This window comes from Thermosulfuriphilus sp., from assembly GCF_054026695.1.
Map to the genome: position 1 here is coordinate 1 of NZ_JBPMLP010000008.1, position 56,691 is coordinate 56,691.

56 protein-coding genes (1 of these 56 only partly in view) are annotated in these 56,691 nt (G+C 52.9%); 21 read left to right on the top strand and 35 right to left on the bottom strand.

The features are described from left to right. Positions 1-114: a CRISPR system precrRNA processing endoribonuclease RAMP protein Cas6 gene (gene cas6, locus ACXJJX_RS01300; RefSeq protein ID WP_456431260.1), complete on the top strand. Its 114-nt coding sequence runs from the start codon at positions 1-3 to the stop codon at positions 112-114. 239 nt (positions 115-353) lie between these two features. Further along, a complete protein-coding gene (locus ACXJJX_RS01305) occupies positions 354-1,379 on the top strand; it encodes a 4Fe-4S binding protein (protein ID WP_456431120.1) in 1,026 nt (341 codons plus the stop codon). Positions 1,380-1,431: 52 nt separating this feature from the next. Here ACXJJX_RS01305 and cysK read toward each other — a convergent pair whose 3' ends face one another. Genes cysK through ACXJJX_RS01330 form a run of 5 tightly spaced genes read right to left on the bottom strand, consistent with a single transcriptional unit; the run spans position 1,432 to position 6,336 of the window. Then, the gene (cysK, locus tag ACXJJX_RS01310; protein WP_456431122.1) at positions 1,432-2,352 is read right to left on the bottom strand and encodes a cysteine synthase A; all 921 of its coding nucleotides are present in this window, start codon (positions 2,350-2,352) and stop codon (positions 1,432-1,434) included. Continuing rightward, the gene (epsC, locus tag ACXJJX_RS01315; protein ID WP_456431124.1) at positions 2,349-3,305 is read right to left on the bottom strand and encodes a serine O-acetyltransferase EpsC; all 957 of its coding nucleotides are present in this window, start codon (positions 3,303-3,305) and stop codon (positions 2,349-2,351) included. Before epsC ends, cysK begins: the two co-directional genes overlap by 4 nt. A 1-nt stretch (position 3,306) precedes the next feature. Further along, entirely contained in the window at positions 3,307-3,924 is a 618-nt protein-coding gene (gene metW, locus ACXJJX_RS01320) for a methionine biosynthesis protein MetW (RefSeq protein WP_456431126.1), read from the bottom strand. After that, on the bottom strand, positions 3,908-5,080 hold the full coding sequence (gene metX, locus ACXJJX_RS01325) for a homoserine O-acetyltransferase MetX (RefSeq protein WP_456431128.1): 1,173 nt from the start codon (positions 5,078-5,080) through the stop codon (positions 3,908-3,910). Before metX ends, metW begins: the two co-directional genes overlap by 17 nt. Positions 5,081-5,082: 2 nt before the next feature. Continuing rightward, entirely contained in the window at positions 5,083-6,336 is a 1,254-nt protein-coding gene (locus ACXJJX_RS01330; protein ID WP_456431130.1) for an O-acetylhomoserine aminocarboxypropyltransferase/cysteine synthase family protein, read from the bottom strand. A 107-nt stretch (positions 6,337-6,443) separates the two neighbouring features. On the opposite strand from ACXJJX_RS01330, the gene ACXJJX_RS01335 reads away from it, so the two are divergent. After that, positions 6,444-6,884 carry an RrF2 family transcriptional regulator gene (locus ACXJJX_RS01335; RefSeq protein WP_456431132.1) on the top strand — a complete coding sequence of 147 codons (441 nt, stop codon included), beginning with the start codon at positions 6,444-6,446 and terminating at the stop codon, positions 6,882-6,884. Positions 6,885-6,963: 79 nt separating this feature from the next. Here ACXJJX_RS01335 and ACXJJX_RS01340 read toward each other — a convergent pair whose 3' ends face one another. The 8 genes from ACXJJX_RS01340 to mutS form a co-directional block, all read right to left on the bottom strand. Further along, positions 6,964-8,952 (bottom strand): methyl-accepting chemotaxis protein, encoded by a 1,989-nt coding sequence (locus ACXJJX_RS01340; protein ID WP_456431134.1) that lies wholly within the window; start codon positions 8,950-8,952, stop codon positions 6,964-6,966. A 24-nt stretch (positions 8,953-8,976) separates the two neighbouring features. Next, positions 8,977-9,453: a chemotaxis protein CheW gene (locus ACXJJX_RS01345; protein ID WP_456431136.1), complete on the bottom strand. Its 477-nt coding sequence runs from the start codon at positions 9,451-9,453 to the stop codon at positions 8,977-8,979. Between the two features lie 25 nt (positions 9,454-9,478). Then, complete coding sequence (locus ACXJJX_RS01350) at positions 9,479-12,178, bottom strand: hybrid sensor histidine kinase/response regulator (RefSeq protein ID WP_456431138.1); 2,700 nt, start codon at positions 12,176-12,178, stop codon at positions 9,479-9,481. Between the two features lie 103 nt (positions 12,179-12,281). Then, positions 12,282-13,100: a CheR family methyltransferase gene (locus ACXJJX_RS01355; RefSeq protein WP_456431140.1), complete on the bottom strand. Its 819-nt coding sequence runs from the start codon at positions 13,098-13,100 to the stop codon at positions 12,282-12,284. Beyond that, complete coding sequence (locus tag ACXJJX_RS01360; protein WP_456431142.1) at positions 13,081-14,202, bottom strand: protein-glutamate methylesterase/protein-glutamine glutaminase; 1,122 nt, start codon at positions 14,200-14,202, stop codon at positions 13,081-13,083. Before ACXJJX_RS01360 ends, ACXJJX_RS01355 begins: the two co-directional genes overlap by 20 nt. After that, the gene (locus ACXJJX_RS01365) at positions 14,199-14,567 is read right to left on the bottom strand and encodes a response regulator (protein WP_456431144.1); all 369 of its coding nucleotides are present in this window, start codon (positions 14,565-14,567) and stop codon (positions 14,199-14,201) included. The genes ACXJJX_RS01360 and ACXJJX_RS01365 overlap by 4 nt, the downstream gene beginning before the upstream one ends. Before the next feature lie 114 nt (positions 14,568-14,681). After that, positions 14,682-16,484 carry an N-acetylmuramoyl-L-alanine amidase gene (locus tag ACXJJX_RS01370; protein WP_456431146.1) on the bottom strand — a complete coding sequence of 601 codons (1,803 nt, stop codon included), beginning with the start codon at positions 16,482-16,484 and terminating at the stop codon, positions 14,682-14,684. Beyond that, a complete protein-coding gene (gene mutS / locus ACXJJX_RS01375) occupies positions 16,484-19,081 on the bottom strand; it encodes a DNA mismatch repair protein MutS (protein WP_456431148.1) in 2,598 nt (865 codons plus the stop codon). Before mutS ends, ACXJJX_RS01370 begins: the two co-directional genes overlap by 1 nt. A gap of 119 nt (positions 19,082-19,200) precedes the next feature. On the opposite strand from mutS, the gene hisI reads away from it, so the two are divergent. After that, positions 19,201-19,578, top strand: a complete 378-nt coding sequence (hisI, locus tag ACXJJX_RS01380) for a phosphoribosyl-AMP cyclohydrolase (protein WP_456431150.1) — start codon at positions 19,201-19,203, stop codon at positions 19,576-19,578. Beyond that, the gene (gene hisG, locus ACXJJX_RS01385) at positions 19,575-20,447 is read left to right on the top strand and encodes an ATP phosphoribosyltransferase (RefSeq protein ID WP_456431152.1); all 873 of its coding nucleotides are present in this window, start codon (positions 19,575-19,577) and stop codon (positions 20,445-20,447) included. Before hisI ends, hisG begins: the two co-directional genes overlap by 4 nt. A gap of 35 nt (positions 20,448-20,482) precedes the next feature. On the opposite strand, the gene serA is transcribed toward hisG, so the two are convergent. Together serA and ACXJJX_RS01395 are read right to left on the bottom strand one after the other, a co-directional pair. Beyond that, entirely contained in the window at positions 20,483-22,063 is a 1,581-nt protein-coding gene (serA, locus tag ACXJJX_RS01390) for a phosphoglycerate dehydrogenase (RefSeq protein ID WP_456431154.1), read from the bottom strand. Further along, positions 22,060-23,214 carry a pyridoxal-phosphate-dependent aminotransferase family protein gene (locus ACXJJX_RS01395; RefSeq protein ID WP_456431156.1) on the bottom strand — a complete coding sequence of 385 codons (1,155 nt, stop codon included), beginning with the start codon at positions 23,212-23,214 and terminating at the stop codon, positions 22,060-22,062. Before ACXJJX_RS01395 ends, serA begins: the two co-directional genes overlap by 4 nt. A 220-nt stretch (positions 23,215-23,434) precedes the next feature. Between ACXJJX_RS01395 and ACXJJX_RS01400 the strand changes: the two genes are divergently transcribed. From ACXJJX_RS01400 to ACXJJX_RS01415, 4 genes are read left to right on the top strand one after another with little or no spacing between them, the layout of a single operon-like run. Further along, entirely contained in the window at positions 23,435-23,803 is a 369-nt protein-coding gene (locus ACXJJX_RS01400) for a CoA-binding protein (protein WP_456431158.1), read from the top strand. Next, positions 23,800-24,117 carry a hypothetical protein gene (locus tag ACXJJX_RS01405; protein WP_456431160.1) on the top strand — a complete coding sequence of 106 codons (318 nt, stop codon included), beginning with the start codon at positions 23,800-23,802 and terminating at the stop codon, positions 24,115-24,117. The genes ACXJJX_RS01400 and ACXJJX_RS01405 overlap by 4 nt, the downstream gene beginning before the upstream one ends. 20 nt (positions 24,118-24,137) lie before the next feature. Then, a complete protein-coding gene (locus ACXJJX_RS01410) occupies positions 24,138-25,532 on the top strand; it encodes an acetate--CoA ligase family protein (RefSeq protein WP_456431262.1) in 1,395 nt (464 codons plus the stop codon). After that, entirely contained in the window at positions 25,529-26,530 is a 1,002-nt protein-coding gene (locus ACXJJX_RS01415; protein WP_456431162.1) for a phosphotransacetylase family protein, read from the top strand. The genes ACXJJX_RS01410 and ACXJJX_RS01415 overlap by 4 nt, the downstream gene beginning before the upstream one ends. A gap of 52 nt (positions 26,531-26,582) precedes the next feature. Here the strand turns inward: ACXJJX_RS01415 and ACXJJX_RS01420 are convergent, their stop codons facing one another. The 11 genes from ACXJJX_RS01420 to ACXJJX_RS01470 form a co-directional block, all read right to left on the bottom strand. Beyond that, positions 26,583-27,815: an aminotransferase class I/II-fold pyridoxal phosphate-dependent enzyme gene (locus tag ACXJJX_RS01420; protein WP_456431164.1), complete on the bottom strand. Its 1,233-nt coding sequence runs from the start codon at positions 27,813-27,815 to the stop codon at positions 26,583-26,585. A gap of 92 nt (positions 27,816-27,907) precedes the next feature. Continuing rightward, positions 27,908-29,419: a methylenetetrahydrofolate reductase C-terminal domain-containing protein gene (locus ACXJJX_RS01425; protein ID WP_456431166.1), complete on the bottom strand. Its 1,512-nt coding sequence runs from the start codon at positions 29,417-29,419 to the stop codon at positions 27,908-27,910. Beyond that, the gene (locus tag ACXJJX_RS01430) at positions 29,406-30,782 is read right to left on the bottom strand and encodes a sigma-54-dependent transcriptional regulator (protein WP_456431168.1); all 1,377 of its coding nucleotides are present in this window, start codon (positions 30,780-30,782) and stop codon (positions 29,406-29,408) included. The genes ACXJJX_RS01425 and ACXJJX_RS01430 overlap by 14 nt, the downstream gene beginning before the upstream one ends. A 19-nt stretch (positions 30,783-30,801) precedes the next feature. Beyond that, positions 30,802-33,024: a sensor histidine kinase gene (locus ACXJJX_RS01435; protein WP_456431170.1), complete on the bottom strand. Its 2,223-nt coding sequence runs from the start codon at positions 33,022-33,024 to the stop codon at positions 30,802-30,804. A gap of 2 nt (positions 33,025-33,026) precedes the next feature. Continuing rightward, positions 33,027-33,611, bottom strand: a complete 585-nt coding sequence (locus ACXJJX_RS01440; protein ID WP_456431172.1) for a DUF4390 domain-containing protein — start codon at positions 33,609-33,611, stop codon at positions 33,027-33,029. 80 nt (positions 33,612-33,691) lie between these two features. Then, the gene (lpxC, locus tag ACXJJX_RS01445; protein WP_456431174.1) at positions 33,692-34,690 is read right to left on the bottom strand and encodes a UDP-3-O-acyl-N-acetylglucosamine deacetylase; all 999 of its coding nucleotides are present in this window, start codon (positions 34,688-34,690) and stop codon (positions 33,692-33,694) included. 76 nt (positions 34,691-34,766) lie between these two features. Next, the gene (gene era / locus ACXJJX_RS01450) at positions 34,767-35,696 is read right to left on the bottom strand and encodes a GTPase Era (protein ID WP_456431176.1); all 930 of its coding nucleotides are present in this window, start codon (positions 35,694-35,696) and stop codon (positions 34,767-34,769) included. Positions 35,697-35,730: 34 nt separating this feature from the next. After that, complete coding sequence (locus ACXJJX_RS01455) at positions 35,731-36,081, bottom strand: ComEA family DNA-binding protein (protein WP_456431178.1); 351 nt, start codon at positions 36,079-36,081, stop codon at positions 35,731-35,733. Continuing rightward, a complete protein-coding gene (cimA, locus tag ACXJJX_RS01460; RefSeq protein ID WP_456431180.1) occupies positions 36,068-37,684 on the bottom strand; it encodes a citramalate synthase in 1,617 nt (538 codons plus the stop codon). Before cimA ends, ACXJJX_RS01455 begins: the two co-directional genes overlap by 14 nt. Before the next feature lie 29 nt (positions 37,685-37,713). Then, positions 37,714-38,958 carry an aspartate kinase gene (locus ACXJJX_RS01465; RefSeq protein WP_456431182.1) on the bottom strand — a complete coding sequence of 415 codons (1,245 nt, stop codon included), beginning with the start codon at positions 38,956-38,958 and terminating at the stop codon, positions 37,714-37,716. A gap of 2 nt (positions 38,959-38,960) precedes the next feature. After that, positions 38,961-39,263 (bottom strand): J domain-containing protein, encoded by a 303-nt coding sequence (locus ACXJJX_RS01470; RefSeq protein ID WP_456431184.1) that lies wholly within the window; start codon positions 39,261-39,263, stop codon positions 38,961-38,963. A 115-nt stretch (positions 39,264-39,378) separates the two neighbouring features. Between ACXJJX_RS01470 and ACXJJX_RS01475 the strand changes: the two genes are divergently transcribed. From ACXJJX_RS01475 to ACXJJX_RS01510, 8 genes are all read left to right on the top strand, one after another. Then, on the top strand, positions 39,379-39,792 hold the full coding sequence (locus tag ACXJJX_RS01475) for a (deoxy)nucleoside triphosphate pyrophosphohydrolase (RefSeq protein ID WP_456431186.1): 414 nt from the start codon (positions 39,379-39,381) through the stop codon (positions 39,790-39,792). Then, positions 39,782-40,054 carry a TMEM165/GDT1 family protein gene (locus ACXJJX_RS01480; RefSeq protein WP_456431188.1) on the top strand — a complete coding sequence of 91 codons (273 nt, stop codon included), beginning with the start codon at positions 39,782-39,784 and terminating at the stop codon, positions 40,052-40,054. Before ACXJJX_RS01475 ends, ACXJJX_RS01480 begins: the two co-directional genes overlap by 11 nt. Next, positions 40,051-41,850, top strand: a complete 1,800-nt coding sequence (gene hemL / locus ACXJJX_RS01485) for a glutamate-1-semialdehyde 2,1-aminomutase (RefSeq protein WP_456431190.1) — start codon at positions 40,051-40,053, stop codon at positions 41,848-41,850. The genes ACXJJX_RS01480 and hemL overlap by 4 nt, the downstream gene beginning before the upstream one ends. Positions 41,851-41,998: 148 nt before the next feature. After that, positions 41,999-42,205, top strand: coding sequence for an AtpZ/AtpI family protein (locus tag ACXJJX_RS01490; RefSeq protein WP_456431192.1), 207 nt, complete (start codon positions 41,999-42,001; stop codon positions 42,203-42,205). Beyond that, positions 42,202-42,609 carry an ATP synthase subunit I gene (locus ACXJJX_RS01495; protein ID WP_456431194.1) on the top strand — a complete coding sequence of 136 codons (408 nt, stop codon included), beginning with the start codon at positions 42,202-42,204 and terminating at the stop codon, positions 42,607-42,609. Before ACXJJX_RS01490 ends, ACXJJX_RS01495 begins: the two co-directional genes overlap by 4 nt. Positions 42,610-42,613: 4 nt before the next feature. Continuing rightward, the gene (atpB, locus tag ACXJJX_RS01500) at positions 42,614-43,330 is read left to right on the top strand and encodes a F0F1 ATP synthase subunit A (protein ID WP_456431196.1); all 717 of its coding nucleotides are present in this window, start codon (positions 42,614-42,616) and stop codon (positions 43,328-43,330) included. Between the two features lie 84 nt (positions 43,331-43,414). After that, positions 43,415-43,783, top strand: a complete 369-nt coding sequence (gene atpE, locus ACXJJX_RS01505; RefSeq protein WP_456431198.1) for an ATP synthase F0 subunit C — start codon at positions 43,415-43,417, stop codon at positions 43,781-43,783. Between the two features lie 64 nt (positions 43,784-43,847). Further along, a complete protein-coding gene (locus ACXJJX_RS01510) occupies positions 43,848-44,477 on the top strand; it encodes a redox-sensing transcriptional repressor Rex (protein WP_456431200.1) in 630 nt (209 codons plus the stop codon). On the opposite strand, the gene ACXJJX_RS01515 is transcribed toward ACXJJX_RS01510, so the two are convergent. Genes ACXJJX_RS01515 through pyrR form a run of 4 tightly spaced genes read right to left on the bottom strand, consistent with a single transcriptional unit; the run spans position 44,462 to position 49,110 of the window. Next, on the bottom strand, positions 44,462-46,825 hold the full coding sequence (locus ACXJJX_RS01515; protein ID WP_456431202.1) for an excinuclease ABC subunit UvrA: 2,364 nt from the start codon (positions 46,823-46,825) through the stop codon (positions 44,462-44,464). The genes ACXJJX_RS01510 and ACXJJX_RS01515 overlap by 16 nt on opposite strands. Further along, a complete protein-coding gene (pdxA, locus tag ACXJJX_RS01520) occupies positions 46,818-47,789 on the bottom strand; it encodes a 4-hydroxythreonine-4-phosphate dehydrogenase PdxA (protein WP_456431204.1) in 972 nt (323 codons plus the stop codon). Before pdxA ends, ACXJJX_RS01515 begins: the two co-directional genes overlap by 8 nt. Then, positions 47,776-48,564 carry a biotin--[acetyl-CoA-carboxylase] ligase gene (locus tag ACXJJX_RS01525; protein WP_456431206.1) on the bottom strand — a complete coding sequence of 263 codons (789 nt, stop codon included), beginning with the start codon at positions 48,562-48,564 and terminating at the stop codon, positions 47,776-47,778. Before ACXJJX_RS01525 ends, pdxA begins: the two co-directional genes overlap by 14 nt. Positions 48,565-48,573: 9 nt before the next feature. Next, the gene (gene pyrR, locus ACXJJX_RS01530) at positions 48,574-49,110 is read right to left on the bottom strand and encodes a bifunctional pyr operon transcriptional regulator/uracil phosphoribosyltransferase PyrR (RefSeq protein WP_456431208.1); all 537 of its coding nucleotides are present in this window, start codon (positions 49,108-49,110) and stop codon (positions 48,574-48,576) included. Between the two features lie 221 nt (positions 49,111-49,331). On the opposite strand from pyrR, the gene serS reads away from it, so the two are divergent. The 3 genes from serS (at position 49,332) to ACXJJX_RS01545 (ending at position 51,991) form a co-directional block, all read left to right on the top strand. Then, the gene (serS, locus tag ACXJJX_RS01535) at positions 49,332-50,621 is read left to right on the top strand and encodes a serine--tRNA ligase (protein WP_456431210.1); all 1,290 of its coding nucleotides are present in this window, start codon (positions 49,332-49,334) and stop codon (positions 50,619-50,621) included. 63 nt (positions 50,622-50,684) lie between these two features. Continuing rightward, entirely contained in the window at positions 50,685-51,155 is a 471-nt protein-coding gene (locus ACXJJX_RS01540) for a chemotaxis protein CheD (RefSeq protein ID WP_456431212.1), read from the top strand. Continuing rightward, the gene (locus ACXJJX_RS01545) at positions 51,152-51,991 is read left to right on the top strand and encodes an HDOD domain-containing protein (RefSeq protein ID WP_456431214.1); all 840 of its coding nucleotides are present in this window, start codon (positions 51,152-51,154) and stop codon (positions 51,989-51,991) included. The genes ACXJJX_RS01540 and ACXJJX_RS01545 overlap by 4 nt, the downstream gene beginning before the upstream one ends. Here ACXJJX_RS01545 and ACXJJX_RS01550 read toward each other — a convergent pair. Genes ACXJJX_RS01550 through ACXJJX_RS01570 form a run of 5 tightly spaced genes read right to left on the bottom strand, consistent with a single transcriptional unit; the run spans position 51,981 to position 56,580 of the window. Continuing rightward, the gene (locus ACXJJX_RS01550) at positions 51,981-52,607 is read right to left on the bottom strand and encodes a phosphoribosylanthranilate isomerase (RefSeq protein ID WP_456431216.1); all 627 of its coding nucleotides are present in this window, start codon (positions 52,605-52,607) and stop codon (positions 51,981-51,983) included. The two genes, ACXJJX_RS01545 and ACXJJX_RS01550, sit on opposite strands and share 11 nt — an antisense overlap. A gap of 11 nt (positions 52,608-52,618) precedes the next feature. Continuing rightward, entirely contained in the window at positions 52,619-53,353 is a 735-nt protein-coding gene (locus tag ACXJJX_RS01555; RefSeq protein WP_456431218.1) for an ABC transporter permease, read from the bottom strand. After that, on the bottom strand, positions 53,350-54,216 hold the full coding sequence (locus tag ACXJJX_RS01560; protein WP_456431220.1) for an ABC transporter ATP-binding protein: 867 nt from the start codon (positions 54,214-54,216) through the stop codon (positions 53,350-53,352). Before ACXJJX_RS01560 ends, ACXJJX_RS01555 begins: the two co-directional genes overlap by 4 nt. Position 54,217: 1 nt before the next feature. Further along, positions 54,218-55,570, bottom strand: a complete 1,353-nt coding sequence (locus tag ACXJJX_RS01565) for a sigma-54-dependent transcriptional regulator (protein ID WP_456431222.1) — start codon at positions 55,568-55,570, stop codon at positions 54,218-54,220. Between the two features lie 2 nt (positions 55,571-55,572). Then, positions 55,573-56,580, bottom strand: coding sequence for a two-component system sensor histidine kinase NtrB (locus ACXJJX_RS01570; protein WP_456431224.1), 1,008 nt, complete (start codon positions 56,578-56,580; stop codon positions 55,573-55,575). Between the two features lie 72 nt (positions 56,581-56,652). Between ACXJJX_RS01570 and ACXJJX_RS01575 the strand changes: the two genes are divergently transcribed. Further along, positions 56,653-56,691 carry the 5' portion of a hypothetical protein gene (locus ACXJJX_RS01575; protein ID WP_456431226.1) on the top strand. Its footprint extends 312 nt past the window's final position, so 39 of the gene's 351 nt are visible here — the first part of the coding sequence; it begins with the start codon at positions 56,653-56,655; its stop codon lies beyond the right edge, outside the window.

Here is a 56,691-nt window from a genome sequence, read left to right on the forward strand (position 1 = left end):
GTGTTTTCCGGAGTCCTTGATGAATTTGTCCCTCTTTTGCGTATTGGAGAGCAAGTGCAGGTAGGCAAGAACACGGCCTTTGGTTTCGGAGCTTACAAACTTGATCTCTCCTGAGAATCTCGGCAAGTGAAAAAACTTTTGGGGAAGGTATACAAAAAGGAGTACTCAAAGATTGAAGACGATACTTCCTTAAAGCTTGTAACAACGGAATAAGATAGCTAATTTGGGGTAACTCCCCGTGCCGGTTCGACTCCGGCCCCGGGCACCAGGATTATACAAAGTGTACGTCTTGCCGGCTGAACCGCCAGAAGCCCGCCTTCAGCCCTTAAGTGCCCATAGGAAGAGAGGCTTTTATGCCCCCAGGCAGACAAAGACCCCTTAAAACAAGCAATCCTTTTATAAAGGTTGAGAGTGGAATCTCGCGCCTCCGGCTTTTGAGTCAGTCTTTTTTCCTGCTGGTGAGCCTTTATATTGGATATCGTTTTTATCTCTTCTTTCTCTGGGCCACGGGAAAATCGACCATCTTTCAAGAAAGACCTCCCTCGGTAGAAGGCTTTTTACCTCTTAGTGCCTTGATCGGACTCAAACATCTTATCCTCACCGGAGTCTATGATCCGGTTCATCCGGCGGGACTCACAATCTTGTTGACCATTCTGACCATTGCCTTTGTCTTCAGGAAGGGCTTCTGTGGCTGGATCTGTCCGGTGGGGGCCATCTCTAGCTTCCTGGAGAGAATAGGCCGCCGTCTTCGCTGGCTCAAAGAGCCACCTTTGTGGCTAGAATATCCACTTATGGCCGTAAAGTACCTTCTAATGGGCTTCTTTATCTATTTTATCTTCTGGAAGATGGACCTTAAGCAGATAAGAGCCTTCATCCAAAGCCCCTACAACTTTGTTGCCGATGGAAAGATGCTCATTTTCTTCCTCCATCCGACAGACAAGACCTTAATCTTCCTTATAGCTCTAGGGGCTTTCTGCCTGGTGGTAAGGAATTTTTGGTGTCGTTTTCTTTGCCCATATGGGGCTTTATTGGGGCTTTTTAGTGTCTTTAGCCCTTTTTTTGTTAGACGAAACTCTTCGGTTTGTCTTAATTGTAAGCTCTGCACCCAGAGGTGTCCCGTGGCCATCCCCATCCATAAAAGAAACTCAATTCGCAGTCCTGAATGTATCGGCTGCCTGGAATGCCTGGAGGCGTGTCCAGCCGAAGATGCTCTCAGCCTGAGATTCTTTCACCAAAAACTCCCTTTCTACGTACTTCCCCTAGGCCTCCTAGGTCTTTTCTCCCTGGTGTTGGCCTTTGTCCGGGGGACCAATCTATGGGAAGGTCAGATTTCCCCAGAGGCCTGGCGCCATATTTATGGCCTTTTCTGGAGAGATTAAACAGAGGACCTTCTGGGGTGATTGATCCAGAATGGCACTCAATTATAGAACATCACCCAGAAAAGAGCTCGGTGCTTAGATATCGCTCGCCGGTGTCCGGAAGGATACAGACAATGACCTTGCCTTTGTTTGCAGGGCGCCGGGCTACCTGAAGCGAGGCCCAGACCGCGGCCCCAGAAGAAATCCCTCCCAGGATACCCTCTTCGCGGGCCAGACGTCGGGCCGTTTCCATGGCCTCCTCTGAAGAAACCTGGATAATCTCATCAATTATGGAGGTATTGAGTATCGGGGGCACAAATCCGGCCCCAATGCCCTGAATCTTGTGAGGCCCAGGGCGGCCACCCGAAAGCACCGGAGACTCGGCCGGCTCCACAGCAATCGCCCTAAATGAAGACTTGCGGGCCTTGATGACCTCTGAGATCCCGGTAATCGTCCCTCCGGTCCCCACTCCAGCAACCAAAATGTCCACTCGCCCTTGGGTGTCCTCCCAGATCTCTTCGGCGGTGGTACGGCGATGGATTTCTGGATTAGCTGGATTGGAGAATTGATCAGGCATGTAGGAATTGGGAATTTCCTCAAGAAGCTCGTGGGCCTTATCAATGGCTCCTTTCATTCCTTTGTCCCCCGGCGTAAGAACAAGCCGGGCCCCAAAGTGTTTAAGCAGGGCTCGCCTCTCTAGGCTCATGGTCTCGGGCATGGTGAGAATCAGGGAGTATCCCCTCTGAGCACAGACAAATGCCAAGGCAATACCAGTATTGCCGCTAGTAGGCTCAATAATAGTCGTCTTAGGGCCAATAAGACCCTTTTTCTCAGCGGCTTCGATCATGGCCACCCCAATCCGGTCTTTGACGCTTGAGAGGGGATTGTGCGACTCAAGCTTGCCGTAAAGCTCGACATCGAAGCCTTCGACAAGACGTCTCAGACGGACAAGAGGAGTTCGTCCAATAAGCTTGGTGACGTTGTCAAAGATCATACTTCCCCCTGGGTCTTTTTAGTCTTTCGAAGGAGATATAACTCCGGGGCCTTCAACAGGACTTTGGTATCCGGCGGGATACTTTCGGTTATCCAGACATTGCCGCCGATAATGGACCTGGCCCCAATAACTGTCTGGCCCCCAAGAATAGTGGCGTTAGAATAAATAATGACGTCGTCTTCAATGGTGGGATGGCGTTTCTTATAACGGAGTTCATCCACCGCCTCTTTGGGAACTGATAAGGCCCCCAGAGTCACCCCCTGGTAGATTCTGACTCTTTTGCCAATGACAGTTGTCTCCCCGATGACCACCCCTGTACCATGATCAATGAAAAAGCTCTCCCCAATGGTAGCTCCGGGATGAATATCTATTCCGGTGAGGCTATGGGCATGTTCAGTCATTATTCGAGGAATAAAGGGGACCTTCAGGCGGTAAAGCTCATGGGCCATTCGGTAGATACTTATGGCCAGAAAACCCGGATAACAGAAGATGATTTCATGCCGGCTTTTGGCCGCCGGATCGCCCGTTAGGGCAGCCTCGATATCTGTAAGTAGGACGGCCTTGATCTGGGGAAGCTTCTGGACAAAAAACAGGGCTAGCTCTCGGCCCTGATCCAGATTATCCTCTGGAGCCTGACCCTGGCCTAGAGCCTGGTAGCGAAGGGCCAAATTGATCTGCCTTGAGAGCTCTTCAAAAAGAAGATTGATCTCCTCTCCGAGATAGTACAGAAGATTCTCTGGATTGATATTGCTCTGGGAAAAGTACCCTGGGAAGAGGATCCTTCTGGCCCGGTGAAGGATCCTGACTACCTCTTCGTGGGAAGGGATGGGAACAGCTCCAGCCCGATCCCAGTAATCTTTCTCCTCCCAGGTGGCCGCTAACTCCTGAACCACCGGATGGAGCTCTTTGTACCAGTTGGCGTTTTTTTTAAAAAATTTATTTCTTTTCTCCATTTTACTTCCCAATCATAAAAATCCCGTATGTAGCTCTAAAATTAGCCAAAAAGCGAACCACCCGACCCTGTCGATCCTCATTATAGGTACTGACGGCAGCCTCCTTTATAACCTTATATCCCAGATCGTGAACAAATTGGCGAAAATCCTTGATGGTAATTACCCGAATGTTAGGGCTATTGTACCATTCATAGGGAAGCTGGGGATTCTTAGGGGCCCGCCCCCGTAGAAGAAGATCAAACCGGATCGTCCAGTGACTGAAGTTGGGAAAGCTGACAATAACCCTTCGGCCAATGCGCAAAAGAGATTTAAGCAGTAGGTGAGGCTCATAGATCTGCTGAAGGGTCTGGCTGAGGATGACATAATCAAAGGAGAGATCTGGATAGTCCAAAACTTCTTCGTTGAGATCACCCTGGATGACCGAAAGACCTCTCTGAATGCATTCTCTGACCTCGTGTTCATCTCTTTCAATTCCGATTCCTTTGATATACTTGTGTTTTTTAAGATAAAGTAGCAAATCTCCCCGGCCACAGCCGAGGTCGATAACCTTGGAGCCCGGCTCTATCCAGGAGGCAATAATCCGAAGGTCAAAACGAAGCTTTTTAGCATTCGAATTCATGGCTTACCCGTTCAAGAAAACTGCTTATAAGGGCAGAAAGATCATCATTAGGTATAAGAAAGGCATCATGCCCCCAGTCAGCCTCTATCTCACAGAAGCTCACGTCTAGCTCATTTTTTTTCATGGCCTTGACCATCTCCTTGGATTGAAAGGTGGGGTAGAGCCAGTCAGAGGAAAAGGAGATAACCAAAAATCTAGCCCGAGTTTTGGAGAAGGCCTTGACTAAAGATCCTTGGCCATGCTGGTGCTTAACGTCAAAATAATCGGCAGCTTTGGTAATGTAGAGGAAGGAGTTGGCATCAAAACGCTCTACAAACTTGCGCCCCTGGTAACGAAGATAACTCTCTACTTGAAAATCTACACCGAAATTGAAGGAAAAGTTCTTTTTATCCTGAAGCCGGCGGCCGAACTTGCGCCTCAGGGCGGTATCCGAAAGATAGGTAATATGGCCTATCATCCGGGCAACTGCCAGGCCCATATCCGGTCGGGGGCCATCATAGTAATTTCCCCCCCTCCAGTTGGGATCAGCCATTATGGCCTGCCGGGCGACCTCGTTGAAGGCAATGGCCAAGGCCGAGTGCCTGGTAGTAGTGGCCAAGGGAATAGCTGCGTGAACCATATCCGGATAACGTAGGGCCCACTCCAAGACCTGCATCCCTCCAAGGGATCCCCCCACCACGGCCAGCAACTTGGGAATCCCCAGGTGATCTATCAGGGCCTTCTGGGCCCGGACCATGTCGGCGATGGTTACCAGAGGAAAGTCAAGGGCATAGGGTCTGCCAGTTTGAGGATTAACAGAAGAGGGGCCAGTGCTCCCAGCGCACCCCCCAAGGACGTTGGAACAAATAACAAAATATTTATCGGTATCAATGCCCTTGCCTGGACCGACCATAAAATCCCACCATCCCGGCTTCGGATCTTGGGGATGGTAGTATCCGGCTACGTGAGAATCCCCTGAGAGGGCATGGAGGACAAGGATGGCGTTGCTCTTATCAGGCTTAAGCTGGCCATAAGTCTCGTAGGCCAGGGTAATAGGCCCCAGCTTGGCCCCGCACTCAAGGGGAAAGAGGTCCGGTGGTTTAGCAAAGGTAAAAAACCTCTTTTTGACCAGGCCGACGGATTGTCCGGTTTGGTCATGGGATATGTATTCACTCATGGCTACGAGACTTTATCCAGGGCCTCCCTTATATCAGCACAGATGTCTTCTACGGCCTCTATCCCCACAGAGAGCCGCAAAAGATCAGGGGTAATGGAAAGATATCGCCTGGCCTCCTCCGGAAAAGACAAATATTGGCTGGAATAGGGATGAATTATCAGGCTCTTGCAGTCCCCAAGATTGGCCAGATTGTAAATCAAACGCAGGTTCCGGATGAACTCAAAACAGGTCTCTTGATCTTTAAGGCCAAAGGCGATCATCGCCCCATAGCCTTTTCCGTCAAACTGCCTTTCGGCTACCTCCCGCTGAGGATGACCAGGAAGCCCCGGGTAGTTAACCCAACGGACCTCAGGTTGCTCGGCTAGAAAACGGGCCACTTCCATAGCATTGGCCAGATGTCTCTCCATCCGAACGGCCAGGGTATCCAGGCCAATCATGGTAAGATAGGCATGGAACGGAGCTTGGGTAGTACCAAAGTTTATGTGGTGCTCCCGCCAGACGCGATCCAGATAGGCCAAGGGCCCCTTGCGATCCACAAAGGGTTTAAAATCCTCAAAGCGGGGACTAGTCCAATCGAACCGACCACTATCGATAACCACCCCACCGGTAGCACATCCATGGCCACTTAGATACTTGGTTGTCGAATGGATGACGACATCAGCCCCCAGCTCTATGGGGCGACACAGATATGGAGTAGCCAGAGTATTGTCCACTAAGAGGGGAAGTCCATTTTCATGGGCGATCTCGGCAATGGCAGCAATGTCGGGAACATCCATCTTAGGATTTCCTATGGTTTCCACAAATATGAAACGGGTCTTCTCGGTTATGGCTCCCTTGATGGCCTCAAGGTCTGTAGGGTCAACAAAGCGAGCCGTAAGGCCATATTTCTTAAAGATGTTGGCAAAAAGGACATAGGTAGACATGAAAAGGGAGTTTCCGGTAATAAATTCATCTCCGCTACGAAGCAGGGCCAGGCAGGCGTTGGCAATGGCCGCCATCCCCGAAGAGGTAACTGTAGCCGCTTGGCCGCCCTCAAGGGCAGCCAGCTTCTGCTCCAGGATTCGGTTGGTAGGGTTGGTTAGCCGAAGATAGATATGATCTGAGCTCTGGCCACCAAAGGCCGCCTGAAGGCTTTCACCTGAAGGATGGCGGTGAGAGGCTGTCTGGAAAATGGGAGGCAAGGTAGCCCCCTCCCAGTTTTCAGGATGAATAGCCTCGTGGATGACCCGAGTCTGAAAGCGCCAATGCCTACCCATAGTCCCTCTCCTTTATACTTTATTAGCCCCAAAGTTGGGCAACTTAATATATACCTAATTGGTATAGATTGCAAAGCTAGTTTTTTCTATTTATAAAAAAGATCACTATGAAGCTTACTACCAGAAGCCGATACGCCACCCGGATGATGGTTGAGCTAGCCTGCCATCATCAAGATGGCCCTCTACAGTTGGGAGAAATTGCCAAAAAACAACGGCTCTCCGTTAAATATCTTGAGCAGCTGATCATTCCCCTCAAAAAGGCCGGGCTTATCAAGAGCCAACGCGGATCCCGCGGGGGCCACATGCTGGCTCGTCCTCCCGAGGAGATAACCATCTGGGAGATCGTCTCCCTGCTAGAAGGGGACGAGGGAGTGACCCCCTGTGTCAGCTATCCGGATCTGTGCGAGATGAGCGAGATCTGTCCTACCAGAGACGTTTGGGATCTCCTATCAGAAGTCATCCGGGAAACGCTCTCCCGGATCACCCTGGCCGACTTGGCCCAAAGATACCAGAAAAAACTCTGTAGCCTCAAAAAAGAGCCTCCCTAAAACCCTATCAGGGAGGGCCCTGTACCGGATCCTCCCTGTTTTTAAACCTGATCAATAGACCCCTTTCGCCTTACAGGCATTAATCCTCTAGCTTACAGGCTGCCTCACTGGTACGGAACTGTTCCACCACACAGTCAAGCTGACTGGCCACCTGTTTGACCCTTTTAGAAGCGTACTGCAAGGTAATGGCGTTTTCTGCCGTCTGATGGCCAATTTTCCTTACCTCTTCGATCTCTTCGCTAATCACGGTCACCCCGGTAGCACCCTCTCTTACGTTTTCGCTTATCTCAGAGACCATGGCCGTTTGTTCTTCCACTGCACTGGCAATGGTGTTGGAGATGTCATTTATCTGGCCAATGATGTTGGTTATCTCCTCGATGGCCTGGACCGAAGAACGGGCATCGGCCTGGATGGCCTTGATCCTTTCGGTAATCTCCTCCGTGGCCTTAGCCGTCTGTTTAGCCAGCTCTTTGACCTCATTGGCCACCACGGCAAAGCCCTTGCCAGCCTCACCGGCTCGGGCCGCCTCAATGGTGGCATTGAGCGCCAAAAGGTTGGTCTGCTCAGCGATCTGACTGATAAGGCGGATCACTTCACCAATCTCCTCAGAAGAGGTCCCCAGGCGGGAGATAATCTCGTTGGCTGTCTGGGCCTTACCCACAGCGTCATTGACGATACTGGCTGCCTGACTGGATCCATGAGCGATCTCTTTTATGGCCCCCGTAAGCTCCTCTACCGAAGAGGAAACCGTGTTTATACTGTCGGCTACTGTCTGGCTGTTCCCAGCCACTTGGTCTATCTTCTCCTTAAGGGCCTTGGCGTTCTTCTCTTCTTCTTCGGAAAGTTCACTCATGGCCGTAGCCGCAGATTTGAGCTTTTCGAGCTCCTCCTTAAGGAGCTTGACAATGCCTTCGATCTTATCCACAAACCGATTGAAGGCCTGGGCCAGACGCCCCATTTCGTTCCGACCCGTAACCTCTAGGCGCCGAGAAAGATCTCCTTCTCCTTTGGCCAGATCCTCCAGGGCCTGGACGGTCTCTTCTATGGGACGAGAGATGGATTTCATAAAGAGGGTAATAAGTACTGCACTTATCAACAACAAGACAGCAAAGGTGGCAATCATATCCCAGTTCAAAGTGGCCTTAAGGGCCTGAACAGAGGCCAGATCATACATGGCCACCAAGAGTCCTACAGGCCGCCCCTGAATATCTTTAAGGGGAGCTGTCATAAAACGAAATCCGGCATTCTCCGCAACTCTGCCTACCTCCGGAACCTTGGAAAGAACCTTTCTAGCTATCTCTTCACTACTTGCAGAGGTGACTACATAGGAGCCCACAGCTAGTTTTCCTTTGAGAAAATCCGCTGTTTTAAGGAGATCCTTGCGGAGAAGGGCGGTAAGCTCAGTGGAGGGAAGACGGACCGCCTGAAAGACGGAGTTAAAGCTACCAATGGCCTCTACTGAGCCCAGGTAGCGCCCATCAGAGGAAAAAATGGGGACAATTCCCCGAACAACCAGCCCCCTACGCCCCACTTCCACTCCAGAGACTGGAGCCTTCTCCTTATAGACCTTCAAGATGGAGTGCCGAAAGGAAGAAAGATCGTCCCCGCCATCTCCCTTACCCTTGGGGCGCCAAGTGCGGAGAAGGCTTCGGGCCGGTGGCAGATGAAAGTGGATCTTGGGGAGCTTCAGGCCATAGAGGCTTTCGGCCCGCCTGATGGTCGTTTCAAAGCAGGTCCGAAGGGCCTCTCGGGCCCGGGCTTCGGCCTCAGGATTGGGGTGGGTAAGGTCACCGGCCTGGGCCAGCTCCTCGTAGATCCTTATAACTTGCGGATCCTGGGCGACAAGGGCGGCCACCTTGAGCAGATCGCCCTCTGCAGCCTTGAGGCCGGTATTGACTGCAGAAAGCTGCCCCTTGAGTTTGTTGTCCACTTCATAGGCCGTCAGCTTCTGGAAGGAACGCTGAACCATGACGATCATCACCGCTAGGATGACCAGACAGATCAGGGAAAAGAAGAAAAGGATCCTGGCCTTAAAGCTTGTATCCCGCCATAGCTCTAAAAATTTCACTTTGAAGCTCCTTAAGAGAGTTTACTAGTTGCTGGCCCTCACCAGCTCTCCATTCAGAATTACCAGAAGTCGGTCTGGAAGCTTGGAGACATTCTTTACATAACGAACATCAAGGCCTTCAATGTCGGCCGGTGGCGGTTCTATAAGATGGGTGGGAACATTAATAACATCGCCTATGCGCTCCACCTGCAGACTTACCGGTTCGTCCCTAGTGCCGCAGATGACGTTGTGATAGTTGGCCCCATCTTTGAGTTCATACTTAAGCCCCACCCTTTTAGCCAGATTTATAGCCGTAAGGATCTGCCCCCGAAGGTTGATGATCCCAGCTACATACGGAGGGGCCAGAGGCACCGGAGTGACCTCTAGATCCTTGTTTATCTCGATGACTTCCTCTACCGGAAGCCCAAACATATGAGGGCCAAAGAAGAAGGTGGCAATCAACTGGCCTTCATCAACCACCCTCATGGCCTTCTCTTCCTGATTAGCTCTGGTCTCAGGCATCATCTTCCTCCTCTAGAAAGTCTTCTCAGGCAGCCTGTCGGGCTTTTTGGGCATAGAGCCTCTTTACTGCCTCAAGGACCATCTCCCGATCGAGTTTGACCTGATAATCATCTATCCCGGCCTCAAGGCCCCGCTTGCGATCTTCCTCACCAGAAAGCGAGGTTACGGCCACTATGGGGAGACGGGAGAGCTTGGGATCCTGCCTTATGGCCCTGGCCAGCTGGTAACCGTTCATCCGGGGCATCTCTATATCGGTAACCAGGACGTCCACTGGATAGTTACGGAGATGTTCAAGGGCCTCCTGACCATCCTCGGCCACGACAACATCAAAGCCGGCCCCTTCAAGATAAGAACGTAGAAGATTGCGATAAAAAGACGAATCCTCAGCAATGAGGACCTTGATGGGCTCGGCAACAGAGTCTTGCGAGATGGCAAACAGATCCGGATCAAACATTTCCAGAATTTTGTAGACATCCAGAAAAAGGGTCGTCTTGCCTTTGATAATGGCACTACCCAGGATGCCCTCATGACGAAAGACGGAATCATCAAGCTCAACGGCCACATCGACACTGTCTTCAATGCTGGAGACCAAAAAGGCAACATCTTTGCTGTTTATGGTGAAGGCTATAAGATGATATTCCTCCTGCTCCGGAAGGGGCTGGATTGGTAGAAACTGTTCCAGCCTCACCAGAGGTATGGTTCGGTTGCGATATTGGATGACCTCTTTGCCTCCCACATATTCGATATCTGTAGCCTTGATCTTGTCGAGTCTGGCTACCAAGGCCAGAGGAATGGCAAAGACCTCCTCCGGAGAGACCCTGAAGAGGAGTAGGAACTGCCGCTCTGCCTCCTTCGCCGCTGCCTTTTCGGCCAAACTGCGGAGATCTTTCTCTTCAGAGCGAAGGGTAAGACTGCTGGCCAGACCAACAATGTCTAGAATGAGGGCCGCTCGGCCATCACCCATAAGAGTGGCCCCAGCATAGCAGGCGATATCCTTAAGGTGTTTAGAAAGGGGTTTGACGACGATCTCCTCAGAGTCAAGGATATCATCCACTACCAAACCAAACTGGCGGTCTCCAGTGTTTAAGACCACAATATTGAAATCTCTTTCGTCTTCCTCCTGGGGAAGGTTAAGGACCTTGTCCAATCTCACTAGGGGCAGGATCTCGCCTCGAAGGCGATAAAACTCGCTGCCAGCAATGGTGTGGACATTTTTGGCGGCCTCTTCGGCCGAAAGATGAACCAGCTCTACCAGGTTCATCTGAGGAATAGCGTAGCGCTCGCCTCGGGTACGAACGATAATGGCCGGGATGATAGCCAGGGTAAGGGGAATCTTTATTCGGATGGTTGTTCCCTGGCCAAGATCTGAAAGCACCTCTACGGTGCCTCCCATCTTTTCAATATTGGTCTTGACCACATCCATCCCCACCCCTCGGCCAGAGATGTTGGTTACCTGCTCGGCCGTAGAAAAGCCCGGCTTGAAGATCAGGTTAATAACCTCCCGGTCAGAGAGATTTTCGGCCTCTTCCCTGGAGACAACCCCCTTTTCTATAGCCTTCTGGCGAATCTTCTCCGGATCAATGCCCCCGCCGTCATCTTGGATCTCGATGATCACCTGCCCCCCCTCATGGTAGGCCTTCATGATCAGGGTGCCCACCGGAGGCTTGCCTTTCTGGACGCGGATATCCGGAGGCTCAATACCGTGATCTATAGAGTTGCGGACTAAATGGGTCAGCGGATCCTTAATGGCCTCAATAATAGAGCGATCAAGCTCGGTCTCGGCCCCTTCGATCTTGAGCTGGACCTGTTTGTTGGCCATCCGGGCAAGATCACGAACGATCCGGGGAAACTTATTAAAGACATTGCCCACTGGTTGCATACGGGTCTTCATGATCTGTTCTTGCATCTCGGTAGTGATCAAGGAAAGCCTCTGGGTGGCCTTAAGGAGCTCCGGATCATTTACGGAGTTAGCGATCTGGACCAACCGATTGCGAGAAAGAACCAGTTCTCCGGCCAGGTTCATGAGGTTGTCCAGAAGGTGGACATCAACCCGAATATGGCTCTCGGTAAGGTGGGTGGTCGAGGGAGGGCCAGAAGGGGCCTTTTTGGCAGGTTCAGAGCCCTTGGCTGGCGCCGGTTTAGTCTCCTGCTTTGGCGCCGAGGAAGGCCGTTCAGCGGCAGCCTCAGGTTCTTCCTCGGCCGTTTCTTGCTTCTCGGCTGAAGAGACGACCTCCTTTGGGGACTCCGCTGAGCCTTCCTCTGGAGAGGTCTCCTCGACCACCGGAGCCTGTTCCCCTTCCGAGGTTTTGACCTCGGAAGGACTGCTTCTTTGGGTCAGGTTTTCAGCAAAGTTCCGGAGCTCGATAATAAAATCGAGATATTCGGTATCTGTGGGCTCCTTGCCAGAGCTCTCCAGCTCGGCCACTATGGCCTTGATGTAATCAACAGCCTTCAAAAGGATATCTATGGTCTCCTGGTCTGCGACAACCAGCCCATCCCGAAGTTTAGAGAGGATATCTTCGGCAAAGTGGGCAATTCCCTCCAGGGTCTTAAAACCAAAAAAACCAGCCGTACCCTTGATGGTGTGAACCGTTCGAAAAATACTGGAGAGTAGATCCCGGTTCTGAGGATCCTGTTCTAGCTCGACGAACTGCTCATCAAGTTGTTCTAAATTCTCTTTGGCCTCGACCAAAAAATCTTTAAGGACATCTTCTTCAAAACCCATCGATGGCCTCCCTATTAAGCTTAAAGTTGGCCGTTATTTTCCAAAAATTCTTTGAACTCCGGCCTTTTCCGACATCAGTATCCTTATCGGCAGACAAGGAATATTAATTTACCAGTTGATAACAAGTGGCCCTTCCAAAGGTCTTCTTGACGAAACGTTTGGATAGCCCCATAGGGGTCTCTGTAGCCCCTAGGAAAAGATAGCCTTTGGGAGCGATGACCTTTTCGAGCTTGGCCAGAATTTCCCGCTTTGTCTCTGGGGCGAAATAGATAAGCACATAGCGACAGAGGACGACATCAAAAGGACCAATAGGAGGAAAACGCTCCTTGAGATTGAGTTTGCGAAAGGTGACCATCCGGCGGACCTTTTCGTCAATCTCCCAGAGGGCCCCCCTCTGTTTGAAATATTTAACAAGCAAGGTAACCGGAAGCCCCCGGTTGACCTCCACTTGGCTATAACGGCCACTTTGGGCCTTCTCCAGGGCCTGGGAGGAGATGTCTGTAGCCAGAATTTCGATCCTCCAGTTGGCTACTACCTGGGGAAAATGCTCCAAGAGAAGCATGGCGATACTATAAGGTTCCTGGCCGGTGGAGCAGGCCGCCGACCAGAAGCGGAGCACCTTTTTGGCCTTTCTCTCCTCAATAAGCTCCGGAATAATATGCTGCCTCAGGGCATCAAAGGGGGCCTGATCCCTGAAGAAGTAGGTCTCATTGGTGGTCATGGCATCGACAATCTGATCCCGGAGCTTGGGAGACATCCGGGATTTGGCCTCTCGGTAGAGAGCCTCCACGTTGGCCAGACCCAAGGTCCTGGCCAACTCACCCAGACGGTTCTCCAGAAGATAGACCTTATCCTTAGTAAGGGCGATTCCGCTTTCGTTCTGAACCAGTCTGGCAAAAAAATCAAAGACTTCGGGCTTCATGCTGTCTCACCTTAAAGATTTCCGTCAGGGTTCTTGGAATTTCCTGAAGAGGCAGAACCTGATCGGCCAGTCCTGCCTCGGCGACAAACTTGGGCATACCCCAGACCACGCTGGTGGCCTCATCCTGGGCGATAATATAGCCGCCGGCCTCCTTAATAACCTGGCAGCCCTTAAATCCGTCTTTGCCCATGCCGGTCATAATCACGGCCACAGACCTTCCATCATAGACATTGGCCACTGACCGGAAGAGGACATCAACGGCCGGCCGACAGGAATTTTCAGGAGGCCCCTTATGGAGGTAAATAGTTTTTACCCCCCCGGTCTCCCGAACCTCCATGTGAAAGTCTCCTGGAGCGATATAGACCCTCCCGGCCACCACGGGCATTCCGGCCTGGGCTTCAACGACCTTGAGCTTTGAAGACTGATCAAGGCGAAGGGCCAGCTGGGTGGTAAAGAAGGCCGGCATATGTTGAACGATGAGGACAGGGGCCGGAAAATTTACTGGAAGCTGAGGGATAACCTCGGCCAAGGCGTTAGGCCCTCCGGTTGAGACCCCGATAGCCACCACCTCCCGCCGCCGCATGGAAGCCAGAGAGGGTACGGAGATGGCCGGAGCCCGGCGAGCCAGTGTTGGCCGGGGGGCCGCTGGAGATGGCTGGGCAGGCAGACGGGAAGGAGTCCTAAAACGGGGCCTTTTGCGTTGGGCGTAGGCCTTGATTTTGGGGATAAGCTCTTCCTTAATACGGATGACGCTTTCTTCAAAAGAGCCGCTTTTGGCCGGTTTGGGAACGAAATCAAAGGCCCCCCGGGCTAGGGCCTCTATAGTTACTCTGGCCCCCTTTTCCGTCAGGGAGCTAAACATGATCGCTCCCACCTGAGGGAAGCGACGCCTCAGCTCCCCCAAGGTGGTCAGCCCGTCCATAACGGGCATCTCCACGTCAAGGACGACCACATCCGGTCTGAGCCGGACAATCTTATCCAGAGCCAGCTTACCATTGGCCGCAGATCCGACCACCTCTATCTCTGGATCCGAAGATAAGGCCTCAGAAAGGATCCTCCTAAAGACAGCGGAATCATCAACTACCAAGACTCGAATCTTCATGGCAACCCCAGAACCATCTTGACCTTAGTTTCCAACATTTCCTGATCAAAAGGCTTCATCAGATACTCGTTAGCCCCGGCCATAACCGCCTCGATCACGCTTTGTTGCTGGTTTTCAGTGGTGACCATCATGATTTTGACGTCATCCCAGGCGGAGTTGGCCCGAACCGTCTTCAGGAACTCAAAGCCATTCATTACGGGCATATGCCAGTCGAGGAGAATTATGTCCACTGGCCCCTTTGACTTGAGGACTTCCAGGGCCTCCTGGCCATTTTCGGCCTCCAGAACCTCAAACCCCATGGCTTCAAGGCCTTTGCGAATTATCTGGCGGATGGCCTTTGAATCATCGACGACCAAAGCTTTCATGTTTCACCCTTCCCGGAAGACTTTTTGGCCTGGATTTCCTTCGGGAGGCCTTCAACCCGGCTTTAACTTGGTTCTTAAACAGAATCGGTAACAGACAGAATTTACTTGAAGAGACTACTGAAGATAGGCCATCTGGGTCTCTTTAATGTAGCGGATGATGCCCCTGGCAATCCCTTCGGCCACCGAATCAAGATACTTGGCTGATTTAAGACGCCGCTCTTCCCGGGGATTGCTGATAAAAGAGATCTCTACCAAGACTGCTGGCATCTGGGCCCCGATGAGGACGAAAAACGGGGCCTGCTTTACCCCGTGATCCTTGATGCGGGAATATTTTCGACGCAGATGGCCAACTAGATCTTGCTGGATGCACTCAGCCAGACGAGAAGACTCCTGAACCTTAGCCGTAAGCATGATCTCTTTGAGGATACTCCGAAGCTGCCCGATGGACTTCTGGCTGACGGCATTCTCCCGAGCGGCCACTCTCATGGCCTCCTCATCAGTGGTAAAGTTGAGATAGTAGGTCTCCACTCCATAAGCCCTCCTCCTGGGAGAGGCATTGGTGTGAATGGAGACAAAAAGGTCTGCCCCCCGGGTGTTGGCAATGGCTGTCCGCTGTTCAAGTGGCAGGAAGACATCCCGATTGCGGGTGATAATCACCTCGCAGCCAAGCTTCTTCCGGAGTTTATCCCGAAGAAGACGAGCCACCCTGAGAGTAACCGACTTCTCCTTGAGCCCTGTAGGGCCTATAGCTCCTGGATCCTTGCCGCCGTGGCCGGGATCAATAACGATCCGACGGACAGTGAGGCCAAGTTGCTGGGCCAAAGAAAGACCTTTCTTGGATGACCCCAGTTCTGCCGGAGGACGTCTTTCTGGCGCTTGATCCTTTGAGATCACTGACCTCGAGGGCCTACCGATGATATCCACCACTACCCGAAAGGGCTCCTCCAGATAAAAGACCTTGTAGCGAGAAAGACTACCTAGGTCGAGGACCACCCGGACAGTCCTGGGCCGGTACTGCCCCACCCTTACCGCCTTGAGGAGCCCATTTTTGATGGGAATTTCATCCTTGAGATAGGCCGAGGCCAAGGCCGGCCTAAGATCTATGTAGAGACGCATGGGTTTGGCCAGTTTTGGATCCGGCCGAAGAAGATGGGCGGAAAAAGTCACCTTATCAGCCAGATCCAGGACGACCCGGGTATAATTCTCGCTGGACCAATGACGTATTCCCTTAAGAAGGACTGGCTGATAAGGAAGCTTGGTGGCCTCAAGGGTAGCCACCTCTCCGACCGGAAGGGCTATAATATTCTTTTCTCTCTTCTGGGATTTATTAGCCACATTGGATGACGATTTAGCCTTGGATCCTTTAGGTGTTTGCCGGATCTTTTTGACATTTGCTGCCCGGGAGCCCTTTTTCAGCCGAGCCAACATCTTTCGAGCCTCTTTGGCCTTGTCCCTTTTGGGATATTTTTTAAGCAGAAGTTTCAGGACCTTGCGGGCTTTGTCTGGCCGTTTGAGCTTATTGACATAGATCTTGGCCTGATAGAGGAGGGCATCATCAGCATAGCGACTCCGGGGATAACGCTCCACCAGAACTTGATATCTCCTTAAGGCCGAAAGCAAATCAGAACGGCGACCAGAATATCCATAAAGCTCTTCATAACAGCGCCCCATCATCAAGAGGGCCGCCGGGGCATAGCCACTTTCTGGATAACGCAGATAGACCTGACGAAATTTGTCGATAATCTTGAGCCAGGCATCCCGCCTTTTAACCTCCTTGGTCTTAGAGAAGCGGACCAAGGCCTTGCGGGCCTTAAAATAGGCTTCGCGGGGGCCTTCGGCCTTTTTGGCCAGAGCTGCCGAGAGGTTCGAAGAAAGGAGAACAAAGGCCAGCAGCAAAATGAGACTCTTGCGCGACATCAAGCTTCCTCGGCTAACCGCTTGAGTTCAGCCAGCAGATTAAGGGCCTCGATGGGAGTGGTTTGGTCGATATCAATCTCCAAAAGGCGCCGTTTGAGCAGATTCTCCGGGGAGAAGAGATCAAGCTGGCGGACGGGCGGCCTCTTTGATGCCCGGCGGGCCACCTGAACCAGAAGCTCAAACTCCCCGGCCTCGAGGCGGGCCAAAATCTCCTTAGCCCGTTTGATCACCTGGCGAGGGACCCCGGCTAAGGAGGCCACTTGGATCCCATAGCTCCGATTCGCCGGACCCGGCTGAAGACGATGCAAAAAGATAACCTGATCGTTCCATTCCTTGACGGCAATGTTGAAATTTTTGACCTTCTCAGAAAGTCGCACCATCTCTGTTAACTCATGATAATGGGTCGCAAAGAGGGTTTTCACCCCCTGGCCATCCTTCTCTAGCAAATATTCGGCCACAGCCCAGGCGATGGAGAGGCCATCATAGGTAGCTGTACCTCGGCCAATTTCATCAAGGATAACCAAAGATCGGTTCGTCGCTTGATGGAGGATATGGGCACACTCGGTCATCTCCACCATAAAGGTGCTCTGGCCCCGAGAAAGAGCATCCGAGGCCCCCACTCGGGTGAAGATACGATCCACCAGCCCAATCCGAGCCCTTTTGGCCGGGACAAACGAACCCATTTGGGCCAAAAGGACGATTAAGGCCGTCTGGCGCAGGATTGTAGATTTACCAGCCATATTAGGGCCGGTAATGATCAAGAGCAGATTTTCTTCGTGATCAAGCCGCAGGCTGTTGGGAACAAAGCTTCCCTTGGGCAGATGGGCCTCAACCACCGGATGTCGGCCTTCTTCGATCTCTATCAAGGGCTCTTCCGTTATCTCTGGCCGGCAGTAATCTCCCTCCTCGGCGAGTTCGGCCAGAGAAACCAGGCAGTCAAGACAGGCTACTGCCTGAGCGGTAGCCTGAATCCTTGAGCCAGAAGCAGCTACTTTTTTCCGAAGATCCTCAAAGATACGAATCTCAAGAGCCTTGCTTCTTTCTTCTGCCGAAAGGGCCTTTTCTTCAAAGACCTTAAGCTCCGGGGTAATAAAACGTTCGGCCGAGACCAAGGTCTGTTTGCGAATATAGTCCTCGGGAACCCGGGCCAGTTGGCTCTTGGTAACCTCAATGTAGTAACCAAAGACCTTGTTAAAGCCCACCTTAAGATTGGCGATACCTGTCCGCTCTCGCTCTCTTTTTTCAATCTCTGCCAACATTCCCTTGGCGTCCCGCCGAAGCCTAAGATATTCATCAAGCTCGGGATCAAATCCCTCCTTGATCACTCCTCCATCCTTAAGACTGGCCGGAGCCTCTTCCCGGATGGCCCGGCTGAGGAGATCCACCAGCCCAGGAAGGGCGTCCATCTCTCTGGTCAGTCTTCTCAGAAGCCCCCTTTCAGCGGCCAAGGCCTTCTTCAGACGAGGGATCTTTTCCAGACTGGCCTTTAAGGCCAAAAGGTCTTTGGGGGTAGCCGTCTTCATGGCTACCCGGGCATTCAAGCGCTCAAGGTCATAGACTTCCTTTAAGGCCTCTCCTAGGTCCTCACGGAGGCTTCGGTTCTCCAGGAGCCGACCAACAGCCTCCAGCCTTTCCTCAATGGATGCCTTGTCCAAAAGGGGATAGAGAATCCAGTGCTTGAGGAGTCGGCCCCCCATAGGGGTCCTGGTGCGATCGATAACTGAAAGAAGGCTCCCCCGCCTCTCCCCGGTAAGGCTTTTCAGGAGTTCAAGGTTTCGCTTGCTGGTCTCATCGATCAAGAGAAACTGAGAAAGATGGTAGGCCAGAGGAGGGCGTAGATGGGGAAGGGCCCCTTTCTGGGTCTGCGAAAGATACCTCAGGAGGAGAGCCGCAGCCAGAAGCCCGGGGCCAAATCCTTCAAGGCCAAAACCCGATAGCGAAGCTACCTGATAATGCTCCTTAAGAAGCTCCCGGGCCTGCCCTAGGGTAAGGCCGTCGGTCTCTTCAAAACTTAAAAAAACACTGGGGATGGTCTGGATGATCTTGGCTACAAGGTCTGAATCTCTCAAGGCCTCTGGAAGCAAGAGCTCCCGGGGCTCAAGGCGAAAGAGCTCTCCCAGGGCTTCATCTGGAGAGACCTCAGTTACCTGAAAATGACCGGTAGACAGATCTACCACAGCCAATCCGGCCCGGCTTTTTGCTAGGAGAATACAGACAATGAAGTTGTGGCTTTTGCTCTCCAGACCTTCATCTTCTACATAAAGCCCCGGGGTCACTACCCGGACCACCTCTCGACGCACCAGGCCTTTAGCCTCCTTGGGATCCTCAACCTGCTCACAGATAGCTACCTTGTAGCCAGCCTGGACCAGGCGGGCCAGATAGGTGGACGCCGAGACCACTGGCACTCCGCACATGGGGACCTTTTCCTTGGCCCCTTTGTCTCGAGAAGTAAGGGCAATCTCCAGTACCCGAGCCGCTATTACCGCATCTTCAAAGAACATCTCGTAAAAATCACCCATCCTGAAAAAGACAATGGCGTCAGGATAGCGCTCCTTGACCTCCAGGTATTGTCGGAGCATGGGGGTCAGCTTGGCCATGCCCTATAACTTGGCGAGATAATCAGCCCAAGTCAATCTGGGTTTTTGGCCTCGGCCCGTTGACAAAAAAAAGCGGCTTTATAAGATGGCAGGCCAACAGGAGAGCAAGGAGGCAAAGGGTGGAAGGGCCAGATTTTGCAAAAATGGACGGTCTCGTCCCGGTAATTGCTCAGGATTGGGAGACCGGAGAGATCTTGATGCTCGCCTATATGAACGAGGAGGCTTGGCAACAGACCCTTAAGACCGGCAAGGTCCATTACTACAGCCGATCCCGACAGAAGCTCTGGCTAAAGGGAGAGACCTCCGGTCATGTCCAGGTGGTCAAAGAAATCCGTCTGGACTGTGATGGAGATACTGTGCTCATCAAGGTGGAACAGATCGGAGGAGCCGCTTGTCATAAGGGCTACCGGAGTTGTTTCTTCCGCCACTTAAAGGATGGCTCCTGGCAGATAGATGTCCCCCAAGTCTTTGATCCTAAGGAGAAATATGGGTCATGAAGGTCTTAAAACTGGGTATCCCCAAAGGCAGCCTTCAGCAGTCCACCATCGAGCTTTTTGCCAAAAGCGGCTGGCGGATCTCGGTCAACTCCCGCAGTTATTTCCCGGATATAGACGATCCGGAGATCCGTTGTTCTCTGTGTCGGGCTCAGGAGATGAGCCGCTACGTGGAGCAGGAGATCCTTGACGCCGGCATTACTGGAAAAGATTGGATCTTGGAGAATGATTCCCAGGTAGTCACCGTTACGGACTTAGTCTATTCCAAGGTGAGCAAGCGACCGACCCGGTGGGTCTTGGCTGTTCCGGCAGACTCCCCCATCCGGAGTTTGGAGGACCTAGAGGGTAAAAAAATAGCCACTGAGCTAGTCAACTTCACCAAGCGCTACTTTGAACAGCGGGGCATCAATGTCCAGGTCGAATTCTCCTGGGGGGCCACCGAGGCTAAGGTCGTCCAGGGTCTGGCCGATGCTATCGTTGAGGTCACCGAGACAGGGAGCACCATCCGGGCCCATGGGCTCAAGATTATCCACGAACTTATGGAATCCAACCCCCAGCTGATCGCCAATCAGAAGGCCTGGGAAGACCCCTGGAAGCGCCAAAAGATCGAAAACCTCGCCCTCCTGCTCAAGGGGGCCCTTCGAGCCTACCGCATGGTTGGCTTGAAGATGAACGTCCCCGAGGAGGCCCTGGAGGAGGTTATCCGCCAGTTACCAAGCCTCAATGCCCCAACCATCTCTCCTCTTTATCAAAGCCGGTGGTATGCCATTGAAACCGTGGTCGCCGAGGGTGAGGTAAGAGATCTCATCCCTCGGCTCATGGCTGCCGGTGCCCAAGGAATCATCGAATATAGCCTGAACAAGGTCATCTAAAGATTGTGCCAGGCTTCAGCCTGGCACAATCTTTATTATAGCTCCAAGGGCCTTGCCGAGAGAACATGGGGAATTTTCTTCAGCTTCTCGAGGACTTCATCACTTACCGACTGATCCGTAGTTAAAAGAATGATATTGCTCTTTTGGGCCGGCTCCTGGCCCACATGCATCCGAGAGATGTTTATCCCTGACTCCCCTAAGGTAATCCCGATCTTGCCTATGACCCCTGGACGATCCTCGTTGTAGATAAAAAGCATGTGGCCCTCGGGGATGGCATCAAGGCGGAAGTCGTTGATCCGGACAATCCGGGGCTCCCTCTTCCCGAAGATGGTCCCGGAGATCTGGTTTTCGCCTCCTTTGTAGCGGACTCGAACAATGAGAAGATTGGTAAAATCCTCGGCCGTCGAGGTCTTGCTCTCTGTGACCTTGATACCCCGATCCTTGGCGATAACAGGGGCATTAACATAGTTGACCTCATCTCCCATGACCGGAGAGAGGATCCCCTTGAGGATAGCCAAGGTAATGGGCCCGGTCTCCATTTCGGCCATCTCTCCCTGATAGGTAATCGAGACTTCCTCAATGGGCCCATCAGCCAACTGGGTATGAAGAGAACCAATCCGCTCCCCAAGGGTAATGAAAGGCTGGATACGCGGAAGTTGATCGGCGGACACTGAGGGCACATTGACAGCGTTTCTGACCACCCCATGGAGAAGATAGTCAACAATCTGGCTGGCAGCGGCGGTGGCCACATTCTTCTGGGCCTCCCTGGTGGAGGCCCCAAGGTGAGGAGTGCAAATGAAGTTCTCGAGCCCCAGGAGGGGATGATCCTTCGGCGGGGGCTCAACCTCAAAGACATCAAGGGCCGCCCCGGCAACCTTGCCACTGACCATGGCCTGATAGAGATCGTCCTCGTTGACGATACCGCCCCGGGCGCAGTTGATAAGCATGACCCCTTCTTTCATCTTGGCAAAAAGGTCCCGGTTGATAAGCCCCCGGGTCTCCTTGGTCAGAGGAACGTGGACACTGATGTAGTCAGAGCGAGCCAAAAGCTCATCCAGGCTGACCAGTTCTACCCCCAACTTTTCGGCGGTCTCCTGGGTGATGTATGGATCATAGGCCAGGACTTTCATCTTAAGGCCTCGGGCTCGGTCAGCAACAATAGAGCCAATCCTCCCCACACCAATAATCCCCAGGATCTTTCCGGCCACTTCCCGGCCGAGAAACTTCTTTTTCTCCCATTTCCCGGCCTTCATCGAGGCAGTCGCCTGAGGAATGTTACGGGAGAGGGCCAGCATCATGGAGATGGTGTGTTCAGCAGCGGAGACTGTATTGCCTCCCGGGACATTCATGACCACAATGCCCCGTTTATTGGCCGCTTCGATATCGACATTATCAAGGCCTGTACCGGCCCGAGCAATAACCTTGAGACGCTTGGCAGCCTCAATCACCTCGGCCGTAAGCTTGGTCCCCGAACGAATAAGGATAGCCTCTACCTCGGCAATAGCCTCTTTAAGACCCTCCGGGTCAAGCCCTACCTTTTCGATGACCTCCAGACCGGCGGCCTTGAGGATCTCCTTCCCCTCCTCGGCAATATGATCACTAATGAGGACTTTCATGAAATTCCCTCCTTCAAGAAATACTCCTGGGCCGCAGCCACCCCCCGACCCAGCTCCACCGGATGGCCAAGCTCCTTCAGGACCATCTCCACCCCAGAGACAGCCATGATGACATCAAAGTGGTTCTGATAGCCCATATGGGCAATCCGGAAGATGCGCCCTTTAAGTTTGGCCTGACCACCAGCGATGGTCAGACCATATTTCTCTCTTAAACGTTTGACCAGCTCCAGGCCATCTACTCCCTCAGGAACCCGAACCACCGTAACCGTCTCGCAGGGAGCCTTGGAGAAAAATTCAAGTCCCAAGGCGGCCATGGCCTGCTTGGTGGCCTCAGAAAGAAGACGATGGTGGGCAAAAAGACGCTCAAGGCCAACTTCTTTAATGCGCTCCAACACCACTTTAAGCCCTAAGATGAGAGAGACCGCCGGTGTGTAGGCGGTAGTACCACGCTCATAGGCCTTAAGCTCCCTCTGGAAAGAGAAGTAGTAGCGAGGAAGACGGGCCTGCTCCAGGGCTTTACGGGCCTTAGGGCTCAGACTAACGAAGGAAAGTCCCGGTGGGAGAGCAAATCCTTTCTGGCTCCCGGCGACAACGACATCAAGGCCCCAGTTATCTACAGGAAGATCGTAAACTCCCAGAGCACTGATGGCATCAACCACCAAAAGGGGCTCTTTGTTCCGGAGGAGATCAGACAATTCTTTTACCGGATGCTTGACCCCAGTTGAGGTCTCATGGGCCTGAACAAAAACCGCCTTTGCCTCTGGATGCCTCTCCAGGGCCTCCTGGACAGCCGCCGGATCAACGGCCTCTCCCCACTCAACCTCTATGGAGACAGGACGAACTCCAAAGGCCTGACAGATCTCCACCCACCGTTCTCCAAACTTACCCCCCACAACGCAGATAGCCTCATCCCCTGGGGAGAGGAGATTGGCCACTGCGGCCTCCATGGCCCCAGTGCCAGAAGAAGCAAACAACAATACTGGGGCCTCCGTCTGATAGAGGAATTTAAGCCCTTCTCTGACCTCAGAGAGAATAGCTGAGAACTGGGGGGAACGATGATGCATGGCCGGCTGAGCCATGGCCAGAAGAGCCTTCGGAGGAACGGGAACAGGTCCAGGGGCCAAAAGCCTTCTTTTGTCCAGAAGATCCATAAAAAGCCACTCCTTCTTTTGCCAAAGATGGACAAAAGGCAGACTATTATATTTCGGCCAACCCTTGTCAAGGATAGAGAATCAAGAAGCCTTTAGGGTCTTAATGAACTCGAGACAGGATCAGAGCCTTGAAAAGGCAGAGCACCCTCCTCCAGGGCCTAGCCTCTCGGTCTTTCCATGACTAGTTTTAGAAAGATATTTAATGGCCAGGGGGCCTGCCATGCTTGAGAAGCTATTTAATCCTCGATCAGTAGCCGTGATCGGTGCCTCCCGCGACCCTGGCAAGGTCGGCCATGACGTCGTCAGAAACCTGCTCTCCTTTGGTTATCCTGGAAAGATCTACCCCGTAAATCCAAAGGCTCAAAGAATCCTTGACCTTCCCTGCTATGCAAGCCTCAAAGAGGTTCCTGGCCCAGTTGACTTGGCGGTGATTGCCGTCCCGGTCGAAATTGTCCCCCAGGTGATCACTGACTGTGGACAAAAAGAGGTCCCGGTGGCGGTTATCCTTTCAGCCGGCTTCAAGGAGGCCGGTAGCGAAGGGGCCAGACTTGAGACCGAGGTGATCAAAACGCCCGACAATACCGGATGAGGCTTCTGGGCCCCAACTGCCTAGGGGTTATGGACACCTCAAGCCGTCTCAATGCCTCCTTTGCCTCTCTGGCACCTCTAAACGGAGAAATTGGTTTTTCCTCTCAATTAGGGGCCTTATGCCTAGCGGTTCTAGAGTGGTCCCGAAACGAAAAGGTCGGACTTTCCCGTTTTGTAAGCCTAGGCAACAAAAGCGACATCTCGGAGATAGACTGCCTCGTTTCCTTGGCCGAAGATCCCCAGACCAAAGTCATCCTCGGCTATCTTGAAGGGGTAGCCGACGGACGGGCCTTTATGGAAGTGGCCCTAGGGTAACAAAGACCAAACCTGTAATCATCCTCAAAAGCGGCCGGACCTCGGCTGGAGCCCGGGCCGCCTCCTCTCACACAGGTTCCTTGGCCGGATCGGATCAGGCCTATCAAGCGGCCTTTAAACAGATGGGAATAATCCGGGCTGAAAACCTGGAAGATTTTCTGGACCTGGCCCTGATGTTTGCCTTTCAGCCTGTCCCAGAGGGGCCCAATGTGGTGGTAATTACCAACTCCGGTGGACCGGGGATACTAGCTGCCGACGCCTCAGAGAAACTGGGCTTAAGGCTTACTACCATAACCCCGGACACCGTCGAAAAACTCCATAATATTTTACCTCCTTATGCCTCTTTTTATAATCCGATCGATCTCTTAGGTGATGCCAGTGCCGAACGATATCAAAAGGCCCTAGAGATTATCCTTGAGGATCCAGAGGCCCAGGCCATAATGGTCATCCTCTCGGCCACGGCCACCATCGACCCTAAAGAGACTACCGAACGCCTGGGAAGAGTATCCTCCAAGGCTAAGAGGAAGACCTTGGCCGCCTGCTTCCTCGGCCCAGAGACTCTGAAGATAGCCCAGGAGCCTCTCTCAAAAGCCCGGATCCCCGGATTTATCTATCCAGAAAGGGTCATCAGTTCTCTGGCCAAGATGTGGCGCTATCGGCTCTGGCTTATGAGCCCTGAAGATGAACCCTTGAATCTCAAGGTCGACCGCCAACGGGCCACTGAGATCATCTCGGTCGCCAGGCAACAAGATCGCCGACAACTGTATGAACACGAGGTAAAAGAGAGCCTTTCGGCCTACGGTTTCCGTTTCCCCCGCTCCCTTCTGGCCCGCACCTCAGATGAGGCCCTGCTCTCAGCCCAAGCCATCGGTTATCCTGTAGTTCTGAAGATTATCTCTCCAGCCTTTGTCCACAAGACCGACGTGGGAGGAGTGCGGGTAAACACCGGTAATGATCAAGAACTTCTAGAGGCCTTCTTTGAACTTACCAGCCGAGCCAAAAAGATCGCCCCCTCGGCCCTCTTCGGGGTCCTGGTCCAGGAGATGATCCGCAACGGGCGCGAGATTATCCTCGGCTTTCACCGCGATCCTCAGTTCGGCCCAATGATCATGTTCGGCCTTGGTGGCATATATGTAGAAGTCCTAAAGGATGTCTCCTTCCGGATAGCTCCTTTCGGGCGCCGCCAGGCCCAGGAGATGATCCGAGAGACAAAGGGCTATCCTCTCCTTAAAGGGGTTCGAGGCCAGCCAGAGGCAGATTTAGAGGCTTTAACAGCGGCCATCTTAGCCCTAGCCCAGCTGACCCTTGATTTTCCCGAACTAGCCGAAGGGGATATCAATCCTTTGATGCTCCGGCCCCATGGTCAGGGGGCCTTAGCCGTTGATGCCAGACTTACTCTAGGGGGTAAGAGATGACCAAGACAATCTATATCGCTTCCACCGGCCGCTATGCCGGTAAGACCCTGACCACCTTGGCCTTAGGGTACCTTCTGGACCGCAAAGGGATCTCCTTCTCCTTCTTTAAGCCCGTAGGGATATCGCCCCGATTTGAAGGAGGTCAGCTAATTGATGATGAGGCCCACTTTGTGGCCCAGGCCCTCAAAGGCCAGAGCCTCCCGAGAACGGATGGTCTCTGCCCGGTGATCTTGAGCCAAGATTTGATTGTCCGGGGCCTGAGAGGCGAAGTTCAAGGGCTTCTTAAAAGGATCGTCTCTGGCCATGGCCAGCTGGCCAGCCGGGGCCGTCCTATCCTGGCTACAGGGGCCGGCGGGCTTTACAGCGGAGGTTTTCTTGGGATCTCGGGGATCGAAGTGGCTCGGGCATTGGAAGCCAAGGTTATCCTGGTGGCCCGCTACGGAAATGAAGACCTTGTGGACGAACTCCTTAGGGCCAGAGAGATCCTAGGTGAAGAGCTCCTAGGAATCGTCATCAATGGAATCAAGGTCGAAGATCGGCCCAACTTCGAGGAACTGATCCTACCTTTTCTTCACTCTCAGGAACTTCGGGTCATAGGGAGCCTCCCCCACGATGACCTCCTGGCTGCAGTATCTGTGGCCAATCTTCGGGATTTCCTTGGGGCCAGGCTTATCTGCCGTCCTGATCAGGAAGGGCGTCTGGTGGAACACTTTCTGATCGGCGGTATGCAGGTAGATAAGGCCATCTCCTACTTCCGCCGGACGCCTAACTTTGGAGTCATCGTGGGCGGAGATAGATCGGATATATTACTGGCAGCCATTGAAACCGGGGCTCACTGCCTCGTGCTAACCGGAGGCCTTTATCCCAACGAGATCATCATCTCTCGGGCAGAAGACCATCAAGTACCCATCCTTGTCCTCCAAGACGACACCTACACCGCTGCTCGAAGGATAGATCAACTTCAGAAGCAGATCCGACTCCGAACCCCAAAAAGGTGAAAAGGGCCTTTGACCTGGGAGAGCGTTATCTAGACGTGGCTCCAATAGAGGCCTACTTGAGGTAGCGCTTCATAAAATTCCGAATCCGGGCATAGGCCTTCTCCAGGATTTCTTCTGGAGGCAAAAAGACCACCCGGAAATGGGCCGTCCCTGGACGTTGGCCAAAACCACTTCCGTGGACAACCACTACTCCCGTCTCCCGAATAAGATCGCAGACAAAATCTCGATCAGAGATATCAAGATGAATCCGAGGGAAGGCGTAAAAGGCCCCCTCTGGCCGGACACAGGAAAGCCCGGGAATGTCGTTCAACATCTCCACCGTCAGGTCCCGCCGACGCTCAAGACGAGAGACTGTCTCGGCGATATGCTCCTGTTCACCCTGAAGAGCTGGAGGAATGGCGTACTGTTTAGGATGGCTGGCTGAAAGGCGAGCCCGGGCCAGTTTGTGGATGGCCTCAATATAGTCTCGAATAAGCTCCCACTCGCCACTGACCATGCCCCAGCCGATCCGAAAACCTGGGGCCAGATAGCATTTGGAGAGCCCGTTGAAGGTGACCACCGGGAGATCTTTGGCCAGAGAGGCGATAGAAATATGTTCCCGGCCGTCAAAAACCAGTTTGTCGTAGATCTCATCACTCATAATGACCAGATTATGTTCCCTGGCAATCTCTACGATCTGTTCTAAAGTCTCCCGTGGGTAAATAGCCCCCGTGGGATTGTTGGGATTAATAATGATGATGGCCCGGGTCTTCTCGTCTATCTTGGCGACGATGTCGTCAATATCCGGTTGCCAGTCTTTTTCCTCATCAAGATAATAAGGGCGGGCCTCAGCCCCCAGTTTGGCCACAATGGCCGTATAGAGAGGATAGCCGGGAAAAGGCAAAAGGACGTTTTCCCCTTCGTTGACCAGAGCGGTAAGAGCAAAATCTATGGCCTCACTGGCCCCAGAGGTGATGAAGATATCAGCGGGATCAAACCCCTTTGAGCGGGCCTCTTGCCGAATAGCCTCAATGGCTTCATCCACCCCCTCGGAGGCTGAATAGCCTGTACGCCTTTCCAACATGGCTTGGTAGGTGGCCTCAATGAGATGCCTCGGGGTGGTAAAATCATACTGAATGGGATCTCCGATATTTAAAAAAAGAAGCTCCTTGCCAGCGCGGGCGGCCTCCTGAGCCACCAAAACTATATCCCGGACGGCGTATTCGATATTTTCCGTCCGCCGGGCAGGTTTAATAGGAGACAGATCTTTTTTGCCCGCTGGGGCGACAGCTTCAGCAAAACGCATACCCATCACCTCTTACAAAATAAAAACGGCCAAAATCTCCCGTTTCAAAAGCCTCATAATGCTACTGTGCCGGGATTGTGTCAATAGGCAGGCTAATCCTTTTGGCCTAAGCGATAATGATCTCGACCGGCAAAGTAGTTGAGCCAGGAGGAGGTCCCATTGAGGGCCCAGTTGCGAGGAGGAACCATTCCTTTGGCCAGGGATTCCTCCTCCCCTTGGGCCTTAAGTCTCTCATAGGCCCTTACGTAAAGACAGCGCCTTTTGCCAGGAAAGACCTCGCACCAGCCATCATAGCTCCCCCCACAGGGACCATTGAGGAGATACTTGGCACACTTACTCTGAGGACAGAGAAAGGCCAGCTCCCCCAGGGTACAATCCCCACAGGAACGACAATCAAAGAGAACCTTTTTGACGAAATATTCCACTGAATCTAGAAGACCGGCCAGAGGGCTTTCTGCCAGGCAGAGAAAAAGCCGCTTGGTGGCCTGAAAGAAGAGGCCCTTTTCAGAAAAAAAGTGATCATGGATGAGACGATTAATCACGTAGTGCCAGGGACAGGAGGGAGCTGGTGCCCGAGGGGAAAGGGCCTCGGTATTAAGACCTGTCTGAGAATCTCTCTCAAAGAAATAGAAGGTATCCGGTGGGGAATAATCGAACTCGGGAACAAAATCAAGCCACTGATCAGCCAGCTCCTGAGACTTCTCAACGATAAATTCTACCTGTTCATAAGTAAGATTTGGTCCACAGATATGGGCTCCAGCATAGCCTAGGCCCCTAAGGATAGCGATTAGCTTAGCTGCTCGAATGAGACGGGCCGAAAGGCCTCCATCGGGGGCTTGAGATTCGGCTTCGATCTGAGCAAGGAGATCATCGGTCACCCGGCACCCAGGAATACGGCCTTTGTGCATAACCCGGGCCAAGGACACATCAAGAACAAAGACCCCTCCCAAGACGGGAATATCAAGATTTTTAAGGCGAAGATAACGAAGAAGTTCATCGAATTTTCTAGCATCAAAGCCGATCTGGGTAATAACAAAATCGGCCCCAGCGGCAATCTTGCGCTCAAGCTTAAAGTATTGGGTCATTACCTCGGCCTCAAGACGTTTAAAAGGTGAAACTACACAGCCCTTGAAAAAGGAGGTAGGAGGAAGCTTCGCCCCTCCACGAATTGTATAGCCACTATTTAGGCGAGAAATAAGGGCCAAGGTCTGGACAGAGTCCAGATCAAAGACTGGCTTGGCCTGTCCTCCAAAGCCGACCCGAGGGAAATCCCCAGTCATAACCAAAATGGTGTGGAAGCCCTCCCGATCCCAGGCAAAAAGGTGGCTTTCCATTTGATTGCGGTTGCGATCCTTACAGGAAAAATGGATGATGGTCTCTAGCCCCAAGGCCTTGATTTCCCGCCCCAAGACCTCTGGGGCCAAGGCCGGATGGCCTCCGGCGTTCTCCGTAATCGAAAGGGCGTGTAGCCGGCCTCCACGAGCAGCCGACCGTGCGAAGGAGACTAGTTGATCGTAAGCCTTGCCCCTGGAGCCACGACCAGGGACCAGCTCGAAGGTAAAAATGAATTCTTTTCGGGCCAGGGCCTCTTTAAGTTTCTTCACCTTTGATTCCCAGGATCCCCAAAGATCGCATCTTCCGATAGAGATGGCTCCGTTCAAGGCCTATGGCTTCGGCCGTCTGGGAGATATTGCCTCCATGGGCCCGGAGTTTACGGAGGATGAACTCCCTTTCAAAGAGGGCCCGGGCCTGTCTCAGGTCTTCACAGGCAAACCAGGGCTCTTGAAGCCCTTTAGATGGAGGATCGGGATTGCGAATATAGTCTGGAAGGGTCGAAATCTCTATCTCTGGCCCAGGGGACATGATCACTAGGCGCTCCACCAAATTGCGCAACTCCCGGACGTTTCCCGGCCAATGATAACGCTCCAAGGCCTCAAGGACCTCCGGAGTAACCCTCTTTCGACCAAGGCCCGTATTCTCAGCAATCTCCTGAAGAAAATCTTCGATAAGAAGGGGAATATCCTCCAGGCGTTCCCTCAAAGGGGGCACCTCTATCGGAACCACGTTCAGACGATAGTAAAGGTCCTCCCGGAAGTTACCCCTTTTTATCTCTTGGCGGAGATCTTTGTTGGTAGCGGCAATAATTCGGACATCTACCTTAAGGGTCCGGGTACCTCCGACCCGTTCAAAGCGCTGCTCTTGAAGGATGCGGAGGATCTTGGCCTGAGTCTTAAGGCTCATGTCACCTATCTCATCTAAAAAAAGCGTTCCCCCATCAGCCAGATCAAATTTGCCCTTCTTTGAGGTCAGCGCCCCGGTAAAGGCCCCTTTTTCATAACCGAAAAGCTCTGCCTCGATAAGATCTTCCGGAATGGCGGCACAGTTTATCTCCACCAGGGGTTTTTCTCGCCGCCGACTGGCCGCATGGATCATCTGAGCCACTACCTCTTTGCCCGCGCCAGATTCTCCCAGGATGAGCACCGTCGAATCAGTAGGGGCCACCCGGGCAATCTGCTCCCGAAGCCTGAGCACTGCCGGACTAGTACCAGTTATTTGTCTAGTGCGAACCTTGTTTTTAAGAAGGACATTTTCCCTCTCCAGGGCTCGAAACTTCAGGGCATTGCGTACAGAAAGGACTACCCGATCATAAGAAAGGGGCTTTTCAATAAAATCATGGGCCCCCAGTTTGGTAGCTCTGACCGCGGTCTCAACGGTCCCGTGACCAGAAATAATGATTACGGGCAGGTCAGGATAGCCGACCTTGAGCTCCCTGAGAACATCCAGACCGTCAAGGTCTGGAAGCCAAACATCAAGAAGGACAAGATCGGGCACGGATTCCGAGACCTTATTTAAGGCCTCCTGGCCAGAGATGGCCCCTTCAACCTCAAAGCCCTCGTCTTCAAGGATCCCGGAGAGGGATTCAATAATGCTTTCCTCATCATCGACAACAAGGATCCGCTCCGCCATTCTTCTCCTGCCCACAGGTTTACTGGGGCCCTTTAACAAGAGGAAGCTCCATCACAAAACGGGCCCCCTGAGGATGATTATCCTCTACCCAAATTTTTCCATTATGTTCGGTGATAATGGAGTTGACAATGGCTAGCCCCAGCCCTGTACCTCCTTTTTTGCGGGAAAAATAGGGCTCAAAGAGCCGGGGCTTATCCTCGGGGGAGATCCCTGGCCCGGAATCGGCCACAACCAATCTCACCCTCTCTGCCTTGGTCTCAATCTCTACCCAGATGCGACCCCCTTGAGGCAGAGAGGCCACGGCATTGTCCAGAAGGTTGATCAGAGCCCGTTTGAGCTGATCCCGGTCAAAGGCAAAGACCGGAGGGACAGAGATGAGCCGAAGTTCAAAGGATATTTCCCGATGGGCCTCGCGGTAAAGAGAAAGCGTCTCCTCGACCACCTGAAGAAGATCATTGGGTGCCAGACGGGCTGCTGGCATCCGGGCAAAAGAAGAAAATTCGTTGACCAGACGTCTCAGTTCCTCAACCTGATTCTCGATGGTCTTCGTACAGCGATCGAGGATGGCCCCCTCCTCTGGCCCCAACCTTTCCAGGTACCGACGCCTCAAACGCTGGGCCGAGAGCTGGATGGGGGTGAGGGGATTTTTGACCTCATGGGCAATTCGGCGGGCGACCTCCCGCCAGGCCGCCATCCGCTGGATCTTTTCCCTTTCCGTAAGATCATCAAAAACCAGAACCGCCCCGACCTCCTCACCGGCCTCATCACGAAGGATAGTCAAGGTGGCCAGCAGGTAGACCTCCTTTTCCCTAATCTTTAGGCGAAAAGTTCGCTGGACAGAGCCACGAGGACTCTTCCGAGCCTCTTCCAGGAAACCCTCGGCCAGGGCCCGCTGTTTTTCAGTAAGGATCTCCGGCCAAGGTTTTCCTAGGAGACTACCCGCAGAGACCTCTAGAAGTTCCTCAGCAAAACGATTAACGGTGGTTACCCTTCCTGAGGCATCAATAGAGATGACTCCGGCAGCCACATTGCGAAGAATAGTTTCAATATAGGAGTGCCTCCGAGCCAGCTCCTGATGGCTCCTCTCCAAGGCCCGGGTAGCCTCTTCAGCCTGAAGTTTACTCTCCTTGAGATCCCTGGTCATCGTGTTAAAGGCCTCGATAAGGGAGGCCAGCTCATCTTGAGCAGAGACTTCCAGGACAAAGTCAAGATCACCTCCAGCCACCCGGTGGGTGGCCTCGGCCAGAGCCTGAACAGGCTCTGTAATCCCGCGAGCAAAACGGAAACCAAACCAGACCGCCACCAAAATGATCAACAGCGTCACCAGGGCTAAGGTAATGATCAGGCTAACCTTAATAGGCTGTTTGAGGAATTTGAGCTGCCTGTAAGTCTCATAGCCCCGGTTAATATCCTCCATAAGCTGACCAAGATTAGGATTTAGGAGAAGACCGACGGCGAGGACCGCCTGCGGCTCCCCACTTCGATAGACCGGAACCGCCACCCGGATAAGGAGTCCTTCTTTGACTTTGCTGTTTTCGGTCACAGTCTCTCCTGCCAGAGCCTTGGCCAGCAACGAAGGCGGAAGGGAAGGGCTAAGGTCCTTGAGCTCGGGGCTTTTGCTGGAGGCTATAAGCTGAAGCGAGGCATCAAAGAGCTCCAGGGTGTCAAAGCGATACTCCAGACGTTTCTTTTTGACGTAGGTCTCCAGGATCTTGGTATCTGCAGGATCATATTGGGAGAGACCGATGGCCAAAAGATGAGCATAATCGGTAAGCCTTTCCTGGGTCTCGGAATAAAAGGCCTTACCCAGAGACAGGGCCTCCTGAAGGGAACGATCCAGTCTAGAAGAGAACCAGTAGTCAAGGCTGGTAGAGACGAACTGCAGAGAGACAAAGAAGAGCAGGATCGTGGGGATAAGAGACAGAAAGACGAAGGCCACCACCATCTTAGTCTTAAGTTTGGCCCCAAGAATGTTTCGTCGATTCTCAAAGATGAGTTTGACCACATTGCGAACTACCAGAAAAACCACCAAAAGGAGCAGAAGGACATTAATATTGATGAGGGCAAATATGAGGACATTGCCTCCCAAAGGCAGCTCTATCTCTACGGAGAAGAGCCGTGATTCTATCCAGGTAAGCAAGGCCACCAGGGCCAAGGCCACCAAGATGATGATTTTCTCTCGCCGCCGCCGCCTAGCCTCGGCCATTTCTCTGGAGATGGCTTCGGTCTTAACTCCGGCCATAATCAGAGCCTGAATCTAATAGTTGCCCAGTCAGTGGCCTCTGCCTCTTTCCGGAAAAACAAGACCCCGATGAGCTTAGAAGGCAGGGAAGGGGAGGTAACCTTCTCCATAAACCCTCTTACTCGCAAACGGTAGTGGCTTTGGGGCCGTAGCTGTTGAAGGGGAATGAGGGGAAGATCATTGATCTCTGCAGCCATCTTCAGGGCCTCTTTGAAGTCCATAGTTTGGTCAATAGGATGGGTTGTCCCCGGATAATGAATGAGATAGGTGTTTTTAAGATGATCAAAATAGATAATTCGACTGACCTCCTGGAAGAGGATCCTACGGTCTCGCCGGAGGCGGCGAAGTTCAAAAAGTTCTACCTCAAAGCGGAAACGGACCGGAATTCCATGCCTGAGGGCCTCTTTTACCTTCTCATAGGGAATATCATTCAGGGAAAAATAGGCCAGGATATAGCTCCTGGAATTGGCTACCGTAAGGTCAGAGATGATCAGAGCCTGGGCGGAAGATGGGATAAAGGTAATAAGCAGCAGGAGAAAAAAAACTCCCCAAGACCGCAAGCCTATAGAGACCCCCGTCTTTTCCACTTTTGCTCCTTGCCTGAAGTCTATCTTCAGGCCTAAACAGGGAAATTAATGGGGCATTCTACTGGGGGGGAAAGTCTTCTTCAAGCCTGGGCCAGAGCCATCGCCATGAGTCCCGGACGGCTGAAGCTTTCTGAAGGATAAGGGATGAGTTTCCAGGCGTCTTCCTGGGCCAAGAAGACCTTGATGGCCTGGTGATGAAGGCCATGGCCGGTCCTCTCGGCCACCACCCGACCCATAAGAGGGAAACCGAGAAGATAGAGATCGCCCAAGAGGTCAAGGGCCTTGTGACGGACAAATTCGTCATCAAAGCGTAAGCCTTCATGATTAAGGATCCCTCGCTTGGTGAGAACTATGGCATTGTCCAGGGATCCCCCTCGAGCATAACCGTTGCGGCGAAGGTACTCTATCTCGTGCAAAAAACCAAAGGTCCGAGCTGGAGCCAGCTCTTCCATGAAGCGTTGCCGCGAAAGTCGACGGACGTAGCGCTGCTGACCGATAGCCTCGTGTTTAAAATCTATGAGAACCTCTAACTCAAGATCGCTGGCCGGCAAAAAGGCAATTTTACGTCCTGCCTCCTCCAAGACAAATGGACGAAGGACCTTAATAAAATGGCGCCTTACCCGCTGTCGCCGAAGACCGGCCTGCCGAAGCAGATGGACAAAGGCCAAGGCACTCCCATCCATAGCCGGGATCTCCGGACCGTCGATCTCAACAATGACATTATCAACTCCCAGGCCAGCCAGAGCAGCCATCAGATGTTCGATGGTACCCACCGAGGCCTCACCCACACCAATTACCGTGCTCAACTCTGTATGGATAACATAGTCAGCCCGAGCAGGAATGACCCTAGGAGGGACAAGATCTGTACGCACAAAGACTATCCCTTGATTGGGTTCTGCTGGACGCAGACGCACCCGAACCAGCTCTCCAGTGTGAAGACCAACCCCTGCCGCTGAGACCTCTTTTTTGATGGTGTGTTGAAAATGCCACATATGGGCCCCCAGAATTAAATCATAGTCTTGATAAGCATCTATCGTGCCAAAAACAGGAGAGGTCGTAAGTGGCAGGAAGATCGCCATTTTTTAGAAATGGCCTACTGATGATCCGAAACCAGACGTGTCCTTTTTACCACGACTGTTGCAAAAAGGACACAGATCAGGCCAGCCCCAGACGTCTTAAGGCCTTGGGATCCCGCCGCCAGTCTGAAAGGACTTTTACCCAGAGCTCTAGATAGACCCGCCGCCCCAGAAGAAATTCAAGCTCCTCTCGGGCCAGCTGGCCGATCTTCTTAAGCATTCGCCCCCCTTTGCCGATGACAATTCCCTTCTGAGAATCCCTCTCCACAAAGACAGTAGCCCGGATTCGAGAAAGATTTTTCTCTTCATCGTCTTCCCAGTCCTCGATGATTACCGCCGTAGCATAGGGAATCTCCTGACCAGTGAGGAGAAAGATCTTCTCCCGGATGATTTCAGCGGCCAGTTGCCTCTCCGTCTGGTCGGTAAAGGTCTCTGGATCGTAAAAAGGAGGGCCTTCGGGAAGAAGTTTGAGAAGTTCCTGCAAGAGATCGCTGAGACCATCTCCCTTGAGGGCCGAGATGGGCACAATGGCCGAGAAAGGATAAGCCTGCGAAAAGGTCTCTATCATCAGTAAAAGCTCGCTTTTTTTAACGAGATCAATCTTGTTTAAGGCCAATACCGCTGGTTTTTGAACCCGCGACAAGAAACCGATGATCTTTTCCTCAAGCGATGGCTGACGGTTGGCAACATCGACCACCAGGAGGACAGCATCAACTTCTTCAAGGGCCCTCAAGGCTGCCTCCACCATGGCCTGATTGGCCAGGATCTTGGCCTCGTGAATTCCAGGGGTATCCACAAAGACGATCTGAAAATCTGGACCGCTTAAGATGCCCCGGATCTGATGGCGGGTAGTCTGGGGTTTAGGGGTACAGATGGCCACCTTCTGGCCTAAATACTGGTTAAGAAGGGTTGATTTGCCCACGTTTGGGGCCCCGATTATGGCCACATAGCCCGAACGAAAACCGGCCGGAATCACTTCTTCAAGAGAAAAATCTTTGGTCTCTGTCACTTCCTTCTCCTTTTGATCTTAGCGGAAGAAAAAATTAAGGCACCTTAAGGTATGCTTCAAGGCGTGAGAGTTTACGGGGGCCAAGACCCTTGATGGCCAGAAGTTCAGAGAGGTCTTTTATCTTTCCTTTTTTTTCTCTTAAAGAAACAATGGCCTGGGCCAACCGAGGACCAACTCCAGGGATAAGGATAAGCTCCTCTTCCCGGGCCTTATTGACTGAAAGGGGCTTGAAACACAGAAGACCGTCGGCCTGGCTCCGAGGCTCAAAGGGAGGAAGATCATTATGAAACGGCGCCCCGGCCTTAAGGTGCCCCAAGGCCAGGATATTTAGAGCCAAAATGAGGGCCAGGAAGAAGACCCTCTTATTGTTCTCAAGCTGCTTCAAGGCCCCTCTTCCTGCTCTTAAGAAGCTTATATATGATAGCGTCAACTAAGGCCTGCCAGGAGGCCTCAATGATATCATGAGAGACGCCCACGGTTCCCCAGCGGTCTTCGCGATCTTTGGATTGGATGAGAACCCGAACCTTAGCCGCTGTCCCCGGATCTCCAGCCAGGACCCGAACCTTGTAGTCCTCAAGTTCCATATCCTCAAGCTCGGGATAAAAAGCCATTAGGGCCTTACGAACGGCGTTATCCAAGGCATTGACCGGCCCATTACCGACTGCCGCCGTGTGCTCTTCCTCCCCACGAACCCGGAGGCGAACGGTGGCCTCCACCAGACTTCTCTCGTCCTCCATCCTCTTGACATCCAGAACCCGAAAGCTAATAAGCTCAAAAAAGCCAAAGGTCTCCTTACGCCCCTCAACAATACGCCGCATAAGGAGCTCAAAGCTGGCCTCGGCTGCCTCGTACTGATAACCTTCGTTTTCTCGTTCCTTAAGCTGGACAACAATCTCCCGGACTACTGGATCTTCAGAGGCAAGTGGAATGCCAAACTGCTTGGCCTTGTAGAGAACATTGCTCTTGCCGGCCAGATCAGAGATAAGAATTCGCTGGGTATTACCTACCAGTTCTGGACGGATATGTTCGTAGGTTTCCGGATTGCGAGAGACAGCACTGACATGGACTCCGCCCTTGTGGGCAAAAGCACTTCGGCCAACATAAGGAAGATATTTGTTGTGGGGCAGGTTGGCAATCTCAAAGACAAATCGGGAGACCTCGGTCAAGCGTTGGAGGCGTTCTGGCTCACCGGCCTTACAACTGCAACCCATCTTAAGTACCAGCCCGGGAATGATGGAACAGAGGTTGGCGTTGCCACAACGTTCCCCGAAGCCGTTTATAGTCCCCTGGACATGCCGGACCCCTGCAGAGACGGCCACAAGGGAGTTGGCCACGGCCGTCTCAGAATCATTGTGGGCATGGATGCCAAGGGGAACATCTTCTCCCAGACGGGCCTTCACTTCCTGAATGATCTCAACAATCTCTTGAGGCAAGGTCCCTCCATTGGTATCGCAAAGAACGAGACAATCAGCCCCTCCCTCTACGGCCTTCTTCAGGGTTGCCACCGCATAGTCTGGATTGGCCTTGAAACCATCAAAAAAATGTTCGGCATCATAGAAGAGTTTCTCTACGTGGGAACGCAGATAAGCCAAGGAGTCCCGAATGAGTTCCAGGTTTCGCTCCAGACTGATCCTCAGGGCATCCCGGACATGGACATCCCAGGTTTTACCAAAAATGGTGATCACCGGCGTCTGGGCGTCTATCAGAGCCCGGAGGTTAGGATCCTCCTCGGCCCGATATTTTGCCATATGAGTGGAACCAAAGGCAGCAATCCTAGACCAGCCCAGACGATAATTGCGGATCTCTCGAAAGAACTGGACATCTTTGGGATTTGAACCCGGCCAGCCACCTTCAATATAATCAATTCCTAGTTCATCGAGTTTGAGGGCCACCTGGATCTTGTCTTCTACCGAGAGATTCACGTCCTCGGCCTGGGTCCCATCCCGCAAAGTGGTGTCATAAATTTCTACATATCTTTTCTCTCTCATAGGCTTCACCCTTATATAAATGCAAATCTTTACTGACGGCCCTCTTCACTAGGGACACTTTCTTCACTAAGCCCAAAGGCATCATGAAGGGCCCGCACAGCTAGCTCTGTAAACTTCTCTTCGATGACACAGGAAATCTTGATCTCGGAGGTGGAGATCATCATGATGTTAATCCCGTATCGGGCTAGAGTTTCAAACATCTTACTGGCCACCCCAGGTTGGGTACGCATCCCCACCCCCACAATGGAGACCTTGGCGATCTCGGTCTCCCCGGAGACACCCTCGGCACCGATGTCTTGGGCCACCTTCTGGACTATATCCATGGCCCGGGAATAGTCCGTCCGCGGCACGGTAAAGGTCAGATCAGTATAGGCCCCATTGCGTTTGACGTTCTGGATGATCATGTCAACGACAATGCCAGCCTGAGAAAGGGATCCAAAGAGGCTAGCCGCCACCCCAGGCCTGTCAGGAACACTATAGAGGGTGATTCGGGCCTCGTTACGGTTGTAAGTGACCCCAGAGACAAGCACCTTTTCCATCTCTTCTTCCTCCTCAACAACCATGGTCCCCGGCTCCTCAGAGAAACTGGAGCGCACGTGAATAGGAACCCCATAGCGCATGGCAAAGCCCACAGAACGAATCTCTAGAACCTTGGCCCCTAGGCTGGCCAACTCCAGCATCTCCTCATAGGAGACCCTAGAGATCTTCCTGGCGTTGGAGACAATGTGAGGATCGGCGGTAAAAACCCCTTCGACATCGGTAAAGATCTCACATATATCGGCCTTAAGGGCAGCTGCCAGGGCCACGGCGGTGGTATCCGAGCCGCCTCGCCCCAAGGTAGTAATATCTCCCTCTTCGGTTACCCCTTGGAAGCCGGCCACAATGACCACGGCCCCTCGGTCAAGATCAGCCCTGATCTTTTCAGTGTCAATTCCAGTAATCCGAGCCTTGCCAAAAAGGGAATCCGTATGGATCTTCACCTGATGGCCCAGATAAGATCTAGCCTGATAGCCCATAGACTTAAGGGCCATGGCCAGAAGGGCTACCGAGACCTGCTCTCCGGTAGAGACCAAAACGTCAAGCTCTCGGGGATCAGGATTGGAGGTCAGCTCCCAGGCCAAAGAAAGGAGACGGTCCGTCTCTCCGGCCATGGCGGAGACGACGACAACCAAGTCATGACCCTCGTCTTTATATCGAGCCACCCTTTGGGCCACGTTGCGAATTCGCTCAATATTTCCCACCGAGGTCCCGCCGTATTTCTGGACAATGAGCATCTCTACTCCTTCCCTTTATCTCCACTCCAAATGGGGTCTTGACCGAAATGAAGGAACCACCAATCCTCAGGATCGGCCCCATCTTCATTGGGGACGAGAGTTATCCGATAGCGTTCACAGTAGTCCATCAAGAGACGATAGGCCTGGTTTAGACGTTGTTGCTGATCCACACTTCCCTGGCGATCCGGATGAGACTCTAGACTCAACCGGCGATAGTGTTCTTTAATCTCTAAGATGGTTGTCTTCTGGGGTAGACCGAGTATCTTACGGGCCTCTTCCAGCCGACGCCACTTATCCCGAGCCATCTCTCCCCTCATTCTTTAAAATAGAAGAATTTAACAACCCTCTCTTCAAGAGGCAACAAGATCTACCTAAGTGATTGCTTGATTTTGTCATGGCGGTCGGCCAGAATGTCAGACCATGATCAAGCGCACTCAGGTGGTGGCCGCCCTTATCCTAAATGAGACCAAAGGGACCCTACTCCTTTGCCGGCGCCCAGAGGGGAAGATCCGGGGAGGGCTCTGGGAGTTTCCTGGAGGAAAGCTTGAACCTGGAGAAGACCTTGAGACGGCACTCTTTCGGGAGATCGCTGAAGAGTTGGGGATAGAGATCGAAGTTAAAGATCTCCTTTCTGTGGTTGATCATGATTATCCTGAAGGGCGTATCAGGCTCTACGGCTTTTTGGCCCGAATCCGTCGAGGATGCCCTCAGGCCTTAGAAGGCCAGAGCTTGGCCTGGGTAGCCCCAGGAGAGGTCGGCCGTCTAAACCTGGCCCCGGCCGACCGTCGCCTCTGGGAAGCTATCGAAGAAGCAGGAGGAATCAATGGATTTTAGGCTTTTCTGTTCGGTCTTTGTGGCCATATTCTTGGCCGAACTGGGTGACAAAACCCAGCTGGCCACCATGAGTTTGAGCGCTGCAGATCACCGACGCTGGACTATTTTTTTGGCCGCCTCAACGGCCCTGGTGCTCTCAAGCCTCATTGGAGTCCTTGTGGGTAGCCTCATCGGCCGAATCATCCCCCTTCATCTCATCAAGACCGGGGCCGGCATCTTGTTTATTATCTTGGGAATAGCTATGATCCTCGGGAAAATATGAAAAAGATTACAAAAGATCTAGATCCTCTGGATATCAAGATTTTAGCCCTCCTCCAGGAGGATATCCCCTTGGTGGAGCAGCCCTTTAGGCTCCTGGCTCAAAGAGTCGGGATCAGTGAAAAACAATTCCTGAAGCGTCTCCAATCCCTCCAAGACCGGGGCCTCATCCGACGCTTCGGGGCCACCATCCGCCATGACCGATCGGGGTATCCAGCCAACGCCATGGTGGCTTGGCAGGTGCCGGAGGAGCGTCTAGAAGAGGTCGGAAACCTCCTGGCGGCCATTGAAGGAGTAACTCACTGCTATGCCCGTAGGGCCCCGGACTTCTGGCCATATAATCTCTACACTATGGTCCACGGCCCAGATGAAGAGGCCTGTCTTCGTCTAATTGCCCAAATGGCCCGAAGGACCGGTGTGAGTACTTACGAGATTCTCTTCACTGAAAGGGAATTTAAAAGAAGCACCCGGCGCTATTTCAAGACCACAGCCGAGGAGGAAACTATGGAAAACAAACTCTCTCAGGCCTTCTATCAAGAAGCAGTCCAGTTCATTCCCGGAGGGGTCAACAGCCCAGTGAGGGCTTGCAAATCTGTCGGGGCCGATCCGATCTTCATCGCCCGCGGGGCCGGAGCTTATATCTGGGATGTTGATGGCCATGAATACGTAGATTATGTCGCCTCCTGGGGCCCCCTCATTCTGGGACACGCCCATCCAGAGGTCATCTCCGCCATCAATGAAGCTGCCGCTGAGGGGACAAGCTTTGGGGCCCCTACTTGGCGCGAGGTAGAGCTGGCCAGGCTCATCTGTAAGTTTGTACCCTCCATAGAAATGGTCCGCTTGGTCAACTCGGGCACAGAGGCCACTATGAGTGCTGTTCGTCTAGCCCGAGGCTACACGGGACGTAAGAAGATCATCAAATTTGACGGCTGCTACCATGGTCATGCCGACTCTTTTCTGGTTAAGGCCGGAAGTGGTGTAGCCACCTTAGGGATTCCCGGAAGCCCCGGGGTGCCCAAGGAGATCGTAGCCAACACAATTTCCATTCCCTACAACGATCTTAAGACCCTGAGAAAGGTTCTTGATGAGCAAGGCCAGGAGATCGCCTGCGTCATTGTCGAGCCTGTGGCCGGAAACATGGGGGTTGTTCCTCCCCGGGAGGACTTCCTGCCCCGATTAAGGGAGTGGACAAAAGAGATGGGTATTGTCCTCATCTTTGATGAGGTCATTACCGGTTTCCGGGTTGCCCTCGGCGGGGCCCAGGAGCTCTATGGGATAGAGCCGGATCTTACCTGTCTAGGGAAGATTATTGGCGGGGGGCTGCCGGTTGGGGCCTATGGCGGCCGCAGAGAGATTATGAATCACATAGCCCCTGAAGGGCCAGTGTATCAAGCCGGCACCCTTTCGGGTAACCCTCTAGCCACAGCGGCCGGCCTGGCCACCTTAAAGGTTCTCTCTAGGCCAGGAACCTATGAGGCCCTTGAGTCCCGGGCTCAGGCCCTTTCCGAAGGGCTATCCGAGATCCTCAAAGGCCTTGAGCTTCCAGTCCAGATGAACCGAGTGGGTTCGATGATGACCCTCTTTTTTACGGAAAACGAGGTGGTTGACTTTGCCACAGCCGCCACCTCTGATACCGAACTTTACGGCCGCTACTGGCGGGCCATGTTGGCCGAGGGGATATATCTGGCTCCATCTCAGTTCGAGGCAGCTTTCGTTTCTCTGGCCCATGGAGAACAAGAGATCGAACATAGTCTTGAGGCCGCAGCCAAGGTCTTGAAGGAACTTTCTACTAATAAATGAAAATTTTCAAAAACTCGGCCTTCAATGGTTGTCAAAATGAATATTGACTCAGTAAGTTTGCCTGTGCTATGGGTGGTTAGTCTTGGAGAAGAGATGATGGGAGGAGAAAACCATCCCCAAGAAAAAGGAGCCCGGAACTTTTCGCTGGATGTTCGGGCTTTTGGGCGAGGCCCTGGGAATAGGGATAGCTGTTATTGGCTCTATTCTGGCTGGCCTGGCCTTTGGCTATTTTTTAGACAACAAGGTCTTTGATGGACGGACCTACCCCTGGCTGACGACAATTTTTTTGGTCTTGGGAGCCATTGGGGGGTTTAAAAACCTTTTTGTAATGACCCGGAGGAGGTTTCGGGATTGATTTTTCGTTTAGAGATGAATGAACGCTTTATCCGGCGCCTTCATCTGGCCAACTGGGGGCTGACCATCTCTTTTTCCCTAGCTGGATTGCTACTCTCCTATCCTCGAGAAATTGTCTTGGGTCTTTTCCTGGGAGGGGTAATCAGTAATCTCAACTTTCACTCCCTTCATCGAGACATCCGCCACTTTGTCCTTAAGCTCCGAGCCCAGAGGCCCAACTCCTACTATCTTAAGTATGGCCTTCGCCTTATAGCTACGGCTTTTATCCTTTATGTTCTTATTTCGCGCAAGATTGCCCATCCGCTGGCCCTTTTGCTGGGTCTTTCAGTGGTGGTGATAAATATCCTCACGGTGGCCCTTTCTGAAGCCACACGGGGACTAGTCCTAAAAGCCAAGGAGGGGTAACCAGATGGAACACCCAATACTCTTTCTCTCGCTCATCCTCGACAAACTGGGGCTTCCGGCCTACGGTGGCAACACGGTTTTGGCCAAGCTTTTGGCCCCCTACATGGTTTACAGTTATTTTACCTGTATACTGCTGATTATTCTGGCCAAGTGGGGGACCTCAAAGCTTGAACTCATACCCAAGGGGAAGCAGAACTTCTTTGAGTTTGTTATTGAAGGCCTGAGGGACTTTTCTCGAGACAACTTGCCCAATGAAGAGGTCTTCCGGATGACCTTTCCCCTTATTGCCACCTTCTTCCTCTACATCCTCACGGCCAATCTAATTGGTCTCATTCCGGGTTTTATGTCGCCTACGGCCAACCTCAATGTGACCTTGGGCTGTACCCTGATCACTATTGTCTACTATCACTTCCTTGGATTTAAGTTCCACGGTCTGGGTTACCTTAAGAGCTTTATGGGGCCCATTCCCTGGATTGCTCCGATGATGATCCCCATTGAGATCTTTAGCCATATCGGCCGGATTCTTTCTCTCTCCTTCCGACTCTTTGGCAACCTGGTTTCCAAGGAGATTCTTCTAGGAATTTTGGTCATGCTGGCCGGGCCCTTCCTGGCCCCTCTGCCAGTTATGGTTCTTGGCGTTTTGGTCTGCTTTATCCAGGCGTTGGTCTTTATTGTTCTCTCTCTGGCCTATTTTGCCGGAGCTGTGGAGGAACACCACTAAATTCTTGAGTGTCTCCGGTGCTGGGAGTGTCCCTTTCAGCATCGGTGGGAGAAAAAATATTGATTCAAGGGAGGTAGATAAAAGATGAAAGGTTTTAAGACCCTGGCTTTAGCAGCTCTTTTTGTCTTGGCTCTTTCTTCGATGGCTTTTGCCGCTGAGGGTGCCGAGAAGATGTGGACTGGCTTTGGTTTCTTTGCCGCCATCTGCCTTGGCGCTGGTCTGGGAGTTGGCCTAGCTGGTTGTGGTTGTGGAGTCGGTATGGGGCACGGCATCCGGGGTGCTACTGAAGGCATTGCCCGCAATCCCGAGGTCGGCGGTAAGATCACCGTGACCATGATTCTTGGTCTGGCTCTCATTGAGTCGCTGACCATCTACGCCCTGGTTGTGGCCCTCATCCTTCTTTATGCCAATCCGGTCCTCCCCAAGTTCCTGAGCACTTTAGGGCTTGGCTAGATAAGGTCTTCCTGCCTAAAATAAGGCTGCAGGGCTTTTAAAGAGTTCTGCAGCCTTTTTGTTTATGGTCCTAAGACGGCTCTATATTTCCAAGATAACCCTCTACCGCCTCTGCCTCTATGCCAGGGAACTTCGACGCCTGGTAGCTGAGGGGGAACAGATAGTCTCCTCTGAGCACTTGGCCCGGGCCTGTGGAGTCTCTCCGGCCCAAATAAGAAAGGATCTGGCCTATTTTGGCCACTTTGGTATCAAGGGCGTTGGTTATCAAGTAGAGGACCTCCTCGGTGAGCTTGAAAAGATTCTCGGTCTCAGCCGAGAACGCCATCTCGTGTTGGTCGGTGTCGGGCGTCTGGGATCGGCTCTGCTTAAACATTGGGGGGCCAACCACAGCCTTTACCGTTTTGTGGCCGCCTTTGATAGTCGTCCGGAACGGATCGGCCGGATAGTAAATCGGGTAATGATTTATCCCCGAGAACAAATGGGCTATATCGTCCACCAACACCAGGTAGAACTGGCCGTCATTACCACCCCGGCCGAGGCTGCTCAGGAGGTAGCCGAAGAACTCATCCAGGCCGGTATAAAAGGCATCCTTAACTTTGCCCCCATTACCCTCCAGCTCCCCGAAGATATCCAGGTGGAAAATGTCGACCTGAGCCTCTTTTTAGATATGTTGGCCTCTCAAACCGGCCGTTGAAATCTGACTCCGACCAATCTGCCCCCCTCCTCTCCGGCTCCTGGTCCAAGTTCGACGACATAATGGGCCTGTTCCACCAGGAATTGATCGTGCTCAGCAATAACAATACTGGCCCCAGCCTCTAGGAGCTCCCAGAAGACCCGAATTAGGGGAACCAAATCCTGAGGATGAAGCCCGGCACTGGGTTCATCAAGGAGGAAAATCATCTGGGGCCCAGACCTGACCAGATACCGAGCCAGTTTGAGACGCTGCCTTTCTCCTCCCGAAAGGCTCACCAGGGGCTGGCCTAGCTGTAGATACCCTAGGCCTACCCGCTCTAGAAGACGAAGCCGATCACAGACGGCAGGAATGCGACCGAAGAAGGCCAAGGCCTCTGTGACCGTAAGATCCAGAACCTCAGCTATGTTGAGACCTCGATAGCGAATCTCCAGGATCTCTCGACCAAAACGCCGCCCCTGACAGACCCCGCAAACAAGACGTATGGCCGGCATAAAGGTCAGCCCTATCTCCTGGTAGCCTAACCCCCGACAGGCCTCACAGCGTCCTCCCTTAACAGAGAGGCTAAAGTGTCCTGGCCGATAGCCTCTCATCCGGGCCTCTGGCGTCTGGGCAAAAAGACGCCTTATCTCATCGAAGGCCCCAATATAAGTAACTGGAAAGGAGGCCCTGCCGGCCTCTGGCAAGGCCTGATCTACTATGATAGCCCTAAGATCAGGGGGGCCCTGATAGTCCCCCCGCTCAAGTTTTTCAAGGATGACCTCAAGGAGGGTTGTCTTTCCTGATCCCGAAGGGCCAATTACGGCAGTCATCAACCCCAGGGGGATTGAGAGCTCAAGCAAACGAAGGTTTGCTTTTTTAAGCCCTTTGAAGGACACCTTTCCCCTAAAGACGACAGAGGGGGCCTTGGGGTAGCAGAGGCCTTTGCGTAGGATATCACCCGTGGGCGAGACCTTTTCTTCCACAAGCCCCTGAGGGGGGCCAGAGTAAAGGAGGTGTCCCCCTTGAGGGCCAGCCCCAGGCCCGAGCTCTACCACCCAATCTGCTGCCTGAATAAAGGATAACTCATGCTCTACTATTACTAAGGTGTTCCCGGCCTCCTTAAGGCCTTTGAGGAGAGAGAGAAGTTTTTCTTGTTCTTTGGAAGAGAGCCCAACGGTCGGCTCATCAAGGACGAAGAGGATCCCCGTCAGGCCTTGCCCCAGGGCTGAGGCAATCTTAAGGCGGCCGGCTTCTCCCCGAGAGAGGAGGGCAAGGGAGGAAAAAAGACTCAAATGTCCCAGGCCCACAGAAACCAGAGGGGTGATACGTCTCTTGAGAACCTCCACCAGCCGCTTGGCCACCTCCCGGCGGACCCTTCCCCGAACCCCCAAAACAGCCTGCTCCAATTCTGCCCCGAGGACCTCTAAAGGCCTTCCGGACCAGTGGGCAATATCTTTTCCGGCCAGGTAAACAGATAGGGCTGCCGCCGAAAGCCTTCTTCCCTGACATCCCGAACAGGTCTCCCCTGCCACCTCACCCAACCCTTGGCATTGGGGGCAAGCCCCATAGGGCTGATTAAAAGAAAAAAGAGCCGGGATGACCTCTGGAAACGGGGAGCGACAGCGAGGGCAGAGCCATCTGAGGCTAAAGCGAAGGGGAACCTCGCCGCGAGGCCAGATCTCTACAAAACCTTGAGAGAGCTCCAGGGCCAAGCGAACAGAATCCGCTAAGCGCCCCCTGATACCCTCTTTAATAATTAGACGATCAATAACTACTCGAATCTCCTGGAGACAAGGCCCTTTCGGAAGACCTTCTGAGAGATCGATCAGTTCCTCACCTAGCCGGATCCTAAGGAATCCCTCTCTTAGAAGCCTTTTGGCCAGCTCCCTTATGTCTCCAGAGATCATCATCGGGGCCAAGATCTCCAAACGGCTTCCTTCAGGAAGGGCCATCACTTCGGAGACAATCTCATCGAGGGTCATCTTCTCCAAAGGATGGCCGCAGGAGAGACAGTGAGCTGTCGCCGCCCAGGCAAAAAGGTGTCTCAAAAGATCATAGAGACCGCTTACTGTACCCACTGTGGAGCGTCGGCTAGCCCCAGGAGCCCCCTGGGTAACTACTACCGGAGCGGGGATCCCTTCAAGCCCTTCTATATCCGGGGCCTCAAGTTCTCTAAACTCGCTTACCTGAGAGAGGTTGAGGGCCTCAAGATACCGCCGCCTTCCCTCCGCATAGAGGATATCTACAGCCAAGGTAGATTTACCGGAGCCCGAAGGACCACAGATCACCGTCAGTCCCTGACGGGGAATTTCAAGATCAAAGCCTTTCAGATTGTGATGTCTGACCCGATAAAGGCGGATTTTATCCATAAGAAGGAGCTCTTTTCCGGTTTTGAGCTGCTACCGATGCCAGCCTTATAGCCGCCAACAGGCTAGAAGGATCGGCCCGACCTGTGCCGGCAATGTCATAAGCTGTCCCGTGGTCCACTGAGGTGCGGACAATGGGGAGCCCAATGGTCATGTTGACTCCATCACGGAAGTGAAGGAGTTTAAAGGGGATAAGGCCCTGGTCATGATACATGGCCACCACTAGATCAAAAGCCCCCCGAGCAGCCTGATAAAAAAGACTGTCAGCCGGATGAGGACCCGAGACCTTAACGCCCCTGTCCCTGGCAAGAAAGATAGCTGGCTCAATCAGCCTAGATTCCTCATCCCCAAAAAGACCTCCCTCCCCGGCATGGGGGTTAAGAGCGGCCACGGCAATACGGGGCTCAATAAAAGCGAGATCTCTCCTTAAGGCCTCATCCGCCAGAAGAATGGTCTCCAGGATCTTTTCCACTTTAAGTTTTCTGGCCACCTGAGAGAGGGGAAGATGGATCGTTGCCAATACGATCCGAAGCTTCTCTCCGGCCATCATCATGGCAAAACGGTCAGCCCCGGTTATGCGGGCCAGAATCTCTGTGTGGCCGGGCTCCTTGATGCCAGCTAAACTCAAGGCCCACTTGCTTATGGGGGCTGTAACCATCCCCTGGGCTCTCCCCTTAAGACAGGCCTCTACCGCCCAGCAAATATAGTTATAGCTTGCTTGGCCAGTCTCAGCCGAAGGCTGTCCAGGGATTATCTGGCGGAGATTGGTCAAGCTATGGATAGGAACCCCAGGTACCGGAAGCTCCAGTTTCCTGGCCGTCTCCTCAAGGACACCCCGGTCTCCCACGATTTCCGGACAACACCAGCGGTAGACCTCCCGATAGGCTAAAGCCTTGAGAACAATCTCTGGTCCCACCCCGGCCGGACAACCCATGGTAATTAGGATCCTGGGCTTAACGTCGGGCATAGGCCTCCCAGAGGACAATCTCCCCAGAGTGAAGACGTCGAAGCCGATCGGGGCTTTCCCTAAAGATCAGGAATCCCTCGTCATCAGGACCAAGGGCAATCCCCTTGTGAGGCCTGCCGCCGGAGATAAGGATCACCCGAGCTCCGTAAGTGATATCTCTTTGGCGCCATTCGGCCAAGATCTCCGGCCAGCATCCCCCGGAAAGCCCCTCATAAAGAGGCTCTAGAGCCTCAAGGATTTGGCGCAAGAGCCGGGCCCGAGAGAGCTTAAGCCCCGTAGCCTCAAGGATGGAGGTGGCCCGATCCCTGATCTCCTCTGGTAACTCCTGTCGTCTCTGAGAGACATTAACCCCTATGCCCACTACCGCCCCCCCCTCCCCAGCCTCTACCAGGATCCCTACCAGCTTGCGACCGTTTAGAAGAATATCGTTGGGCCACTTAAGATGGACCGGAAGCCCCACCAGGGCCTCAATGGCCCGGGCCACCCCTAAGGCAGTGGCCAGAGCATACCGGGGAAGCTTCTCCTGGCCGACATCTCTTAGAATCAGGGAGATATAGAGACCCCGATTAGAGGGAGAAAACCAATGACGTCCTAGGCGTCCTCGTCCGGATGTCTGGCGATCAGCCCAGATGACGGTCCCCGAAAGCTCACCGTACTTAAGAAGGCGTTGACCGACATCTTGGGTGGTAGGAAGCTCTTTAAAGAAAAGGATTCTTTTGCCCAGCCACTTGGTCCGCAGTTTGCCAACCAGCGATATCTCTCTCAGTCGGGGCATGGCAGATCATCAAGAAGGCCTTTCTAAAATGACTTCATCCTGGCCATCTATCTCGCGGAGGCGAACATTGACGTGTTCGTTGGGAAGCGTAGTCACTGTAAGGCCAACATAATCAGGCTGGATAGGAAGTTCACGATGGCCTCGATCAACAAGGACGGCCAGTTCTATCTTCCTCGGACGCCCCAAATCAGTAAGGGCATCCAGGGCGGCCCGGACAGTCCGGCCCGTAAAGATAACATCATCGACGAGAATGACTGTCTTGTCATCTACAGGGAAGGGAATTTTGGTCTCCCGGACAACAGGTTGCTGGACAGCCAGACTCCAGTCGTCTCGGTAAAGGGTGATGTCCAGTATGCCCAAGGGGATCTTCCGGCCTTCGATCTCCTGAATCCTCTCCTGGAGGCGGGCCGCCAGTGGGACGCCCCCAGTACGAATGCCTATGAGGACCAAGTCCTTACTGCCTTTGTTGCGCTCAATAATCTGATGGGCCATTCGAAGTATGGCTCGAGACATCTCTTTTTCGGTCATCAAAAGGCTGGTTGGCATTGTATGTGGAAGATTCTGCGCTTGAAGTTTTATAGATTGGAACTCTATAATAGCTCTTCTTTTCCTGTCAAGGAATTGACCACTTTTTCAAGAAAATCTGGCTTGAAGGGAAAACAATGTCATGGAAGGATCAGCTAACAGTTTTTAAAGAGGCCTAATTCTCTTCATCTGGTCAGGATCCTCAAAGGGTCCAAAAACTATTTCATTTTAAGGAGGACGCCGTGCTTGATCTGCGTTTTATCAGGGAGAATCCTGACTCTGTTAAAGAGCGATTAGCTCTGCGCGGAGAAGACTATCCTGTAGAGGAAGTTGTCAGCCTTGATCGCCGACGGCGGGAAATCCTCAAGGAACTTGAGGCCCTACGGGCCAGAAGGAACGAACTCTCCCAGGCCGTAGGCCGGGCCAAAAGACAGGGCCAAGAGGCCCCGGATTTGGTTGCTCAGGCAAAGGAGATGGCCGGCCGGATGAAGGCCCTGGAAGAGGAACTCGCCCAGGTAGAAAGGGGTCTTGAAGACCTTCTCCTCTCTATTCCCAATCTTCCTCATGAATCCGTACCTCCAGGCAAAGGCGAAGAGGACAACCAAGTGGTCAAGCGTTGGGGAGATATCACCCGCCCTGACTTCGAGCCCAAACCTCATTGGGAAATCGGAGAGGCTCTTGGGATCCTGGATTTTGAAAGGGCAGCCAAGATCACTGGTTCCCGGTTCGTGGTCTACCGAGGGGCTGGAGCCAGGCTAGAGCGAGCCTTGATAAACTTTATGCTCGATCTCCACATCAGCCGCCATGGCTACCGTGAGATCCTGCCTCCGTTTATCGTCAATGCGGACTCCATGCGGGGGACCGGCCAGTTACCCAAGTTTGCCGAGGATCTCTTTAAGCTGGAGGGCTGGGATTATTATCTGGTCCCTACGGCTGAGGTCCCGGTGACCAATCTCCACCGCGATGAGATCCTCCCCGAAGAAGTCCTGCCCCTCTGTTATACGGCCTATACCCCTTGCTTTCGGGCAGAGGCCGGCTCCCATGGGCGTGATGTCCGAGGAATTGTTCGCCAGCATCAGTTCAACAAGGTCGAACTGGTCAAGTTTGCTCACCCTGATCACTCCTATGAGGAACTGGAATCCTTACTCCTTGATGCCGAAGAAGTCCTTCAGCTCCTAGGACTTCCTTACCGGGTAGTCATTCTTTGCACAGGAGATTTAGGTTTTGCGGCCAGCAAAACCTATGACATTGAGGTTTGGCTCCCAGGGCAGAATCGTTTTTGCGAGATCTCTTCCTGCAGTAATTTTGAAGATTATCAGGCTCGCCGGGCGGGCATCCGCTTTCGTCCTGCCGGCAAGAAGGCCAAACCCCGATTTGTCCACACCTTAAACGGCTCTGGTTTGGCCGTAGGGCGAACCGTGGTGGCCATTTTAGAAAATTATCAGCAATCCGACGGAAGTGTCATCATCCCGGAGGCCTTGAGGCCCTATATGGGGGGGGTTGACCGTCTGATCCCGGAGAGCTCAGTTTAAAGTGATTTTTGGGAGTTTTTCTTTGGACCGATAAGCTTGATTAAGGACTCATTGGAGGGGCCCATGGGCCAAATCTTTGTCGCCAAAGGCGAGGTGGTCGTAAGTCAGAATAGGGAAGACGTTTTGGTTGCTCCTTCTATCGGGGCTGGGGTGGCCGTGGCCATCTATGACCCAGCTATAGGCATCGGAGGTCTTCTCCACGCCTTGGCCCCTGTGGCCTCTCTGGCCCCAGGCAAAGAAGGGCTTTTTATTGACTCTGGACTCAAAAAACTTTTCGCCCTCCTTAAGGAAGCCGGATCAGGGCTTGAGGGGCTAAAGATCGTTCTGGCTGGAGCTGGCCGGTTCCTCTCTGCCCCCAAGGCCCTAGACCTAGGAGGGATAAATGCCCGGGCTGTAACCGCGGCCTTAGAAAAGGCTGGCTTCTCCCCTGAGACCTCCCATCTCGGACGCCACCTAAACTGCGAGCTCCAGCTGAGGATAGATCAGGGTGAGGTGACAATTGCCTTTAAAGGTGAAGGGGAGGTCAAATTATGATTCTAGAGTTCATCTACGAGAGGCTTGATGCAGTCCCGGTCTTTCCCAAAGTAGCCCATCGGGTTCTTGAGCTTCTTGATGATCCCCGAACTACCATCCCCCAGTTGGCGGAGGTTATCCGGTATGACCCGGCTATTACGGCCAATTTCCTCAAATATTGCAACTCGGCCCATTTTGGTCTGGCCCAGAAGGTAACCTCTCTTGAGGTCGCCCTTTCTCTTCTGGGTCAGGAGGAGACCCGCAAGGCCATTATGCTCTCTTGCAGTGCCCCTTACCTCAATCAGGCCCTCAAGGGCTACGAGCTTTCGCCAGAGGAGCTCTGGGATCATTCCATGGGGGCAGCGGTAGCTAGCCAGATCCTGGCCGAAGCCGTGGGTTTTTCTGATCGGGCCACCCTTTTTACCGCCGCCCTCCTTCACGACATTGGCGAGATAGTTCTCAACCTCTTTGTCCATGACTTTCGGGATGAACTTCGCCAGATGAGCGAAGAGAAAGGAATCTCCTTCACAGAGGCCGAATGGCAGGTCCTAGGTGGAGATCATGCCATCATTGGCTCCGAACTCCTCAGACGCTGGGAATTCCCAGAGGAGATCGTTCGGGCCATTCGCGAACATCACGATCCTGATCTCTTCATCCAGTCGGATCTTTCAGCCTTGGTAGCCCTATCGGATATCATCCTCCGGGAAATCGGCATCGGGGTGGGGGCTGACGGTTTTCGCTACCATCTTGATGAGCGGATAGTCAATAAATACAAGCTGAGTCCCGAGGCCATCCTCAAGCTAACCGTTCGGGTCTGGCAGGAATTCGAGAAGATCAAGGAGAGCCTTAAGGTCTGAGGCCCTTAATTTTGGCTATAAGATCCTTGATCCTCAAGGGATCTTTTTCTCCAGGGGAGATTTCTACCCCCGAACTTACATCTACCCCATAGGGTTCAACCACCTTGATAGCCTCAAGGATGTTCTCCGGACGAAGACCACCGGCCAGAATAACCGGAAGGCCCAAAGCCTTGGCCGAAATCGCCCACTGCCAGTCAAAGCTCTCCCCTGTTCCCCCGGGAACCCCCGGCCGATAGCTATCCAGAAGAATCGCCCGAACAACATTGCGATAAAGGTCTATGCGGGCCAAATCCTGGGGACCAGATATCCGAAAGGCCTTTATTACCCGTGGAAAAAGGATCTCACAAACCGATGGTGGCTCTTGACCGTGAAGCTGGACCAGATCAAGGCCTACCTCTTCCATGATCTTTTTTATCATCTCCGGGGGCTCATCGACGAAGACCCCCACCGTGGTCACCAAGGGAGGCAAGGAGGCCACAATCTCTTTGGCCAAATGGGGCTCTATATAGCGAGGACTGCGTCGATAGAAGACAAATCCCAGAGCATGGGCCCCGGCGGCCACTGCAGCCAAAGCATCGGTAAGTCGGGTCAGACCGCAGATCTTAACACGAACCAAGATCTCCTCCTTCAATCCCTGGCCTTATCCACCGACCAAAAGGCCAGAAGAAGACAGACCAGCACTAGTCCGACTAGAATATAATAGCTTTCAATAGGGGCCGCTTCTCCTAAGGCCACCTGCCGAATAGCATAAGAGGCGTGAGTCAGGGGCAAAAGCTTCAGGACCACCTGGACCAAGGCCGGCATATTTTCCACCGGAAAAAAAGTCCCACCGAGAAAGGCCATCGGAGTAATGATAAAATTGGTCACCAAGGCCTGATCAGCATGACTCTTGATAAGCATGGCTGAAGATACCCCTAAGGCGGCAAAGATGGTCGCGTTTAGAACCACAGCCAGCCAGAAAAACGGCCCCAAGGAAAGACGAATCCCTGCCGGAAGAGCAATAAGAAGGATGATACCCACGGCCATCAAGGCCCTGGTAATCCCTGTAGCTACCTCTCCCAAGACATAGCCCCAAGGGCTTATGGGGGCAGCTTGGAATTCTTCAAAAATTTTGAGATAAAAGCGGGCCACGTTTATCTCCACATTGATTCCAAATCCCTGCATCATGGAGCTCATGGCCACAAGTCCCGGAATAAGGAACTCTAAATAAGGTCGACCGCTGACCTGAACCTCACGCCCAATCCCCAGCCCGAAGGCCACCAGATAAAGGGCCGGAGAGATAGCAAAAGATAGCAATAGCCGCCAAAGACGGTGCTTGATGATCAAGAGCTCCCGAAGATAGACGGCCACAAATCCTCTCATGCCGCCTTCCTACCAGTAAGGCTCACAAAGGCATCTTCTAGGTTGACGCGCCTGATGGTTACCGAATAGCCGCGAGCCGAAAGCCTTAAGGCCTCTTTTTGGGCCTGGCCCTGATCCTTGAAATAGCGGGTTTTAAGACCGGATTCATCGGTAAAATCCACAGCAAACTGTCCCAGACTGGCCATAAGCCTAGCCGGAGTATCACAGACAATGATCTCCCCCAAATCAATAAAGGCCACCCGATCGGCCAGAAACTCTGCCTCCTCAATATAGTGAGTAGTCAAAAGCACTGTTGTCCCCTGACGCTGGATTCGCTTAATAAGCGACCAAAGCCGGCGGCGGATATGGGGATCAAGGCCCACGGTAGGTTCGTCTAGAAAAAGAACCTTCGGTCGATGGAGCAGGGCCCGGGCGATGAGAAGCCTCCGCCTCATGCCCCCGGAAAGGGTCTTGGCCTTGCTTTTGGCCCGGTGAGACAACTCTATATAATCCAAAACCTCCCGAGATCTCCTCCGGATCTCCGAGGGGCTAAGATGATAGAGGAGACCGTGAATGAGGAGATTTTCGGCCACGGTCAATTCCAGGTCAAGGTTTGTCGCTTGAGGGACAAGACCGATGAGCCTTTTGAGTTTGATGGATTGCTCAAAAACCGAAACCCCTTCAATAAAGGCCTTGCCAGCCGTAGCCCGTGTAAGACCAGTAAGGATGCGAATGGTTGTCGTCTTCCCGGCCCCGTTGGGCCCCAAAAGGGCAAAAAGTTCTCCGGAGTAAACCTTAAAGCTTACGGCCTTAAGGGCAATCAAGTTACCATAGTTCTTCTGGAGGCCGTCGACTACGATGGCCGGCGAGGATGCCTCCGACAAGTCAGACCCCCCAGCGTTTGAGCTTCTCCCGCAGGGTCTTGCGGTCGATTTTAAGCAACTGAGCAGCTACCGTCTTGTTGCCCTGACAACGCTTAAGGACCATGAGGACATGGCGTTTTTCTGCTGCCGCCAGGGAGAGGTCGTCATCGGTGTCTGGAAGGGAGTCTTCTGAGGACTTGAAGCCAGCCAGATAAAGGTCCTCAAGGCTTATTGTTGGCCGACGGGCAAAGATGACCAGACGCTCAATAGTATTCTCAAGCTCCCGGACATTGCCTGGCCAATCATGACCCATGAGGGCCTCTAGGGCTTCTGAAGACAGACCCCGGACCTCTTTGCGATGCCTTTCTGTAAAACGCTTCAGAAAGAAATCCACCAGAAGGGGGATATCCTCTCTCCTTTCCCTTAAGGGCGGAAGTTCTAGGGCCACTACGTTTAGACGATAGAAAAGATCTTCCCGAAAGGCCCCCTTTTTCACAGCCTCCTGGAGATCCTGGTTGGTGGCAGCAATTATTCGAACATCAACCTTAGTAACCCGATGGCTTCCTACCCGAGAGATCTCCTTCTCCTCCACGGCCCGGAGGAGTTTGGCCTGGATGTCCAGGGATATGTTGCCAATCTCATCGAAGAAAAGAGTCCCACCATTTGCCAGTTCGAACTTGCCGACCTTGTGAGTAGTGGCACCAGTAAAGGCTCCCTTGACATGGCCGAAGAGCTCACTCTCAAAGAGGGTTGGCACCAAGGTAGAACAATCGACAGTAACAAAAGGATGATCCCTACGGGGACTCATCTCATGGATTTTTCGGGCCAAAAGGCCTTTGCCTGTCCCTGATTCTCCGGTGATTAGGACGGTAGAGTCCGTAGGAGCCAGCATAGAGACCTTCTCCAGAATTTCCTTAATGGCCCGGCTCCTGCCAACCAATTGGGTCTCCCCGGCCTTGGCTTCAAGCTCCTGGCGCAGATAGAGGTTCTCCATAGCCAGACGCTTGGCCTCCATGGCCCGGCGGACTAAAAGCCTTAACTCCTCCGGCTCAAAGGGCTTGGGCAAAAAGTCAAAGGCCCCTAGCTTCATAGCTTGAACGGCATTCTCTACGGTGCCAAAGGCCGTAATGACAATGACGTGGACCTGGGAATCCTGGTCCCTTATTTGGCGGAGGAGATCAAGCCCGTTTACGTCGGGCATTTTGAGGTCCAGAAGGATGACATCAAACTCCCAGCGATCTAAAAGCTCCAGGGCCTCCGCCCCTGAGGCCGCCATTTCGGCTTCATAGCCGCTCCGGGTAAGGACTTGAAAGCAACCATCCCGGATGGCCGGATCATCATCGATAATGAGGATCTTGCCCACTGGTTCAACCATAATTATCTGGCCAAACTCCTAAGCGGGAGATAGACCCGAAAGGTCGTCCCCTGACCAGGGGCTGTCTCAACCTCTATTCGACCTCTGTGCCCTTTGACGATACCGTGGCTAATGGAAAGCCCGAGCCCTGTTCCCTTACCACCCTTTTTGGTAGTGAAAAAGGGGTCAAAGATCCGGGAGAGTATTTCTTCGGGAATACCGCAACCTGTATCCGAGACCGAAAATTCCACCTCCGAGCGAGCTTCATGGAAGTCTGTCCGCAGATAGAGCTCCCCTGGGCCCCCTTCCATGGCCTCCCCAGCATTGATAATGAGATTGAGAACTAGCTGTTCCAGTTGACTCCGATTGGCCAAAATTGAAGGCAGAGCCGGATAAAACTCCTTGATAACCTTTATCTCCCGAAAAAGACGGTGATCTTCAATAAGAGAAAACATCTCCTGGATGATCTGATTGAGGTTGACCAGAGTCTCTTCCCGGGACTCCGGCCGGCCAAAGTTAAGAAGCCCTTTGGCAATGATCCGGCAACGGGTAGCCAGCTTGATGATTTTATCCACATTTACTAAAAGAGGGCTTTCGGGACCCAGGTCTTCCTTAAGAAGCTTACTATAAAGGAGGATGCCTCCCAGGGGATTGTTTATCTCGTGGGCAATCTCTCCGGCTAACTTTCCCATGGCCGCTAGACGTTCGTTCTGAATAAGCTTCTCTTCACAGGAGAGCCGATAGCTAATGTCCCGGACGACCACCTGTTGGATGAAACAATCCGGCCCCAGGCAAGGTAAAATAACCACCTCGGCTTCAAAGGTAGAACCATCAAGCCTCATGGCCGGGATCTCAAAGATGCCATAGCCCTGGGAACTAAAAGGGAAAAGACGGACCCAGGAGACGTCCATCTCGCCAGAGAGACGAAAGAGATCCCGGAAGGCCTGGTTAGCGTAGACCATGATCCATTTCTCAAACAGGGCCACTGCCTCGGGAATCTGCCCATAGAGGGCTTCAAAATCTTTTCTCAATCTTGATCCCTCCCTGCGATGGGCATTTTAAAGTGGTTTACAGGGGCATCAAGGGGGGGTATCCAGGTAAAAATGGCCCTCAAGAGCAGAAAAGACCTACTGGAAAAAGAC

Bases quoted from the DNA above. Each gene is read 5' to 3' on its own strand.
- ACXJJX_RS01370 (WP_456431146.1), bottom strand. From the start codon at position 16,484: ATGTCGCGCAAGAGTCTCATTTTGCTGCTGGCCTTTGTTCTCCTTTCT.
- ACXJJX_RS01435 (WP_456431170.1), bottom strand. From the start codon at position 33,024: ATGGCCGGAGTTAAGACCGAAGCCATCTCCAGAGAAATGGCCGAGGCT.
- ACXJJX_RS01540 (WP_456431212.1), top strand. From the start codon at position 50,685: ATGGGCCAAATCTTTGTCGCCAAAGGCGAGGTGGTCGTAAGTCAGAAT.
- serA (WP_456431154.1), bottom strand. From the start codon at position 22,063: ATGAAAGTCCTCATTAGTGATCATATTGCCGAGGAGGGGAAGGAGATC.
- ACXJJX_RS01465 (WP_456431182.1), bottom strand. From the start codon at position 38,958: ATGCTCATTGTCCAGAAATACGGCGGGACCTCGGTGGGAAATATTGAG.
- hisG (WP_456431152.1), top strand. From the start codon at position 19,575: ATGAAGGTCTTAAAACTGGGTATCCCCAAAGGCAGCCTTCAGCAGTCC.
- ACXJJX_RS01400 (WP_456431158.1), top strand. From the start codon at position 23,435: ATGCTTGAGAAGCTATTTAATCCTCGATCAGTAGCCGTGATCGGTGCC.
- atpB (WP_456431196.1), top strand. From the start codon at position 42,614: ATGGAACACCCAATACTCTTTCTCTCGCTCATCCTCGACAAACTGGGG.
- ACXJJX_RS01355 (WP_456431140.1), bottom strand. From the start codon at position 13,100: ATGAAGCCCGAAGTCTTTGATTTTTTTGCCAGACTGGTTCAGAACGAA.
- ACXJJX_RS01480 (WP_456431188.1), top strand. From the start codon at position 39,782: ATGGATTTTAGGCTTTTCTGTTCGGTCTTTGTGGCCATATTCTTGGCC.
- ACXJJX_RS01305 (WP_456431120.1), top strand. From the start codon at position 354: ATGCCCCCAGGCAGACAAAGACCCCTTAAAACAAGCAATCCTTTTATA.
- ACXJJX_RS01345 (WP_456431136.1), bottom strand. From the start codon at position 9,453: ATGCCTGAGACCAGAGCTAATCAGGAAGAGAAGGCCATGAGGGTGGTT.
- metX (WP_456431128.1), bottom strand. From the start codon at position 5,080: ATGAGTGAATACATATCCCATGACCAAACCGGACAATCCGTCGGCCTG.
- ACXJJX_RS01475 (WP_456431186.1), top strand. From the start codon at position 39,379: ATGATCAAGCGCACTCAGGTGGTGGCCGCCCTTATCCTAAATGAGACC.
- mutS (WP_456431148.1), bottom strand. From the start codon at position 19,081: ATGGCCAAGCTGACCCCCATGCTCCGACAATACCTGGAGGTCAAGGAG.
- ACXJJX_RS01350 (WP_456431138.1), bottom strand. From the start codon at position 12,178: ATGGGTTTTGAAGAAGATGTCCTTAAAGATTTTTTGGTCGAGGCCAAA.
- cysK (WP_456431122.1), bottom strand. From the start codon at position 2,352: ATGATCTTTGACAACGTCACCAAGCTTATTGGACGAACTCCTCTTGTC.
- ACXJJX_RS01470 (WP_456431184.1), bottom strand. From the start codon at position 39,263: ATGGCTCGGGATAAGTGGCGTCGGCTGGAAGAGGCCCGTAAGATACTC.
- atpE (WP_456431198.1), top strand. From the start codon at position 43,415: ATGAAAGGTTTTAAGACCCTGGCTTTAGCAGCTCTTTTTGTCTTGGCT.
- ACXJJX_RS01420 (WP_456431164.1), bottom strand. From the start codon at position 27,815: ATGCGTTTTGCTGAAGCTGTCGCCCCAGCGGGCAAAAAAGATCTGTCT.
- ACXJJX_RS01415 (WP_456431162.1), top strand. From the start codon at position 25,529: ATGACCAAGACAATCTATATCGCTTCCACCGGCCGCTATGCCGGTAAG.
- metW (WP_456431126.1), bottom strand. From the start codon at position 3,924: ATGAATTCGAATGCTAAAAAGCTTCGTTTTGACCTTCGGATTATTGCC.
- ACXJJX_RS01490 (WP_456431192.1), top strand. From the start codon at position 41,999: ATGTTCGGGCTTTTGGGCGAGGCCCTGGGAATAGGGATAGCTGTTATT.
- ACXJJX_RS01365 (WP_456431144.1), bottom strand. From the start codon at position 14,567: ATGAAAGCTTTGGTCGTCGATGATTCAAAGGCCATCCGCCAGATAATT.
- ACXJJX_RS01335 (WP_456431132.1), top strand. From the start codon at position 6,444: ATGAAGCTTACTACCAGAAGCCGATACGCCACCCGGATGATGGTTGAG.
- ACXJJX_RS01555 (WP_456431218.1), bottom strand. From the start codon at position 53,353: ATGAGAGGATTTGTGGCCGTCTATCTTCGGGAGCTCTTGATCATCAAG.
- pyrR (WP_456431208.1), bottom strand. From the start codon at position 49,110: ATGCCAACCAGCCTTTTGATGACCGAAAAAGAGATGTCTCGAGCCATA.
- ACXJJX_RS01330 (WP_456431130.1), bottom strand. From the start codon at position 6,336: ATGGGTAGGCATTGGCGCTTTCAGACTCGGGTCATCCACGAGGCTATT.
- epsC (WP_456431124.1), bottom strand. From the start codon at position 3,305: ATGGAGAAAAGAAATAAATTTTTTAAAAAAAACGCCAACTGGTACAAA.
- pdxA (WP_456431204.1), bottom strand. From the start codon at position 47,789: ATGCCCGACGTTAAGCCCAGGATCCTAATTACCATGGGTTGTCCGGCC.
- ACXJJX_RS01565 (WP_456431222.1), bottom strand. From the start codon at position 55,570: ATGGTTGAACCAGTGGGCAAGATCCTCATTATCGATGATGATCCGGCC.
- ACXJJX_RS01430 (WP_456431168.1), bottom strand. From the start codon at position 30,782: ATGGCGGAGCGGATCCTTGTTGTCGATGATGAGGAAAGCATTATTGAA.
- ACXJJX_RS01525 (WP_456431206.1), bottom strand. From the start codon at position 48,564: ATGCCCCGACTGAGAGAGATATCGCTGGTTGGCAAACTGCGGACCAAG.
- ACXJJX_RS01395 (WP_456431156.1), bottom strand. From the start codon at position 23,214: ATGGATCTTCTGGACAAAAGAAGGCTTTTGGCCCCTGGACCTGTTCCC.
- ACXJJX_RS01510 (WP_456431200.1), top strand. From the start codon at position 43,848: ATGGTCCTAAGACGGCTCTATATTTCCAAGATAACCCTCTACCGCCTC.
- hemL (WP_456431190.1), top strand. From the start codon at position 40,051: ATGAAAAAGATTACAAAAGATCTAGATCCTCTGGATATCAAGATTTTA.
- ACXJJX_RS01405 (WP_456431160.1), top strand. From the start codon at position 23,800: ATGAGGCTTCTGGGCCCCAACTGCCTAGGGGTTATGGACACCTCAAGC.
- cimA (WP_456431180.1), bottom strand. From the start codon at position 37,684: ATGAGAGAGAAAAGATATGTAGAAATTTATGACACCACTTTGCGGGAT.
- ACXJJX_RS01545 (WP_456431214.1), top strand. From the start codon at position 51,152: ATGATTCTAGAGTTCATCTACGAGAGGCTTGATGCAGTCCCGGTCTTT.
- ACXJJX_RS01515 (WP_456431202.1), bottom strand. From the start codon at position 46,825: ATGGATAAAATCCGCCTTTATCGGGTCAGACATCACAATCTGAAAGGC.
- lpxC (WP_456431174.1), bottom strand. From the start codon at position 34,690: ATGGCGATCTTCCTGCCACTTACGACCTCTCCTGTTTTTGGCACGATA.
- ACXJJX_RS01360 (WP_456431142.1), bottom strand. From the start codon at position 14,202: ATGAAGATTCGAGTCTTGGTAGTTGATGATTCCGCTGTCTTTAGGAGG.